Here is a 49,306-nt window from a genome sequence, read left to right as displayed (position 1 = left end):
CTGCGAGGAAAGCACCTCGGCCTCGCGCAGCTTGTGGATGATCTCTTCGGAACTAAAGCGTTTCTTGGGCATCGTCCAGTCTCCTCGTCATAAGTCTATGAACTTTGGATCTGGACCAGAAATTTCAGGTCAGCTCAGTGTACGACGACGCGTTTACCTTGATCCAGTCGTTGCAAGAGCGTTGGAAGCAGCGCTTTCCACGGAGCGAGAAATCGATTGTCAGGCGCGGCACCATCGGTAATCGGTAATCCATGCCACCGCAGTCCATGCAATACCGTGCGTTCCGGAAGATCTTCGATATGCAACTCTATGAACTCATGAGGCTCAATCAGTGTGATGAGGTCGGAGGCACCCCACCGACGAATGGCGTTCAGATCTTCATCGAGATCGCGTTCCCAAATACCGGTCATGGCGCTGGCCTGCCGTTTGCCGGGCGCGAATGTTACGCCGACGGCGCCCCCATTTTCACCAACAGGAAGCGTCGCTATGCGTAACGGGTGAGAGGCGCTTGTTCGCACATTTTTCGTGGTCAATCGATCATTCGTCATGGCATGTCTCCTTGAGCGAGCAAGCGTGGCCGTCTTATATCTCAAAAGCTAAGACCGAACGCTGATGTTTCGTCCATGCGACGCATAACAACGGCGCGTAATCGAAAATATATTGTGCATCGAAGCTTAGGGCTGTCGTCGTGCTAATCGGTAGTTTTCTACCGATTATGTCTCGCTCGACGAGCAGCCTACCGCGCGGTTTTTTTAGTGATAAATCTTAGTAGTAAGCGCAACTAAAAATCTTTATGAAACAAATAGTTGACCTAAAATCAAAAAAGCTTTAGCGTCGCCCCAATTTTGTGGGACGCATCCGGTCTAACCGTGATTGAGAAAACAAAACCGACCTCCACCGAGGAGTGGCTGCGCGACGAATATGGACCGATGCTCTCGGCAGGCACGACAGCTAAGCTCTTAGGTTTTCGTAGCGTGGACTCGCTGCGCCAGGCGCGCCGTGGTGCGCGTCTTCCCATACACATGTTTCAGCTGGACGGGCGCCGAGGCTGGTTTGCTTCAACCGCGGAAGTAGCAGCGTGGCTGGATAAGACGCTTGGAGCGCCCGCTACGGCGTCCGTGCAACTTGAGCAAAGGAGGTGATATCCATAGAGCGGATATCCCAACCAGATCGTAAATACTGAGCTCCAAAGCAATGTGGCCTACACGGATGGCAGTCCGTATAGGCCACAGGTGAAGCGTCGATTTGTTTGCGCCGACGCGCCATGCTAGCTCGATCTCTCCCGCGACTCAAGGGACGGGCGGCATTTGCCTGGAGCTCCATTCAGTAGTGGCACTCAACGTGCCCATTTACTCCGATGGAGCGAGAAACATGAATAAACCGGTTCCTTCCCTGCGCGTGGCTTGCCGTAGGCCATCCATGCGCGCCGAGCTCAACGATTTCATCCAGAAACTGCCCGGATCCGAGGGCATCGCTTTGCGCTGGGGTTTTCGGCGTATTCCGCTGTCGCGCGGCCGTCATCATGGGGGTTACGTCTGCGCATTTCGGGGCGAAAAGCTCGTGCGCGTAGAAAGTGCACTGGAACGCTCTGTCGTAAAGATGCTCGTGGCCGACCCTGCCTGTATGGCGATTGCTACTCAGCCGGTCACCATCAATTGGTCATGGAATGGAACAACGCGGCGCTACACCCCAGATATCTTGGTGATCTTCGAGGCGGTGCCGGAGAGATGGAGAAAGCTTGGGTTTGAGCGCCTATCGATCGTCGAAGTAAAACCCGAGTGCGCTTGGATCGAAGCTGATTTGCGCGACGAACATACGCGTGTCGCCCGCATCGCGTTGGGGATGCCGCTAATTCGGCTGCCTGTGTCTGGGGAGCTCTAAACATGACCACTTATGACGTGGGTAGTGAAGTGCTGTACCGTGGTCAACGCATGCGCGTCACGGATCCCGAATTCCAGGGAGTGATGATGCTGACCGCTTTGCATGACCCTGCGGTAGTGTGCCGGGCAAATGCCCAAGAAGTCTCCATTGCACCTGCACTAGCAGGGCGTGTGAACTCTATAGACATGCTGGAATGGAACGGCTTACAGCGACTTGCGAATGCCGCGCGAAACATTATGGTCGCCACCACAACTCAAGAGCGTAAGGCGCGCTACGAACTGCACGCGCTCGAATTAGGGGTTTCAAAAAGAACGCTAGAGCGTGCCATAAAGCGATTGAGGCAATTCAATGCCGTGTCGGCGCTGCAGCCTGGTAAGAGTGGTCGCCCTGCAGGCATCCGGTTGCTCGATCGAGCAGTGGAGGAAATCATTGCTCATCAACTCAATGAGTGTTGGCTCGTCAAAAACAAGCCTAACCTTTCGGATGTAATCGAGCAGATTCAATCTACTTGTCGTCAAAGAGGGCTAAGCGAGCCGTGCGCAAGTGCTATTCGCAAGCGGGTCGAAGCACTCGATACTCGTCGCGTGACAGTGTTGCGGGAAGGGAGCAAAAAAGCAAAATATAAACACGATGCCATGGTGGGTCATATCGATGCCTCCCGGGCTCTAGAAACAGTACAGATTGATCACACACTAGCTGACGCAATTCTGGTTTCGGAAGACGATAGGACTGTGGCCATCGGTCGACCATGGGTCACACTAGCGATCGATGTGGCTTCAAGGATGGTGGTCGGCGTATATGTAAGCTTCGAGGCGCCCAGTGCGATATCGGTGGCGATGTGTCTGGTGAATGCGTTGCTTCCCAAAGAGGCTTTCCTTGCGTCGTTGGGTCTTCAGGGGCAGTGGCCCGTTTTCGGCGTGATGGAAACGATCCATATGGACAATGGGCGAGATTTTCACAGTGAGGCCTTGCAGCGCGGCTGCAGCCAACTAGGTATCGACATTCAGTACCGTCCCGTCGGGTCCCCGCACTATGGTGGAATCATTGAGAGGCTGATAGGTACGTTCATGGGGAAGTGCCGGCTCCTCCCTGGCGCCACACAAAGCAACGTAGTTAAGCGTGCGGACTACGATTCAGAGAGCAATGCAGCGCTAACCCTTCGAGAATTCGTGACATTTTTGGTTAACGAAATCGTCAGCGTATATCACGCGAAGGTACACCGCACCTTGGAGATGGCTCCACTTCAGAAATGGAAAGCGCTAGAAAAAGAAGTTTCTGTCTCAGAGGCACTCCCGGCGGGATGGGAGCACTGGATGTTACCCACCACTTTCTACCCGTATGAGATGCGGCTCATTCGGCGCACTGGTATTCAGATGTTCCATCGCGAATTTTGGGCAGAAGGCTTGAACGAATGGGTTGGAGACAAGATTCCACGCGAGGTTTCTTACGACCCTAGTGATATCTCCAAGGTTTTTATCATCGGGCCGGCAGGTAACGTGCTTGTAGCGCACGACACATGCAAGGATGCGCGTCAGATATCTCTTGCCGAAATGCGCTGGCTCCGAAAATTGGGTCATGTCGAATACGAATCAAGTGGATTGCTGGAAGTGCTTGATGGTGGGTTGGAGACACGGCAACAACTGATCACGAACGCAATCCAGGCTACAAAAGGCGCCCGAAAACAGTCGGCCATCAAGAAACTTCATAAAGACCGCGGCATTAGCATCCCTCCCGCCATTGAATCATGCGAAGTCCCTGTCACCATCGAGGGCGAATTTATCGATTTCAGTTTGCCTGTCCCGACTTTTGGCGTGCATCGAGGGGACATGTAGCATGACTTGCGGGATGTCTATACAGACAGCGTCTAAAACCTTTATGAATGATTCAACCGCTACTTCAACGCTAGAACATCCCGTCACCATCTATGCGCATCTCGCTGAAGCCTATCAATCTGATGCCGGTGCGCCCGATGCTATGCGCATCGATTTGATCAAGAAAGGCGTCGTAATCGCGCATCCTTCGTACTCCAATGCAATGGCATACGCGCATTGGATTCTCACGTCGCCAAAGGTTACAACGAACGAGGGATGTTGCTGACCGGGAATCCGGGTTCTGGGAAGAGCACGTTCGGTGAAGAGCTCGCGCGCACGTATGAGGATAAGGTCGTCATAGTGTCGGCCGAAGGGTCGCGCACGATGCGGGAATTCTATGGGCGCGTGCTTGATTCGTTAGGCGGTCCTGCGGCACATCCATCGACCACGTCTGATCGCGAAATGGCCGTGCTTCGAGCAATTAAATCGCTTGGCATTAAGGCCTTGGTAGTCGATGAAATACAAGATTTGTCAAAAGGCACTGATCGAGAGCTAAACCGAGTATTGGCGGGAATTAAATTCCTGACAAATAGGGCGCGTCTTCCGCTAATTTGTTTGGGCGCGCTTGATTCGTCCAACGCATTTCGAACCGATAAGCACTTGGCACAACGCTTGCGGCCGTTCAAGTTGCCAGAGTGGAAAGTTGATCAGGCATTTGCGGATTTCGTCGGCAATATCGAGGCCATATTGCCGTTGCGCCGCCCATCGTCTTTACGAAACGCCGAGGCATTGACTTTTCTAATCAAGTGTTCAGGTGGTGGCCTTCGGGCCATTATGGAGCGCATTGCTTTGGCCGCCGCTCATGCCATCCTCAGTGGTGAAGAGAGCCTTACGCTGAAGACATTAGAAGAGGCGGAGTTTGCACCTTCGGTCGAGCTACAAAAGAAGTTGAAGTATGCGTGAGTTATACCTTCCCAAAGATATGCAATGGCCTAAGCTTGCCCCGCAAATTCTTATGCCGGGTGAATCAATTTCTTCCTTGGTTGATCGACAAGCGCTGTTGTGGGGAATAAATCGATCGCAACTGATTCGCGAAATCTCACCCGGTATTATTGGGCAGGTAGCCTTGGGCGATCTTGATGTGAGTGGTCGATGGATGTTTCTCGATATATATGCTGAGAAAACTGGTGTCAGTCGCGGAGCTCTAGAGATGCACTGCGGAGATCGCCGAGAAGCACTTCTTAAGCCAAAAGATCGCGACGCGTACTGCCCTATATGTTTCTTCGAGGACGCTACCAGCGCCCATACGCCCTACTTCCGATTGGATTGGGCTCGCATTTTTCTAACGTACTGTCAGGTGCATCAATGCCCGCTCTTCAAATGGTCGCACGTGCTGCCGGATGGTACGCGCAAGCTTCCACATGAGTGGTTGATGGGAGAAGGGATAAAAATTTCTGCGGTTGCACAATTTGCGCAGGATCTAAAGTTGGCACGCGCATACGCATATGATGTTCGGCCTAAACGTCCGATATCGCGAGAAGCATGGGCATGCGTTAAATACTTCGAATCATCTTTATTCAATGCAGGTGTGGGAGCAGCTAAATATAACGCGATGAATTGGCGTTCTTACAGCATTGAAGACGCAGTCATGAATCTGGCCGTTGAGCTAGCAAAAGACGCGACCAAAAATGGACGCTTAAGGGTGGATGAGTCAGATGCGATCACATTCGAGGATCAGCGGGTGATGTCCTTTACCTTCAAGAAAGGGCCTGTCAGACCCGCACGACCTACTTGGTTTAGTCTGACGGGAAAGGTTAGATCAATCGCGTGTCGCCGCGCATTGATGTACCGTCTTTCTCAGTCGAAAATTGAGTGGAGGGAATATGTCTATAAGCAAAGCAGTCTCGGCTCAGTCTGACAAAGAACGGGGTTCTGCAATCACGTCTGTTCTCGGCCACGGAGCGGACCTAACTAGTCAGAGGTAAAGTGAGTGACCGAGAGGCGTCGCTACATCGTCTTATTGGCCGTGGTTGCATCAACGGCAGTTGTTCTCTCGTTGATGTTTGCCGTTCCTTACATCTTTACGTTGACTGGCTTTGCTGGCTGGGCATTGTTGGGCCACGTTGTGACGGCTGATGACGATGCTGCCGGTGGTTGGAGCAACCCGGACGGCAAGCTCCCATTTCCGTGGGCCGAGCTTGCCACGAAGGCGGCTATCTTCCTTGGCCTTTGTTTGGCTATTGCGGCATTTCCTGGGCTAAGGGCTTTGGGTGGAGCGGGCTAAACTATCGGCTTCCGACCCGGAGAGGACGATGCCGGGGTTAACAGGGGGAGTGTTTTGACAAACTGGTCGGAACAAGGGTGTGAAGCCTGCAGAGAGGGCGTCCTATCTAGCGAATGGTCGCCCGAGACTGTGGCGCGGTCTGGTGGGATCAGCCTTCCTCCCAGGCTCGTTGCAAGTAACTTACAAGCACATGCTTACTTGCATCATTGCGGCCGTTGCGGGGCTTGGTGGGAGTTTGGTGAGCGTTCTGCCAAGGTAATCGACGAAGCCGAAGCACGGCTTACTTTTGAAGCCTACTTCGCGGAACACGGATGATCGCTTTCGACCCAGAGCAGACATATTTGAGGTAGTCACCGGTAGTAATGTTATCACTCGTTCTAAAATCCAATTGACAAGCGATGGACGTCCGGAATATGCAGCGCACTGTTATCGACTACCGCGAAAAGACTGGATTCAGGCCTGTCGACACATTCAGTCATCTTCGCTTGAAAGATCTTGAGTCGATGCAAGCGTTACTCGCTTTACTGGGTGAATTGAATGATGACCAACCAGAATATCGCTTTCTTTGTACGCTTGATGACTTGGGGCAATGTTGCTACACCAGTAATCACGCATTGGAGCAGACGGCCCTTTGCATAAGCGCCGATAAGACTGATTTCGATAATCCTAGCTCGGTCCGGGAATTCGAGCTCAGGCGCCTTTCTCATGTAATGAGCCAGCTGCAAAACCCAGATTTGGTTCTGACTTGGGAGGGCGTGGTTGGCGAACTGATCGCGACTGACGAAGATATTCAGACACTAATAGCAACTAATCGCCATCCGTCGAGCATGCTGGATCGCGTGGTATACGTTCAGCGACTCCCCGTGCCGCGTGACGATCTATTGATTGCCGGAATACCCAATGGCTATTTTAGTAGCGATTGGAATGTATTTCAGAATCATGTGGTAATCCAGCACATGCAAGAGCAATACGGCTATCGGTTCTTTGGAATTGGTGCATCGTGGCTCGGTTTCGTGCGCCCCAGCTCGTTGGAGATGGCCGAGGCGGAACATTTGATGGATGATCTGGCTGGACTTTACGGTTGCACTGACAACAAGTCACAAGGCCAATGGAAAGAGTTGGAAAAAGTATTGCTAGCTACCCGGACTTTGTTCCTTTGCTACACCGAAAATTTTGGTAGGTGATTGCTGTCGCTCAACGGTCTAAATTATTCAAGGAATTCTTAGATTTGGGATGTCGGCTTTTGACTCATTGCGGCCGACTCGGCGCACAATCAGTGCGTCCGTCACGATAGGTAATCAGATGTCAGGAAATCTTCATGTCCCACTCAAATGATCCACTTTTTGATGCCGGACGCCCTAATCCAGCTATGGCTGGAATCCCGCTTCGTTTTAATAGCTCCGGAGCGGAGCCTGACGAGTCCCGCATCGCAGAAGCCGCCAGAATTCTCGCAAGACCAGTCAAGTTCGTTGACGCTGATGGGTACGAACAGGAAATCATTGCTGCTTCCTTTGGTCCTGACGGCGCAATTGCCTACGTCGCATGCGCCGCCAAAGAACTGAGCGAGTATGTGGACGTCTCATTTGAATTTCGGTTGCGCGGAGATCCCGTAGGCGAAGTCGCCTCAGAGATCGTCAGCTACAACCCCTATTTCGGTTGCGACGTGCGGTTCTTAGACTGGTTTGGCTCCACGTCTGTGCTGATTTATCGAGAGAAGCACGACACCTATATAGCCGAGTGCACCATGGAAGGCGCAGCGCAATACAAGCCGATTTCCGACTACTGGATCACCAACGGTGATCGATTGGGCTTCTGGAAGTACAAGGGTACGGAAGTGAGGATTTTTGCGCTTCCAACGTTGGAAGAGCTTGCACCAATGTCAGAGGCTCAAGCCGTTGCGGCCGGTCTCTGTCCGACCAAGCATTGGTAGCAAGGGTCGACAGCGAAAACGTCCGCTTCCATCCATAGCAGACAGTTGGCGAGCAAGAAAACTGGCGTTTTAGGGAGAGTCGTGATGGATTTTCTAGTTCTACCGGAAAGTAGGCTCAACGAAGAGGCATTCGATCGCTTTCCGGTTTGGTCTGAGCACTATGACTGGGACGAGATTGAAGAGATCGAACGGTGGGGCCTAGATCGCGAACACGTGCTCGAACTTTTTTCACAAAATTCTCCCGGAAACGAGCATTGCGTTTACACGATGCTTGAATCGAACCCATTCCCGCCGCGCATGCGCATTTTTATCCGCGCCACGATTCGAACGTTGGACGGGCAGCAATTGAAAGGGTTTGTCATGAACGATGATGCATACGTTTTGACCGTATTCCACGGGGGCGAAACATTTTCCTTCAGTCGACACCCCGCACTGTGGAGTGATAACGAGAGTTATAGGCGTCAACTAATGGCTTCGCTCGGCACATCCAGCGACATCTTCCGGTTGAGCTACGAGACCGGGTTCAATGATATTAGTGGGCGCCCCATAGCGGGTACGTTTGCTTGTGGTGGTCCAGGCGCGTAGCGCGGCTTCAAAGCCAGCCAATTGAAATACCGCATGGAGCACGTACATGAGATTTGACGACATATTCCGTGCTGACGGCACCAATCGGGGTGGATTGCTATCCGTTCTGGATCAGTCGCTTTCGAGACAAGCTCTCAGTTCTTGGCGATGGCTCCTCGGTCAGGATGCTGTTGCTGTGGTTGCGAGCAGTCTGGGGACCTATTTTTCTGGTCTGAAACGCGCGGGGCAATCTATTTTTTGGATATTCAACGAAGCTCATCGACGTTTATCGACAAAAGTTTCGATTGGTTCTTCAATGACTTCCTTACCTCGGATGAAATGCTAGACCAAGTGCTTCATCGCACCTTGTTCCTTTCCCTCAGCGCGCGCCTGTCCCCCCTCATTTACGGTGAATGCTTTATAGCGCAGCCATGGCCGCGGTTGGGTGGAAGCGGGAGTGAAGATACTTATGTGAAGGGCTTGCTGAGTGTCTATACAAATCTTGTTGGGCAGTCGGTCGAACAAGCCATGAGCATCGAGCGTGCGCGGCGCTCCTAAAGACAGCTTATAGTGTCGCCAACCCGCGTCAGCTTTCGACCCGAAGCAGAACTTTGTTGACGGCAAGTATTCGCAATTTTGCTTGGAGAAACTGCGTGATGAACTTCTATGCCAGACTCCTTGTCGCGGAAAAGCCAGAGACATATTCACAGGCCGAAGTAAATGAACTCTGTTCTACTATCGCTTCTGCCCCCGGCGTCGAAGAAATAACCAGAGTAGCTAAACACTTCAAAGGTGGCTACGACGTCGCGGTCCAGTTGACTGATGGCTCAGAAGGGCCTTTCCTTGATTATCTTTGGAAGGCGGGTTATCGACCTTCGATCTAGCGTTCGTGGCAAATGTTCGCTTTCAACCCAATGCGGACACTTTATGGGTTAGGGTCTTGTCTGGAGTGAAGGAATGGCCATCGACTGGGACCGCTTGGCGGATCGCTATGCGCAGCTCATTCAGGCAGGCCCAAGAAGTCAGCCTGAGCTTTCGGCAATTGATGACTTACTCGGTGAGGCAGCGTCCGGCTTCCCTAAGAACAGAGTGCCTGATCTTGCTTGGTTCGTTGCTGCGCTCAATGAACCCAGGAAGAAATGGTTCGTCGCAAAGACGCTGGAGCGGGTGAATCCCGTCCCCAGCATCTTGCTTGACCCGCTCCTGGCAGCGGCGTTGGAAGAATCCAACCCAAGTGCCAATCGGGTCTTCATAGCCCCGTGCGTGCGGACGTTTGGCAAAGAGGCGGTCAAGGTGCGTCTCAATGAGCTTGCCGCCCAGTCAGAACGCTACGCTGATGAAAGCCTCGCCCAGGCCATGTACTGGGCGGAAGCAAAGAATTAACGTCAGCTTCCGACCCAGAGCGGATACCGCTAGCGACCGTGCCGTGATCGTTAGCCTAACAAGGAAGGACCTCCAAACATGCGATCGGCAAAACCGGAGTGCGCGTCTTGCGCCCGGGATGTGGCAACGTGCGCTCCGCGACAAGGTTAAGTCACTGCGACAGGGTTTAGTGCGACTGCGACAAGGTTAAGCATCGCCGACATCTGTCCAAGGTAGCGTTCCGACTGTCGCTTTGCACCGTTCCCCATTTGCACCAACCCGGCGCATTGCCCATGATGGTGCAATGAGCGAGAACGAACCCCTGGGCTGGGCGGAGCAGATGTCGACCGGATTGGCGGTGGTCGATGGTGCGCTGCGGGTGCAATGGATCAATCCGGCGCTGGTCGAGATGCTGGGGCTGGGCTTGCGGCATGCGCAGGGGCAGCCGCTGGCGGGCTTGTTGCAGGAGCCCGGGGTGGTGGAGCAGGCGGGGCGGAGTCTGGCGGAGCAGCGTTCCGTGCAGTGCCGGGGGGTGGTTTTGCCGGGGGCGCAGAACGGTGGCGGGCGGGTGGATGTGGCCTTGCAGCCGCTGGATGCCGGGCGGCTGTTGGTGGAGGTGCATGCGCTGGCGGATGCGGGTTCGGCGATATCGCCTTTGTCGGCCACGCTGCGCGGCTTTGCGCATGAGGTGAAGAATCCGCTCGCCGGCCTGCGCGGTGCGGCGCAGTTGCTGCAGCGGCGGCTGGACGATGCGGATATGCAGGCGCTGGCCGGGATGGTGATTGCGGAGGCGGATCGGCTGGCGGCGCTGGCCAATCGGCTGCTGCATCACGATGGCGCGCCGCAGTTGGGGCCGGTGAATCTGCATCAGTTGCTGGAGCGCCTGAGCGAGCTGATCCTGGCCGAACCGGCGGCGCCGCGTGTGCGCCACGACTACGATCCGAGCCTACCGGATGTGCACGGTGATGCGGATCGCCTGCAGCAGGTGATGTTGAACCTGGCACGCAATGCAATCGAAGCCGGTGCGCGCACGCTGACCTTGCGCAGCCGTGTCGAGCACGGTGTGCGCCTGGGCGAGCGCATGTTGCGCAGTGCGCTGCGCCTGGATGTGATCGATGACGGCCCTGGCGTGCCCGCGGCCTTGCGCGACACCTTGTTTGAGCCGCTGGTCTCCGGCCGCGCCGATGGCACTGGCCTGGGGCTGGCTTTGTCGCGCGAGATCGCGCACGAACACGGCGGCGAGCTGCGTTATGCCAGCCGCGCCGGCGGAACAGTGTTTTCGCTGTATCTCCCTTTGCCGCCACGCGTGGGCGCGGCGGCTTCTTCGGCGGGACGTTCCGATGGCTAAGCAGGTTGAAACTTCCGGGATCTGGATTGTCGACGACGATCGCGGTGTGCGCTTCGTGCTGGCGGAGGCCTTGCGCGATGCGGGTCTGGCGGTGCGCGAATTTGGCGATACCGCCAGTGTGCGCAGCGCCTTGCGCGATGCGACGCCGGCCTTGCTGATTACCGACGTGCGCATGCCTGGCGATGGCGGTCTCGCCTTGCTGGAGGAATTACGCGCGCGGCAGATCGGCCCGGTGATCGTGATGAGCGCCTACACCGATGTCGCCACCACGGCGGCGGCGTATCGGGCTGGCGCGGTGGATTACCTGGCCAAGCCGTTCGACCTGGATCAGGCACTGGCAGCGGTGCAGCGCGCGCTGGCCGATGTGCCGCATGCGCAGGCCACGATGGAAGCGCCCGCCGCACCGGCGCACGCCCTGCTGGGCGACAGCGCGCCGATGCGCGAAGTGTTCCGCCTGATCGGGCGCGTCGCCGCCAGCGATCTGAATGTGCTGGTCACCGGCGAAACCGGTACCGGCAAGGAACTGGTGGCGCGCGCGCTGCACGAGGAAAGCGCGCGGCGCGGCAAGCCCTTCGTCGCCTTGAACACGGCTGCGATTCCCAGCGAACTGCTGGAAAGCGAATTGTTCGGCCATGAAGCGGGCGCGTTTACCGGTGCGGCGCGGCGCGTGTCCGGGCGCTTCGAACAGGCCGAAGGCGGCACCTTGTTTCTGGATGAAATCGGCGACATGCCGCTGATCCTGCAAACGCGTCTGCTGCGCGTATTGGCCGGTGGCGAGTTTTATCGCGTCGGCGGCCGTGAATTGATTCGCTGCAATGTGCGCATCGTGGCGGCTACCCACCAGGACCTGGATGCGCGCGTCACGGCCGGGCAATTCCGCGCCGATCTCAAGCATCGCCTGGATGTGGTGCGGATCGAGCTGCCGCCGCTGCGCCAGCGCCGCGGCGATATTCCACTGCTGGCGCAGCATTTCCTGGCCAGTGCAGTGCAGGAGCTGAAGTTGCCGCCCAAGCGGTTTTCCAAAGCGGCGCTGAAGGCGATCGCGCAGCGCGATTTTCCCGGCAATGTGCGCGAGCTGGAAAACCTGTGCCGGCGCCTGGCGGTGATTGCGGCGGGTACGGAAATTCTGCCGGCGGACATGGGCAAATCCGGCGATGCGCCGCGCGGCGACTGGACCGATGCCTTGCGCGATTGGGCCGAACGCGCGCTGGAGCACGATGAAGCGGATATCCATGCGCGTGCGCGCGAAGCTTTGGATCGCGTGTTGCTGGAAGCGGCGCTGGCTGCCAACGAAGGCCATCGCCAGCATGCAGCGGCTGCGCTGGGCGTGGGCCGCAATACCTTGACGCGCAAGCTCGGCGCCTCGCGCGTCCGGCGCAAATAATTCAGTGGAGTATCAGCAGTGACGATAACGATACGTCTGGCCGAACGCAGCGACGCCGCTGCAGTGGCCGAATGGAATGCGGCGATGGCGTGGGAGACGGAGCACAAGCGTCTCGAGCATGAGGTGCTGGCGCGCGGTGTGGCGGCGGTATTCGATGAGCCAAGGCGTGGTTTCTACCTGGTGGCCGAGCGCGATGGCGAGCCGGTGGGTTGCCTGTTGGTGACGTATGAGTGGAGCGATTGGCGCAACGGCGATTTCTGGTGGATCCAGAGCGTGTATGTGGCACCGCAGGCGCGGCGAGGCGGCGTGTTTCGTGCGCTGTATGCCGATGTCGCACGGCGCGCTGGTGAAGCGGGTGCGGTGGGTTTGCGCTTGTATGTAGAGACAGAAAACCTGCGTGCGCAGAGCACGTATCGGGACCTTGGCATGGAGCAATGCCACTACCTGATGTACGAGCAGATGCTGAAGTGACGGTAGGTTGGGTTAGCGCAGCGTAACCCAACGATCCATCTTCGTAGCGACATCGTTGGGTTACCCCCGGATCAAGTCCGGAGCAACCCAACCTACGTACTCGCGGTAGCGGATGCCTGCAAGGTCAGCCGCTCTTCCAGCAAAGCCGCCGGCATCGGCGCACCGAACAGGAAGCCCTGCATCTGCGAGCAGCCGGCTTCGCGCAGAAACGCACTCTGCACTTCGGTCTCTACGCCCTCGGCGATCACGTCCTTGTTGAGGCTGCGCGCCATGGCGATGATCGCGCTGGTGATGGCGGCGGTTTCCGCATCCTGGGTGATGTCGCGCACGAAGGCGCGGTCGATCTTCAAGGCATCGACCGGGAAGTGCTTGAGATAGGAAAGGCTGCTGTAGCCGGTGCCGAAGTCGTCCAGCGACAGGCGCACGCCGCGTTGGCGGATGCGCCGCAATAGGCGGATGGTGCCGTCGCCGCCGCTCATCATGGTGCGTTCGGTGAGTTCCAGTTCGAGCAGGTTGGGATCGAGGCCGGTTTCGTTGATGATGCTGTCGAGCCGCTCATAAAACCCGGCGTACTGGAATTGCAGCGGCGAGACGTTGACGGAAACCGGAATCGGCCGCCCGTCGCGCTGCCAGCGACGCGCCTGCTGACAGGCTTCGCGCAGCACCCAGGTGCCGATCGATACGATCAAACCCGTATCCTCGGCCACCGGGATGAATTGATCGGGCACGAACAAATCCTTGCCGTCCACCTGCAGGCGCAGCAGCGCTTCCGCGCCCACGATGTGGCCAAGCCGAGCATCCACCTTGGGCTGGTATTGCAGCGACAGCTCGCCGTGCGCCAGCGCGTGGCGCAGCACGTTTTCGATACGCTGGCTGGCAACGGTGCGCTGGCTCATTTCCGGTGCGTAGAAGCAGTAGCCGTGGCGGCCCTGCGTCTTCACTTCGTACATGGCAGCGTCGGCGGTACGCACCAGCGCGTCCGGTTCGGTGGCGTCGCGCGGGAACAGGCTGATGCCGATGCTGGCACGGATATCCAGCGGCGGCAGATGCGCCACATGGGTCTGCGAGCAGGCATCCAGCAGGCGCTGGGCGTAGCCGGCGGCTTCGTCGGCATCGTCCACACGCGGCAACAACACTACGAATTCGTCGCCGCTGTAGCGGAAGGCCATGTCTTCGCTGTCGCGCAAGGTGGCGCGGATCTGCTGCGCCACCGCCTGCAGCACCTGATCGCCCACGCCGTGGCCGAGTGTGTCGTTGATGCGGCGGAAGTGATCCAGATCCAGATACAGCAGCGCACATTGGCGGTGCCGCTGGGTGGCCATCGCCGCGGCCTGTTCGATACGCGCGTACAGCAGGCTGCGGTTGGGCAGCCCGGTCAGCGTGTCGTGCTGCGCCAGCTGGATCATCTTCAGCGCCAGCGTGCGGTTCTCGCTGATATCGTGGCAGACCAGCACGCCGCCGGTGACATTGCCGGCGTGGTCGTGGATCAGCGCCGCGGAATTTTCGATCGGCGTTTCGAAGCCGTTGCGGTGAAGCAGGATCGCGCGGCCGCTGAAATCGACGATGGCGTTGCGGCGCATCGCCTGGCGCAGCGGGTTGTCCAGCGGCTGGCGATTGTTGATGTCGCGCAGGCGGAATACATCGTCGAGCGGGCTGCCCTTGGCATCGGCGTTGGACCAGCCGGTCATCGCCTCGGCGATGGGATTGAGCGAGGTGACATTGAGCGAGATGTCGGTGGTGATCACCGCATCGCCGATCGAATTGAGCGTGACTTCGGCCAGCTGGCGTTCGCGGAACAGCGCTTCTTCGTATTGCTTGCGCTTGGTGATGTCCTGCACCTGGCTGACGGCATAGTTGGTCTTGCCGGATTCGGAACGGATCTGCGCCACGCTGAGCAGCACGTGCACCACGTGCCCATCGCGGTGGATGTAGCGCTTCTCGGTCTGGAACGCGTCGCGTCGGCCGCTGGTGAGCTGGCCGGCCAAGGCTTCGCTGAGCGGCAGGTCGTCCGGATGGGTGAGATCGCGCCAGTTGAAGGCGCGCATTTCCGACTCGCTGTAGCCAAGCATGTCGCACAGCGCGGTGTTGACCTGCTGATAGCGGCCGTTGGGCAGGATCAGCGCCATGCCCACGGCAGCATGATGGAAGGCCTGCGAGAAGCGCTGCTCGCTCTCGCGCAGCTGTTCTTCCAGCGCGTGGCGTTCGGTGATGTCGGTGAACACGGTGAGTACGCCGCGCAGGCGGCCGAACTTGTCGAGGTCGGGCGTGAAGCTGCCATGCACATAACGGCGGCGCGGCGCGCTGAACATCTCGCCTTCGTAACTGGCATCCTGCCCGCTCAGAGATTGCAGCAAGGCGGCGCGTGCGCGCAGATAGCTTTCCGGATCCAGCACTGCGCTGACCAGCTTGCCCACCATCGTGCGCGGTTCGATGTCGAACCAGCGGCGGTGCGCTTCGTTGGCAAACACAAAGCGCTCGTCGCGATCGATATAGGAAATGAGTGCCGGGACGCTATGCACCACATGGGCAAGCAGATCCGCGGCCGCTTGCGGCAGCGGCAGTTCGCCTTCGATGGGGTGTGTTGCCTTCGGCATGCCGTTCCCGGATCAAGGCTGCTGGGCCTGCGTCCGCACATGATGCGCCGGAGCAGGTCGGATTTGCATCATGCCTGAAGCCTTGCCGGGACGGCGGACGTTCCTTAGTGCAAGGCAGCGGCCGGTGCGCCGAGCTGGCCGTCGTCGTCGAGCTGAATGCGGCCCAGTGCATGCAGGTCGCTGGGGGTGCCGAAGCGTTCTGCCAGCGTGGCGATCATCGGTCCCAGTGCTGCGGCATGCAGGGGATAGCCATGCGCCAGCACGCGTGCACGGCCGGCGGCGCCGCGCTGGGCGACCGTGATGGCGACCACGCCCAGGCCGGTGGCTTCGTGGGCGAACAAGTTGGGCGCATCGTAGGCTTCGTCGACCTCGCCGAAGGTTTCGGCCAGCCATCCGGGGCCTGCTTCGGCGTGGCCGCTGAAAGCTTTGTCAAGGAAAAGTGAAAGTCCGTGTGCCTGCAGCAGGGCCGCGTATTGGCGCAATTCGAATACCGCCCCGGCGAAGGCATGCGTGCGCTCGCCGATATCGCCGGTCTGCGCGGCCAGCCAGTGTGCCGGCGACTGCGCCCATACCTTGCCTTCCGCATAGCGCAGCGCCAGGCCGCGTGCGCTTAGCACCGCTTCTTCGCGATAAGGCGTGAGCATGGCCGCTTCCAGCACTTGCCATAGCGGCGCGAGGTTCACGTGTTCGTATTGCACACAGGTGAGCGCGAGCAGGTCGTTGCGGCTGAGAAAACGCGCATGCTCCAGCCGGATACCGAAACAGCGCATCAGCCAGTCTGCGGTGCGCGCACCGGTTTCGCCGCGCCCGACCAGTTCCACTTCCAGCTGTTCGGACAGTTCCTCGGCCAGCGTTTCGGGTACCAGCAGGCTGAGCGGGAGCAGGCGCATCGGGCCGTCGGCGTAGGCGGGATCGGGTTCCAGCGGCTGGGCCGGCATGTGGCCTTCGTGGCTGCCAAACGCCACCACGTTTTCCAGCTGCCCACGCGGTACGCGCCGAGCCAGTTCATCCAGCGTGGCCCACACCGGAAAGCCGGGGCGCAGCAGTTCGACTGCGTCGAACAGGGCGCCGGCCAGCGCCAGCCGGGCGTTCGCCACTGCGGGTACCAGCCGGTGCAGATCGTCGGCGATCAAGGCGGCCAATTCGGCTGCTTCGTCGCGACTGAGGATCAGGTGCTGCGGCTGTTCGCCCGCAGACAACTCCAGTGCCAGCACAATGGGCAGGGCTTGCAGCGGACCGGCTTCCACGCGGTAATTCCTGAAAAGGGGGCCGGCCAGTGTAACAGGCCGCTAAAAAGCGCCCGATTCGCGGGTTTTGGGCGGTAGCAGGGGCAGCATCGGATGGTGCCTGGCGGACGCCCCGGGCACCTGCACGCAAGCGGCACAAGCAGACATGTTCCCGACATTTCCCCAACGTTCGCTGATATTGCGACCGCCCGGGCTTTCACTGCGCCACGCAGCGGGTTAGCCTTGCCAGACTCAAGCTGTTTCTGGACTCCTCAGGCTATGGAAAACACGCTGCAGCGCGTCGGTGTCATCGGCGGTGTGCGCATCCCGTTCTGTCGCAACAATACGGCGTACGCGGATGTGGGCAATTTCGGCATGTCGGTGAAGGTGCTGGGTGCGCTGGTCGAGCGGTTCGGTTTACATGGCGTGGAGCTGGGCGAAGTGGCGATGGGGGCGGTGATCAAGCACTCCTCCGAATGGAACCTGGCGCGCGAGGCGCTGCTCAGTTCCGGCCTGGCGCCAACCACCCCGGGCATCACCACGGCGCGTGCCTGCGGCACTTCGCTGGATAACGCCATCATCATCGCCAACAAGATCGCCACCGGGCAGATCGAGGCGGGTATTGCCGGCGGCTCGGATACCACCAGTGACGTGCCGATCGTCTACAGCCAGCGCCTGCGCAAGCGTCTGCTGGCCGTGAATCGCGCCAAGACGCCGATGGAAAAGCTGAAAACCGCCGTGCGCGGTTTTTCCTTGAGCGAACTGAAGCCGTCTTTTCCGGGCGTGGCCGAGCCGCGTACGGGCATGTCGATGGGCGATCACTGCGAAAAGATGGCCAAGGAATGGCATATCGGCCGCCAGGAGCAGGACCGGCTGGCGCTGGAAAGCCACCACAAGCTGGGCACGGCGTATGAAACGGGTTTCTTCGAAGATCTGGTGGTGCCGTTCCGCGGTTTGAAGCGCGACGGCTTCCTGCGCCCCGACACCACCATGGAAAAACTGGCCGCGCTCAAGCCGGCCTTCGACAAGAGCTCGGGACTGGGCACGCTCACTGCGGGCAATTCCACCGGTCTTTCTGACGGTGCTGCCGCGGTGTTGCTGGCTAGCGAGGCCTGGGCCGCCAAGCGCGGCCTGAAAATCCAGGCCTGGCTGCGCGATGCGGAAGTGGCCGCGGTGGATTTCGTGCACGGCGAGGGGCTGCTGATGGCGCCCACCGTGGCGGTGCCGCGCATGCTCGCGCGGCATGGACTGACCCTGCAGGACTTCGACTTCTACGAAATCCACGAAGCCTTCGCCGCACAGGTGCTGTGCACGCTGCGTGCCTGGGAATCGGCCGACTACTGCAAGAACCGCCTGGGCCTGGATGCGCCGTTCGGCAGCATCGATCCGGCCAGGCTCAATGTGCACGGCTCCAGTCTGGCCGTGGGCCATCCGTTCGCCGCCACGGGCGCGCGCATCGTCGCCACCCTGGCCAAGCTGCTGGAGCAGAAGGGTTCGGGCCGCGGGCTGATCTCTATCTGTACCGCCGGCGGCATGGGCGTCACCGCGATTCTCGAGCGCAACTGAGTAGATCGTTCGCATGCTTCGCTTGCGCACTACCACGGGCTTGAGCGTGCTGGCGCTGGTGATCGGTGTGATAGCCACGCAGTGGCTAAGTGATTTGACCGGCAGCAGCGCCGAGCCGCGCGGTGTTCATCGTGCGGCGCTGCATCGAGCGGTTGCGCAGCATGTGGCGCATCGTGCGCATGCGATTGCGAAACCGATGCTGGCTGCCGTGCGAGTGCACTACGCGCCTGTCGCCGCGAACAGGGCGGTGCATCCTGCAGCTGTGGCCTGGGTACCTGTATCGATGCCGATGTCGTCGTTGCCGTTTGCGCAGATGCGCGATCACGATGCGGGCGATCTGGTTTTGCACTTGGTGGTGGATGCTGGAGGCCAGGTGACGCAGGCCACGCTGGCGCAATCCAGTGGCGACGCCGTGCTGGATGCGAATGCGGTGGCGATTGCGCACAACTGGCGCTTTGCGGTGCCGGCGGATCATCCGCTTGGCTTCAGTGGCGATTTGCCCTTGAGTTTCGGTACGACGTCGGCGCAATTGGCGCAGATGCGCTAATCGCTTGCGCCGGAATGACGTGCGGCTGTTGGCTGCGAACCAGCTTGGCCCGATGGGCCACGCAAGAGCGTTTAAAGAACGCCCGTGACTCCCGCCCCAAACGCCGTAATCAAGCGCGTATAGAGCAGCTTCGGCGAGATCGCCACATCCGGAAAATCGCCCACTGCCTCATAGCAGCGGCTGAAATCCGGATTGTCCGGTTGCATCGGCGGGCAATCGGCTTTCAGCTGATAGCTGGTCGCATAGCGAAACGGCCACAGATCGAAGAACGGCAACTTGGCCGAGATATCGCCGATCACCTGGCTGATCTGCCCCAGCACCGGAATGACCGGTTTGCGCGGCGCGATGATCCAGGCGTTCTGCGCCTCGGTGGCATGCAGGATGGAGCTGCGCAGTTCGTTGGCGAAGCGCTGGTCGTACACGATCACGCCAGCCTCGGTGTTGTAGTGGTCCGAGCGTGGATCGAAGTTGTGCGAGCCGACCATGGCGAAGCTGTCGTCCACCACCAGCGATTTCGCATGCAGGCCGAAGCGGCGTCCGGCGCTGAGCAGCGGTGCCGGTCGGTTGCGCCGGCCATTGCTGCCGAACAGGCCGGGGCGGCGTTCGGTGCCGGCGAAACGTTTGTGCTGGCCGCCGGAGGTGTCGGTACCCACGTCGGTTTCATCCTCGCTATCGTCATCCTGGTCGACGATATTGGCCTGCACATAGGCATCGGCGGCTACCGGCGCATGCGGCTTCAGTTCGTAGATATCGAAGCCGTATTCGGAGAGATAGCTTTTGCGGTGCTTGTAGGACACCGCATACACGGCAAATGCATCGGTGGATGCCAGCGAATTGGTGGACACCGTGATCTGCGGCGGCGACGGCTCTTTGTGCAGCTGCCGGAAGATTTTCTTGGCGTGCCGGCTCATCACCAGATACGGCGTCTGCAGCACCACCTCGTGCTGCGCCTGGCTGATCAGATGCATCAGGTGGTTGGTGAACTGCTGGGCTTCGCGCCGCTCGGGCCGTTCGGTCTTGGCCGGGCGGTCGCTGAAATATTCCACCTTGCCGGTGATCAGGCTAGGGTCGACCAGGTGCTGGGTCAGCCAGTCCGGGTCGTGCGCTTCGTCGATCGCATCGGTGACGCGCGCAGGGTTGAGGTATTGCGGTGCCGGCCACGGCGGCGGCGCGGGATCGCCGACGATCAGCCGGTTTACGTCGCGCAGATGAGTCAACGGCACCGAGCGCTTCAAGTTCCAGAACAGGTTGAAGCTGGCGGCCATTTCCTGCGCGGCGGGGCCGCCGACCATCACGTCGCGGTCGAGGTAATTGAAGTCGTTGTCCCAGTTGAAATAGCGATCCTGGTAATTGCGCCCGCCGGTAATGCCGATGCGGTCGTCGACCAGGATCAGCTTGTTGTGCATGCGCTGGTTGAACTTCATGAAGCAGCACAGGATGCCGGCGGCGAATTCCAGCGGCGGCGTGCGCGAATTGTGGAAGGTGGGGTTGTACAGCCGCACCTGCAGATTGGGGCTGACGCGCGTGAGGCGCTCGAGCAGGTTGGGGTCTTCGAACGAGAACAGCTGGTCGGCCAGAATGCGCACGTCCACGCCGCGCCGCGCGGCGGCGATCAGCTCGTTGAGGATCAGCTGGCCGGTGTCGTCTTCATCCCAGATGTAGCTCTGCACATCGATCGACTGACGCGCGGCGCGAATCAGGTTGATGCGCGCAACCATGGCCGCTTCGCTGTCGTCGAGCAGGGTCACCACATGCTCGGGCTGGCTGGGGGTGGAGCGGGCGATGGCCTGGTCGGCGGCGTCCAGCAGCGGCGAGGGTACGGCGCAGCGGTCGGGACGGTTGCAGCTGTTCTGGCGGTCGACGCTGGCGGCAACGATGGCGTCGGCGCGCTGGATCTGCGCACGCGTCAGCGTGCAGCCTTGCAACAAGGCGCCCAGCAAGACGATGACGACGAGACCGCGGTGCAGTTGCATCCGCGCATGATAGCGGCGGCCTAGCGGTTTTCGCGTTGCAGAGTGATGGAGAGATTCAGCTCCACGCTATCGGATAGCGGCAGGTGGTCGCCGGTCATGCCGAAGGTGCTGCGTTGCACGCGGCCGTGCAGGGTAAGGTGGCAGGGCGTGGATGACTGCTCCTCGCAATGCGCCGGCTGCACCGCGAAATGCACCGGTGCCGTGACGCCGCGCAGAGTGAGGTTGCCGGTAAGTATGCCGCCGCTGTCCAGCTCGGCCTGGGCCACCGGATCGGAAACGAAGTGAATGGTCGGATGGTGATCGGCGTCGAAGAAGGCCGGCGCCAGCAGCCATTGGCGCATGCGCTTGGAAGGCATGCTGACGCTTTGCACCGGAATCACCGCGTCCACCACCAGGCTGTCCGGCGACGGCCCGGGCGCAACCTCGCCAAGCACCTGGGTGAAGTTGCCGCCGATATGTTCCAGCCAGAGCAGGCGCACCTGGAAGCTGGCCTGCGAGGCGGCGGAGTCGATGTGATAGTCGGCTTGATGTCCGGCCGCCACGGCGGGCAGCCAGCACAGGGGTAACAGGATTTGTCGCAGCCTTGCGTAACGGATCGCCCTCACGGCGACCAGAACGCATCCAGTCGTGCGTTGCCCGGCTCCAGCGGGCCATCCAGGTGAAGCACAGCCAGGCCGGCCGGCGGCATGCCGCGAAATTCATCCGAGCGGCCTTCCACCAGCAAGGCAACCAGGCGTTCGATGCCGGGGTTGTGGCCGATCAGCATCACCGTGTTCGCATCCAGGTGCTGATCGAGCAGGGCCAGCAGTTCACCGGGCGTGGCGTTGTAGATTTCCGCCGCGGTTTCGATGACGGGGGCCTGGTCCAGCGCCGCGAGCGCCAGGCTGCCGGTGGCGCAGGTGCGCTCGGAAGGCGAGCACAGCACGCGGTCGAGGCGCACGCCGTGCGCCTTGAGCCAGTCGCCGGCGGCGCGTGCTTCCTGTTCGCCGCGGCCGCTCAGGCGGCGTACCGCGTCTTCACCACCCGGCGGGGCGGTCTGGGCTTCGGCGTGTCGTAGCAAGATCAGTTCGTGCATAGAGGCTCCGTATTAATGCTGGCGCTTGATCCAACGCAGCAGCGGCGTCCAGTCTTGTTGGTGTCCGCGCACTTGCTCGGAGCCGTAGTCGAAAATGCCCTTGCCCAGCGAGGTCAGCAACACGTAGGCCTGGGTGTCGCGCAATTGCGCCACCACCGGAAACGGTGCCTGTTCGGACAGTTGGGCAATCGCCTCCTGGCTGGCATGCGTCCACGGCTTGAGGCGGTTGCCGACCAGCGCCACCGGCAGTTTGCCGCGCTTGATCCGGCTGATGCCGCGCAGGTGTTGCAGGAAACCCAGGGTGGCGTGCAGATCGAATGAGGATGGCAATACCGGCACCACCACCATGTCGGCCTTTTCCAGGTAAGGCTCGAGCTCGCGCTCATGCGAACCGGCGGCGGTATCGATCAGTACGCGGTCGGTATCGTCGGGAAGCTTGTCCAGCGCCTTGCGGCCCCCTTCCAGGGCCAGTACGCCGGGAACATTGTCCGGACGCAGGGCGGCCCAGCGGAAGCTGGAGCCTTGCGGATCGCCATCGATGATGGCGGTGCGCTTGTTGTCCTGTGCCCAATGAGAAGCCAGCTGGGTGACCAGCGTGCTTTTACCGCAACCGCCCTTGCTGCTTGCTACCAGCACCGTAAGCATCGGTTACCCCTGATGGCGTGAGGTGGAGCCAAGGTTAGCAACAGGGCGCGAAACGGGGAACAGGTAGCGAGAAATGCGATGGTCTCCGGAGGTGCCGGTGTTTCGCCTGCCGCCGGTTCGCGCGGGCTGCTCAGCGGCGCGCGAACGTGCGGTTCCAGCAGTGGGTGCCGGTTTGCCTACGGTGCGTTGCCGGGTTTGCCCGGCTGCCAGTCGGTCGGCGCATCGGTAGGAATGCCATCGTCGTGCAGGGCCGCCAGCACCAGGCTCATCTGCGTGCCGCCGCTGCGCGCCAGCGCCAGCAGATGCTGCGATTGCGCCTTGTCGTTCTGCGCCCGCAGGGATAGCGCGGCGAAGTTCTGCACCTGCCAGATCAGGTTGCGGCGGGCGTTCTTGGCATCCTGCTGCTGGCCCGGATCGGCATTGAGCACCTCGCGCAGATGCAGGCCCAGCGAGCGGGCCAGCGGGCTGGAACCCCATTCCAGCAATTTGCCCAGCTTCAGGCAGTCGTCCTTGATCCCGTCGTCCTTGGGCGCGTTGGCCTCGCAATACTGTGCGGTGTCGCGCAGTGCCGGCTGCGGCATGCCGGCGGCGCTGCCGAAAACGATCAGGGTCTGCACGCCTTCGGCACCGGCGGCGGAGTTGGGATCGATGGTGGCGTTCGGCGGCGGCAAGGTGCTGACCGTGCCGGCCAGCGCCTGCAGGCCGATGCCGCTGTAGTCGTCATACAGCTTGGCGCCGGCGGCCTTGGCCAGATCCTGGCGGGCGTCGTCCTTCTTCGAGCCGTTGATGTCCTGACTGAGCTGCAGCAGCCATACGGCCGCATTGTCCGGGGCCTGCTGCACCAGCTGGGCCAGGGCATTGCGGTTGGGGCAGTCGCCCTGGGTGTTCGGGTCGCAGTCGGCCAGGCGCGCCCAGCTGACGGCCGGACCGGCGCCGTCGCCGTGCGAGGCGCGGTCGATCAAGGCATGGAAGGTCACGATCTTGGCCTGGCCGAGCAGCGGCCGCGCCAGCAGCGCGGCGGCGAGCAGGCGCTGCGGATCGGCGCTGGGGGCCAGCACGCTGACCAGATCGCCCTGGAACGAGGCCAGCGCCTTGTTGCGCGCTTGGGCCGCGCCGACGGCGCTGGCCGGAGCCTTGGCGGCTTGCGGGCGCGCCATCACGGTGGTGGATGCGCCGAGCAGGCAGGCAAGGGTCAGGGCGAGAGGGCGCCATCCGCGCATGGGCAGTGCTCCGTGGGTCATAAAAGCCGCCAGCATAGCCGGCACGGATTGAGGATGCTCTGAACGGTCAGCTCCGGCAGGCTCGCATAGGGACACTGGCACTCCCGCTCTTGTTAGGATGCCCGCTTGCCAACGCGGTACGCAGGAGAATGCTTGTGGAGTCGTTTTCGATGCTGGCCCAGGGGCATGCCCCATGGTTCGTCGGGTGGGGCACGCTGGCCTTGATCAATGCCGGCCTGGCCCAGGGCAAGAACCGCAGTGGCCTGGTCTGGTTCCTGCTGTCCGTGCTGTTCGGGCCGCTCGCCACCTTGGTACTGGTGCTGATGCCGAAAGTGCGGGGCCGGATATTTTGATGCCCGCCGGTTGGCGGGCATCGTGGCTGGGTCGATTCGTGCCGGGATAAGCGCCGGCCTTATTCGCCGAGCGCCTCGCGCATGAACTCGGGCATCGCCAGCGCGCCCTTGTGCACTTCGGCGTTGTAGTAGCGGGTGGCGAAGTTCTTGCTCAGCGCGCCGCGCTCGCGGAAGCCGGCCAGGTCGCCGCCCTTGCGCGCCATGGTGCAGCTCCACCAGCCGGTGGGGTAGCACGGCTGCGGGAAGGGCAGGGTTTTCACCGCGCTGAAGCCGGCGGTACGCATGGCCGAGCGCATCGACTTGATCAGCTCCAGATGGGCCAGCGGCGATTCGCTCTGCTGCACCAGGATGCCGCCATGGCGCAGCGCCTTATGGCAGCTGGCGTAGAAGGCGGCGTTGAACAGGCCTTCGGCCGGGCCGACCGGATCGGTCGAGTCGACGATGATCAGGTCCAGCGACTCGGGCTCGGCCTCGGCCATGTACTTGATGCCGTCGATAAACAGCAGCTCGGCGCGCGGATCGTTGTTCGACTCGCACAGCTCCGGGAAATACTGTTCGGCCAGGCGCGTGACGCGCTCGTCGATTTCCACCTGCGCCGCGTGCTCGACTTCCTCGTGCTTGAGCACTTCGCGCAAGGTGCCGCAGTCGCCGCCGCCGATGATCACCACGCGCTTGGCGCGCGCATGGGTGAACAGCGCCGGATGGGTCATCATCTCGTGATAGAGGAAGTTGTCGCGGCTGGTGAGCATCACGCAACCGTCGATCACCATCAGGTTGCCCCAGTCGGTGGTCTGGTAGATCTCGATGGTCTGGAACGGGGTTTTCTCCGCATGAAGCGGCTTCTCCAACCGATAACCGATGGAGGAACCGGAAGCCTGATGCGCTTCGGTGAACCAGCTGGGCTGCGACATGAGGGGAAAATCCTGCAGAACGTAGTTAAAGAGAAGTAATTGTAGCGGCAACGGCGGGCGGCGTCCCGGCGCGCCTGACCTCAAATTGTCGCGACGGCCTATTACAATAGGAATTCGGGCCATTGCTTGACGGCCCGCCTAGCCCTTCCGGCCCCGCGGCGTGCGAGGCTTCCGGCCGACGGGCTTCGGCTCCTATGAGCACGTTCGTCAAGGCTCGCCGCTGCGACGATGTCCCCCTGGGCCCCGCGGCCCACATAAGGAGATACCGTCCTATGGCGAATACCTGGAATACCGACACCGCCCGCCACACCTATGCCGTGCCCAATTGGAGCGACGGCTATGTCGACATCAACGACGGCGGCGATATCGTGATGCGTCCGCGCGGTGCGCGCGGCCCGGGTTTTTCCCTGCCCGAGATCGTCGAGCGCGCCCGCGCCGACGGCCTGCGCCTGCCCTTGCTGGTGCGCTTCCCCGACATCCTGGCCGACCGCCTCGCCCGCCTGCAGGGCGCCTTTGCCAAGGCGATCGGCGAATGGCATTACGCGGGCGGCTATACGGCCATCTATCCGATCAAGGTGAACCAGCAGCGCGGCGTGGTGGCCGAGTTGGTGGCGGCTGGCGAACATGGCTTCGGCCTGGAAGCCGGTTCCAAGCCGGAGCTGATGGCGGTGCTGGCGATGGCGCGGCCCGGTTCGATCGTGATCTGCAACGGCTACAAGGATCGCGAATACATCCGTCTGGCGCTGATCGGGCGCAAGCTGGGCCTGCGCATCCATATCGTGGTGGAGAAGCCTTCCGAGCTGGAGCTGGTGATCGCCGAAGCCAAGGCGCTGGAAGTGGAGCCGCTGCTCGGCGTGCGCGTGCGGCTGGCCTCGATCGGCGCCGGCAAGTGGCAGAACACCGGCGGCGACAAGGGCAAGTTCGGACTGTCGCCAACGCAGGTGCTGAGCCTGGTCGAACGCCTGGAACAGGCCGGCCTGAAGCACACCCTGAAGCTGCAGCATTTCCATATGGGCTCGCAGATTTCCAATGTGCGCGACATCGCCAACGGCATGCGCGAGGCCACCCGCTATTTCGTCGAGCTGACCCGCCTGGGCGTGCCGCTGGAGATCGTCGATGTAGGCGGCGGCCTGGGCGTGGATTACGAAGGCTCGCGTTCGCGCAGCCACAACTCGATCAACTATTCGATCGAGCAGTACGCCGCCACCATCGTGCAGTCGCTGGCCGAAGCGGTGGAAAGCGAAGGACTCAAGGCGCCGCACATTCTTACCGAGGCGGGGCGCGCCATGACCGCGCATCACGCGGTGATGGTGGTGAACGTCAGCGAAGTGGAAAGCGTGCCGGCCGGCAGCCTGCCGTCGGTGCAAGCCAACGAGCCGGCGGTGCTGCGCCATCTGCGCGAAGTGCACGAAGAACTGGATGTGCGGCCGCCGCTGGAACTGTTCCACGAAGCGCAGCATCACCTGCAGGAAGGCCAGACGCTGTACGCGCTGGGCCAGCTGTCGCTGGCCGACCGTGCGCATCTGGACGAGTTCTATTACGCCATCGTCAATGCCGTGCGTGCGCGCCTGCTGCCGGCCGAGCGCGCACATCGCCAGGCGCTGGACGACCTGGACGAAAAGCTGGTCGACAAATACTTCGTCAATTTCTCGGTGTTCGAATCGGTACCGGACGTGTGGGCGATCGACCAGATCTTCCCGATCGCACCGATCGCACGTTTGCACGAACAGCCCACCCGCCGCGGCGTGCTGGTCGACCTCACCTGCGATTCGGACGGCCGCATCGATCATTACGTCGATGCCGACGGCGTGGACGTCAGCCTGCCGCTGCATGCGCTGCAGGAAGGCGAAGCCTACCGGCTGGGCATCTTCATGGTCGGCGCATACCAGGAAACGCTGGGCGACATCCATAACCTGTTCGGCGACACCGACGCGGTGAACGTGCGCGTAGATGGCGACGGCTATGTATTCGCCCACCAGCGCCGCGGCGATACCACCGACCTGATGCTGGACTATGTCGGCTACGACCTCGAGGCGCTGCGCCGCAGTTATCGCGACCGTATCGCCGCGGCCGGCATTGCCGGCGAGCAGGCCGAGCGCCTGTTTGTAACATTGAATGAAGGTCTCACCGGCTATACCTACCTTTCCGAAAGCGTGCACGGATGACATAGCGGGGCGCTTCGAATGTCTTCGAAGCGCTCTCGTGTTGCACGGTGCCGCCCCTATATTCCCTTTCCCCCATCCGAAGGAGTGGCACATGGCAAGTCTCGACGGCAAGGTTGCATTGATCACGGGCGCGGCCAGCGGCCTGGGCAAGGCCATCGCGGAGCTGTACGCAAAGAACGGTGCGGCCGTGGCGATCGCCGATATCAACCAGCAGGCGGCCGATGCCGCGGCGGCGGAGATCAAGGCGGCCGGTGGCAAGGCCATCGGTGTGGAGATGGATGTCACCAATGAGGACGCGGTGAATGCAGGCACGGAAAAAACCGTGGCCGCCTTCGGCAGCCTGGATGTGCTGATTTCCAATGCGGGCGTGCAGATCATCAATCCGATCGACCAGTTCGCCTTCGCCGACTGGAAGAAAATGCTGGCGATCCATCTCGACGGCGGCTTCCTCACCACCAAGGCCGCGCTCAAGCACATGTACAAGGACAACCGCGGCGGCACCGTGATCTACATGGGCTCGGTGCATTCGCATGAAGCGTCGAAGCTGAAGTCGGCCTACGTCACCGCCAAGCACGGCCTGCTCGGCCTGGCCCGCACGCTGGCCAAAGAAGGTGCGGCGCATAACGTGCGCTCGCACGTGATCTGCCCGGGCTTCGTGCGCACCCCGCTGGTGGAAAAGCAGATTCCCGAACAGGCCAAGGAGCTGGGCATTTCGGAAGAGGAAGTGATCAAGAACGTGATGTTGAAGGACACCGTGGATGGCGTGTTCACCACCGTCGAGGATATCGCTCAGACGGCGCTGTTCCTGGCGGCGTTCCCGAGTGCGGCGCTGACCGGGCAGAGCGTGGTGGTCAGCCACGGCTGGTACATGCAGTAAGCCATCCTTGCCGAGCACCGTAGATCGTAGGTTGGGTTGGCGCCGCGTAACCCAACGATCTTTCTTCGTAGCGACATCGTTGGGTTACGCTGCGCTAACCCAACCTACGGTGCCCGGCGTCACGTCCTCACTTTAGGGAATCCCCATGAACATCGCCGACGTCAAGGCCAACGCCTTCGCCATGCCGCTGACCAGCCCTGCATTTCCGAAGGGCCCCTACCGCTTCGTCAACCGCGAATTCCTGGTCATCACCTATCGCACCGACATGGACGCCCTACGCGCCGTGGTGCCCGAGCCGCTCGAAGTCACCGAGCCGCTGGTGAAATACGAATTCATCCGCATGCCCGATTCCACCGGCTTCGGCGACTACACCGAATCGGGCCAGGTGATACCGGTGAGTTTCCGCGGCGAGAAAGGCGGCTACGTGCACGCCATGTATCTCAACGACCATCCGCCGATTGCTGGCGGCCGCGAACTGTGGGGCTTTCCGAAAAAGCTGGCCACGCCGGTGCTGGATACCGAAATCGACACCCTGGTCGGCACGCTCGACTACGGCAAGGTGCGCGTGGCCAAGGCCACCATGGGCTTCAAGCATCAAGAAGCCGATCGCAATGCGATCCTCGCCGGCCTCGCCGCGCCGAGCTTCCTGCTGAAGATCATTCCGCATGTGGATGGCACGCCGCGCATCTGCGAACTGGTGCGCTACTTCACCACCAACGTCACCCTGAAAGGCGCGTGGACCGGCCCGGCATCGCTGGAGCTGCATCCGCACGCGCTGGCGCCGGTGGCCGATCTGCCGGTGCTGAAGGTGGAATCGGCGCTGCACTACATCACCGATCTCACCCTGGACCTGGGCACGGTGGTCTACGATTACCTCGACGACAAGCAAGCGTAGGAGCGGCGGCATGACCGTGCACAAGACGCCTTCCGATCATCATCCTGCGCATCATCCCGCCCAGGCGGCCTACAAGATCACCGCTCTGGTATTGCAGGGCGGCGGCGCCCTGGGCGCCTACCAGGCGGGTGTATACCAGGCGCTAGATGAGGCCGGGCTGCATCCGAACTGGATTGCCGGCATTTCCATCGGCGCCCTGAACGCCGCGATCATCGCCGGCAATCCGCCCGAGCAGCGCGTCGCCAAGCTCACCGAATTCTGGGAAACCATCTGCAAGTCGGCGTTCTGGCCGAACCGGCCCGCGTTGCCGTGGCCGGAAAATTTCACCCTGCCGCAGATCTTTCGCGATGGCGTCAATGCCCTGGCCGCATGGCGCGCGCTGACCGAAGGCCAGTCGGGCTTCTTCCAGCCGCGCATGCCGCCACCGGTACTGCAGGGGCAGGGCACGCCGGCCACGGCGAGCTGGTACGACACCGCGCCGCTGCGCGAAACGCTGGAACGCCTGGCCGATTTCGATCGCATCAACGATGCGCGCACGCTGCGCGTATCGGTCGGTGCGGTAAACGTGCGCACCGGCAACTTCGCCTATTTCGACAATCGCCACGACACGCTGCGGCCGGAACATTTCATGGCCTCCGGCGCATTGCCGCCCGGCTTTCCCGCGGTGGAAATCGACGGCGAGTATTACTGGGACGGCGGCATGGTCTCCAACACGCCGCTGTACAAGGTGCTCACCGAGCGCCCGCACCACGATTCGCTGATCTTCCAGGTGGATCTGTGGAGCGCCACCGGTGCGTTGCCGCGCGACATGGGCATGGTGGCGGAGCGCTCCAAGGACATCCAGTTTTCCAGCCGCACGCGCCTGATCACCGAATACATGCACCAGAGCCGCGAACAGCAGCGCCTGTTGCATGAACTGATGGAACTGGTGCCCGAAGCCCAGCGCAACGATCCGGCGTATCGCAGGGCGGAACGCTACGCCAACGGCGCGCTGACCAACCTGATCCATCTGATCTATCGCGACAAGCCCTACGAGGGGCATTACAAGGACTACGAGTTCAGCGCCGCCACCATGCACGAACATTGGCAGAGCGGGCTGACCGACATGCGCCACACGCTGACGCGTCCGCACTGGCTGGATCCGCCCACGGCGGAGAATCCGTTCGTGACGCACGATGTGCACCGCAATTGAGCGGGGCGGCAGGGAAGCATCGCGGCATGGAGCCTAGTCACGCGCTGCCGGTTCCGGCTTTGGAGCGCTGGTTCGGCATTCGCGCGGCAGGCTCGGCCGTGCGGGTGGAAGTACTCGCCGGCATCACCACCTTTCTTACCGCGATGTACATCATCGTGGTCAATCCGGCGGTGCTGGCGCAGGGCGGCGTGCCGTTCACCGCGGCGCTCACCGCCACGGTGCTGGTGAGTTTCCTGGGCAGCTGCGCCATGGGGCTGTATGCGCGCAACCCGGTGCTGGTCGCGCCGGGCATGGGCATGAATGCGCTGTTCGCCTTCGTGATGGTGCACGGCGGCGGCATGCCCTGGCAGACGGCGCTGGGCTGCGTGTTCTGGTCCGGCGTGATCTTCGCGCTGCTGGCGCTGTTCAATGTGCGCAAGCTGGTGGTGGAGGCCATTCCGGAAAATCTGCGCCACGCGGTGTCGTGCGGCATCGGTTTGTTCATCACCTTGATCGGCCTGGTCAATGCCAAGTTCATCGTCGGCGATCCGGTGACTTTGGTGCATTCGGCGCGGCTCAATCCGGTGCTGCTGACCTTTCTCGCCGGACTGGCTTTGACCATCTGGCTGGTAGCACGGCGCGTCAAGGCGGCGCTGATGATCGGCATCGTGCTGACCACCGTGCTGGCGGTGCCGATTGGACGCTGGTGGGGCGACGGCAGCGCATACGGCGCGACTGCCACGCTGGTGAACTGGCATGGTCTGATCGCGGCGCCGGATTTTTCCGCGCTCGGTCAGCTCGATCTGCTGGGTTCGCTGAAGCTGGCGTACTGGCCGTTTATCTTCGTGATGTTGTTCACCTCGTTCTTCGATGCCTTGTCTACCTTCATGGCAGTGTCGGACGTAGGCAAGCTGGTGGATGAGCACGGCGCGCCGCGTCATATCCGGCAGTCGATGATGGTGGATGCGTTTTCGGCGCTGCTGTCGGCGCCGCTCGGCACCAGTCCGGCGAATGCGTTTATCGAATCGGCAGCGGGCATTTCGCAAGGCGGACGCACCGGCCTGGTCGCAGTAGTGGCGGGGCTGTGCTTTTTGCCGTTTCTGTTTTTATCGCCACTGCTGTCGCTGGTGCCTGCGATTGCCACGGCGCCGGCGCTGATCATGGTCGGCGTGTTCATGATCGAATCGATTACGCGCATCGACTGGCAGCGCTTCGACGAGGCCGCGCCGGCCTTCGTGGCGATGATTCTGATCCCGCTTACGTATTCGATTACCGACGGCGTGGCTTATGGCTTTATCGCCTATGTGCTGCTGAAGCTGGCGACCGGCCGTGTGCGCGAGGTGAAGCCGGCGATGTGGGTGATCGTGGCGCTGGCGCTGGTTTTGCTGGCGCATCTTTAGACGCGAAGGGATTCCTTCCAGGCATGGAGATGGCCTTCGCACATGCAGGGCATGCAAGTCATGCGCGATACTTGCCCGGCTCGCTACATCAAGGAATACGCATGAGCCTCAAGGCAGCATTTATCGGTCTGGGCGCGATGGGCGCTCCGATGGCAGGCCATCTCAAGCAGCATGGCCTGCTGCATGCGGTGGCCAACCGCACGCATGACAAAGCCGTGGCGCTGGCGCGCGAACTCGGCGTCGCCGCACCCGCCGGCCTGGCGGAGCTGGCAGCGCAGTGTGACGTGATCGCGCTGTGCGTCACCGCCGATGCCGACGTCATCAACACCGTCGAAGCGCTGGCGCCGCACGTCAGGCCCGGCACGATCGTGATCGATCATTCCACCGTGGCGCCGGATACGGCCAAGCAGGCGGCAGCACGCCTGCAGGCGGTGGGCGCGCATTTCCTCGATGCGCCGGTATCCGGCGGCGTGGAAGGTGCGAAGAACGGCAAGCTGTCGATCATGGTCGGCGGCGATGCGGCGGTGCTGGAACGCGCGCGCCCGGTGCTGGAAGCGTATGCGCTGCGCGTCACGCATCTGGGCGAGGTCGGTGCCGGGCAGGCGACCAAGGCGGTGAACCAAGTGCTGGTCGCCGGCATTGCGCAGGCCGTGTGCGAAGGCCTGGCGCTGGGCGAGGCATTGGGCCTGGATCCGGAACGGTTGATTCCCACGCTGGGTGCCGGTGCAGCCGGCAACTGGTTCCTGGAAAAGCGCGGCGCCACCATGTTGAAGAACGAATTCAACGTGGGCTTCAAGCTCGCCCTGCTGCACAAGGATCTGGGCATCGTGCGCGGCATCGCCGAGCAGGCGGGCACCTCGCGCACAGTGATCGACCGCTCCCTGGCCGACTACGCCCAGCTGATGCTGCAAGGCCATGGCGATGACGATATCTCGGGCCTGATCCGCCTCAAGCGCGCGCATTGACCAAAACCTCCGCCGCAGCGATGTGAATCTTCTGCTGACGCTAGCTGGGGTATAACCGCCGCAAGCACCACTCGTGTGGTGCGGCGGAGCGATGCATGAGCGTGGCCAGCTTGATCATCCAGCTGATTGCCGGCGCCATCGGCGGCAACGTCGCCGGTTGCGCCATCCGTGGCTGGAGCCTGGGTATGTGGGGTAACACCCTTGCCGGTGTAGCCGGTGGCGGCATCGTGGGGCAGTGCCTGCTTGCGCTGCTGCGCGCACGCGGAATTGCCGATCCGTCGGCGATCCTGGCCAATGTCGCCGGTGGTGGCGTTGGCGGTGTGATGCTGATGCTGCTGGCCGGTGCGATCCTGGCGCACCGTGGCAAATCCCGCCGCTGAGGCCAGAAACGACAAGGGCGCCGACGGCGCCCTTGGCTTATCTCTACCTCGCGCTTGGGCTTAGCTGCCCGCTTTCAGCGCGATCGCCGAAATGCCCGCCGCGGAAAGCCGCTGCTTGGCAGCTTCCAGATCCGTAGCCGAGTGGAACGGCCCCAGGCGCACGCGGTGATAGGTCTGACCGCTGACGTTCACCGATTGCACATTGGCGACGAAGCCCTGCAGCGCCAGCTTGGCCTTGAGCGTTTCCGCATCGGATGCGCTCGGGAATGCGCCGACCTGCAGCAGATAGCCGCTCGGCGCACCCTGCGTCGCAGGCGGCGCGGCCACCGCCGAGGGCGGTGCCGCGGTGATGTTCTGCGTAACGGCGGCCGGCGCATTCGGCGGCGGCGCCGGCGCGGCGGCTTGCGCCTGCTGTTTCTGCTGCGCGGCGAGCTGTTGCTGCTGTTGCTGTTCGGCCTTGGCCTGCGCGCTGATTTCCGAATCCGGAATGCGCACTTCTTTTTCCGACAGCACCGAATAGAAGTCGTACTGCGGCTTCTTCGGCGCGGTGGTGCCACCGGCCGGCGCCAGGCCTTCGTCGCTGCCTGGCTGTGCGGTGGCTTCGGGATTGGGCTGCGGGCCCTTCGGCGACATCGGCACCAGCGAGTGACGCAGCAATACCACCACGACCAGGGCGCCGATCAGAATACCCAGCAGAATCCCGGCCCAGGCCGGGAAACCACCGCTGTTGTTGCGCACGGCCTGACGGCCTTTGCCCTTGCGGGTTGCCATTTACATCTTCTCCGGGGCACTGAGTCCCAGCAAATCCAAACCGTTCCGAATAACCCCACGCGTGGCCAGCGCCAGCGTCACGCGCGCGTTGCGCAGCTCGGCGTCATCCACGATCCATTTGTGCTCGTGATAGTAGCTGTGTAGCGCCCCGGCGAGTTCGCGCAGATATTGCGCGATCAGGTGCGGTTCCAGATTGGCGGCGGCGGCCTCGACCACTTCCGGATAGCGCGACAGCTCGGTCAGCAGGATCTGCTCGTGATCGCTGTCCAGGCGCCCCAGCTGGGCAATGCCGGCCTGCCGATCGAGCGGCGGCAGGCCGCGCTCGGTCAGTTCTTCCAGCACGCGGCACACGCGCGCATGCGCGTACTGAATGTAATAGACCGGATTGTCGTTGCTCTGCGAGCGGGCCAGGTCGATGTCGAACACCAGCTGCGAATCGGAGCGGCGCGCGATCAGGAAGTAGCGCGTGGCATCGCGCCCGGCTTCGTCGATCAGGTCGCGCAGAGTGAGGTAGCTGCCGGCGCGCTTGGAGATCTTCACCTCTTCGCCGCCACGCATCACCGTGATCATCTGGTACAGCACGTAGTGTGGCCAGTCTTTCGGAATACCCAGATCCAGCGCCTGCAGGCCGGCCTTTACGCGGGCCAGGGTGCCGTGATGATCCGAGCCCAGCACGGTAACGGCATGCTCATAGCCGCGCTGCCATTTGCTCAGGTGATAGGCCACGTCCGGCACGAAATAGGTATAGGTGCCGTCGGACTTGCGCATCACGCGGTCCTTGTCGTCACCGAAATCGGTGCTGCGCAACCACAGCGCGCCGCCTTCTTCGTAGGTATGGCCGTGGGCGACGATCTCGCGCACGGCTTCTTCCACCTTGCCGTCGGTGTAGAGCGACGACTCCAGGAAATACACCTCGAAATCGATGCCGAAGGCTTTCAGGTCCAGATCCTGCTCGTGGCGCAAGGCGGCCACGGCAAAGCGGCGGATCGCTTCGAGGTCTTCCGGATCCTTCGCGCCGGTAACGGCATGGCCGTCGGCGCTGACCGACTCGCCGGCCAGGTAGGCCTTGGCAACGTCGGCAATGTAGTCGCCGCGGTAGCCGTCTTCCGGCCAGCCGGCCTCATCCGGCGAGAGGCCGCGTGCGCGCGCCTGCACCGAGATCGCCAGGTTGTGGATCTGCACGCCAGCGTCGTTGTAATAGAACTCGCGCTTGACGTTCCAGCCGGTGGCCTTGAACAGGCGGCTGAGGCAGTCGCCCAACACTGCATTGCGGCCGTGGCCCACATGCAGCGGGCCGGTCGGATTGGCCGAAACGAATTCCACCCCGACCGTGCGGCCGGCACCTTGCTGGCTGCGCCCGTAGGCCTCGCCCTGATCCAGGATCTGGCGCACTTCCGCGTGGTAGGCGGTGGCGGCCAGGAAGATATTGATAAAGCCCGGCCCGGCAATCTCCACCTTGCCCACCAGCTGGTTGGGCGGCAGCGCGGCGACCAGCTTTTCCGCCAGTTCGCGCGGCTTGGCGCGCGCCGGTTTGGCCAGCAGCATCGCCACGTTGGCGGCGAAATCGCCGTGCTCGCGGCTGCGCGTGCGCTCAATCACGAAATGCGGCAATTCGATATCGGCGGGCAGGGTGCCATCGCCCTGAAGGGTCCGGATGGCCTGAAGGACCAGTTCGCGCAGCGCTTCTTTCACGGGAAGGGTTTGGTTTTGATGGAACCGAGCATCCTAACAGACCCGTACCGCCGGCCGCTTTTCCGGCGCGCTGTTGCAGCGCGGGGTGCGGGGCTGTGGATAACTCTGTGGGGAAAGTGAAGCGCGCGTCGGCGTCCTTCGCGGGAAAACCTGCGGAAACCTCGCTGTCATGAAAATAATCTTTTAAAAACAAAAAGATAAATGATGAACTTGATGTGAAGTTCAGCAATATACGGTTAAGTGGTCTCCAGGCCGTTATGTGCATAAGTCTTGCCACGAGGGAAATAGAGGCATGCCCGTTGCATGTCATACCCCAGTCATGACGCATTGCGACAATAGCCGGGTATCACCGACGTCTCCCCCGTCGGAGCGATACGGGACCGCCGCATCCCTAATACCCTCCCCTCATGCGGCCCCCGGCGCGAACCACCCGTTCGCGCCGTTTTTTTGGGCGGCCCTCAGAGCAGGCCGCGCGCGGCCATGGAAACCGCGTCCGATTCGCCGATCACCAGGTGATCCAGCACCCGCACCCCGATCAGCCGCAGCGCCTGGCCCAGCTCGCGCGTGATGGCCTGGTCGGCGGCACTGGGTTCGGCCAGGCCGCTGGGATGGTTATGGGCAAAAATTACCGCCGCCGCGTTGTGGTGAAGGCAGGCGCGCACCACTTCGCGCGGATACACGCTGGCCCCGTCGAAGGTGCCGCGGAACAGCTCCTCGAAGGCCAGCACCCGATGGCGATTGTCCAGATAGAGACAGGCGAACACTTCGTGGGTGAGGTGGCGCAGGCGGGCGGTCAGGTAATCGCCGCTATCGCTGGGGTTGTGCAGCGAGGGACGTTCCAGCAGTTGCTCGGCCAGCCCGCGCCGAGCCAGTTCGAGCGCGGCGGCGATGCGGGCGCGCTTGGCCGGACCCAGGCCGCCTACGCGGATGTCGCGGTCCGGGCGGCCCAGCAAGGCAGCGAGGCTGCCAGCCTGCAGCAACAGTTCGCGTCCCAGCGCAATCGCGTCCTTGCCACGTGCGCCGCTGCCCAGCAGCACCGCCAGCAATTCGGCGTCCGATAACACGCTGCTGCCGCGCGCCAGCAACTTTTCACGAGGGCGTTCGCCTTCCGGCCAGTGTCGAATACTCATCCGTACAGGATGCTGTTGTGGATGCGATCAAGGCAGCAGTAGCCATACATGAATCCGGTAAGCTAGCCGTCTGTCCGTATGTCAGATCCTGCTTACACATGAGCCTTTCCCAACGCCGCATCTTGCTGGGAGTGTCGGGCGGCATTGCCGCTTACAAAGCCTGCGAGCTGGTTCGCCGCCTGCGCGACCTTGGCGCCATCGTGCGCGTGGTGATGACCGAAAACGCTACCCGCTTTGTCACGCCGACCGCTTTCCAGGCGCTGTCCGGCGAAGCGGTACGGGTCAGCCTGTGGGATGAATCGGCCGAAGCGGCAATGGGCCATATCGAACTGGCGCGCTGGGCCGAGCGCGTGCTGATCGCCCCTGCCAGCGCCGACCTGATGGCGCGCCTGGCCCATGGCCACGCTAACGACCTGCTGAGCACGCTATGCCTGGCCACGGCGGCGCCGGTCTATCTCGCGCCGGCCATGAACCAGCAGATGTGGGCGCACGCGGCGACCCAGGCCAACCTGGCCACCTTGCGGGCGCGCGGCGTGCAGATTCTCGGGCCGGCCGCGGGCGACCAGGCCTGTGGCGAAGTCGGCTCGGGCCGCATGCTGGAACCGCATCAATTGCGCGAGGCGATCGTGGCCTCCTTCGGCGAGCGCGTGCTGGCCGGCTTGAAGGTGGTGGTGAGCGCGGGCCCTACTTACGAGGACATCGATCCGGTGCGCTTCATCGGCAATCGCAGCTCCGGCAAGATGGGCTTTGCGGTGGCCGATGCGGCGGCGCAGGCCGGTGCCCAGGTCACCCTGGTTGCCGGGCCGGTGAGCCTGGCCACGCCGCAGGGTGTGAGCAAGCGTATCGACGTGCGTAGTGCCGCGCAGATGCATGCGGCCGTGACCGAAGCGGCTGCCGGCGCACATATTTATATCGGCGCGGCTGCGGTTGGTGATTACCGGCCCAATGAAGTGGCTCCGCACAAACTGAAAAAACAGAACGGCCAGGATCTGAGCCTGCAGCTGGCGCAGAACCCGGACATCCTCGCCAGCCTCGCCGCGCAGCAAGGGCATCCGTTCCTGGTCGGCTTTGCCGCTGAAACGCAGAACGTGGAGAGCTATGCGCGCGACAAACTGCAACGCAAGGGACTGGACATGATCGCGGCCAACCAGGTGGGCGACGGCCTCGGTTTTGAAACCGCCGACAACGCCATCACGCTGTACTGGGCCGACGGCTCGGCCCAGTTGCCGCGCGCTGATAAGGCGGTGCTTGCACGTCAGCTGGTCGATCATGTCGCCAGCCGCTACCGGGTGCAGCGCGGATGATCGATGTCGAACTGAAAATTCTCGATTCGCGCCTGGGCGACAGCATTCCGCTGCCGCAGGCGGCCACCGCGGGCAGCGCCGGCATGGATCTGCGCGCGGCCGTCGAGGCCCCGCTGACCCTCGCGCCCGGCGAGAGTGCGCTGGTGCCCAGCGGCATGGCTATCCATATCGGCGATCCGGGTTGGTGCGCGCTGATCGTGCCGCGCTCGGGCCTGGGGCATAAGCATGGGCTGGTGATGGGCAATCTGGTCGGGGTGATCGATGCCGACTACCAGGGACCGTTGATGATCTCCTGCTGGAATCGCGGCACCCAGCCGTACACCATCGCGGTGGGCGAGCGCATTGCGCAGCTGCTGCTGGTGCCGGTGGGGCAGGCACGCCTGCGGATCGTCGACGAATTCGTGCCATCGGAACGGGGCGAGGGCGGGTTCGGATCTACCGGAAAACATTGAGCCACTTTTGGGGATTGGGGCATGGCGATGAGCGGCGCGAGAATGCGTTTGCCTGGAGTGCACGTCGCATGGGGGCGATTGTTGTTGCTGGCCGGCAGCACCTTGCTGCTGGCCTTTGGTGGTTTCTGCGCATGGCAGACCTGGCTGATCGCCGAGCAGGGCGGTTCCGTGCAGCGCCTGCACGCAGCGCAGGATCAGGCCGTACAGGCGCTGGCGGCGAGCATCGCCCAGCAACGCGGTGAGGTGACCAAGGCGATCGCCGGGGTCGATACCAGCGGTCTTCCGGCGAATACGGCCGATGTGCTGACTGCGCTGAAACAACGCTTGCCGCAGGCGCAGAACGTGGAGCTATACAGCGCCGGCCTGGATGAAGTGCTGCACGCCAACTACCACAGCTTCGGCTACGCCAAGGCCGCCCAGTTGATGGCGGCGCCGGATGCCGGCGACGAACCGCCGGTGGAGTCGGTGGCCAAAGGCCCCGGCGATCGGCGCATGACCATGGTGGAAGCCCTCGGTCCGGCAGGAAAGCCGGCGGCGTGGGCCTGGATCGAATTGCCGTTCGCGCCGCTGGCCCAGCGCTTCAGCGATGTACCGGTCCATGACGGCAGGCTGCAGTTGAGCCAGAGCACCGATCACGGCGACAACATGCAGCTGATGACGCGCGGCAGCAGTTCGGCGGTGGATGCCGAACCGGCCGGCAAGCCGATTCCCGGCAGCAATTTCAACGTGGTGGCGGTGTTGCCCGGCGCCTATATCGTGCTGCCCCAATCGGCGGTACTGGCGGCCTTGCTCACCTTGCTGGGGCTGGGCGGCGGCATTGGCCTGCTCTCGCTGCACCGGCGTGCTTCCCGGTTGCCCGCCGTGGTGGTGGGCGAAGAAGAAAGCGTGCCCGAGGCGATGCCAGCGCCGGCGCCAGAACCGGTGCGTCCGGTGGTGCGTGCCGCGCCCAAGCCGGCACCTGCGGCGGTGGCGGTGGATCCGGCCATCTTCCGTGCCTACGACATCCGCGGCGTAGTGGGCAAAAGCCTCACCAACGAGGTCGCCAAATTGCTCGGCCAGGCGATCGGCATGCTGATGCGCGAGAAAGGCCTGCATGAAATGGTGGTGGGTCGCGATGGCCGCCTGTCCGGTCCGGAACTGGCCAGCGCCTTGTCCGATGGCCTGCGCGCCGCGGGCATCGACGTGATCGATATCGGCGCGGTGCCGACGCCGGTGGTGTATTACGCCGCCTATCGCTTCAATACCGGCTGCGGCGTCGCGGTAACGGGCAGCCACAATCCGCCCGACTATAACGGCTTCAAGATCGTGGTCGCCGGCGAGACGCTGTCGGAAGGCGCCATCCAGGATCTCTATCAGCGCATCACCACGCATGCACTCGACAGCGACGGCAAGGGCAGCCTGCGCCACGTCGACGTGGTGCCGGACTACATCGAGCGCATCACCTCGGACGTGCAGACCGAGCGCCGCCTCAAGCTGGTGGTCGACTGCGGCAACGGCATTCCCGGCGCAGTGGCGCCGCAGGTGCTGGAAGGCATCGGCTGCGATGTGATTCCGCTGTATTGCGAGGTGGACGGCAACTTCCCCAACCACCATCCCGATCCTTCCGATCCGCGCAACCTGGAAGACCTGGTGCTGTCGGTGAAGCAGACCGGCGCGGATCTTGGTCTGGCCTTCGATGGCGACGGTGACCGGCTGGGCGTGGTCACGCGCAACGGCGAAATCATCTATCCCGATCGCACCTTGATGCTGTTCGCGCGCGACGTGCTGTCGCGCCAGCCGGGCGCCACCATCATCTACGACGTTAAATGCACCGGGCACCTGAAGGGCCAGATTCTCGATGCCGGCGGCAGTCCCCTGATGTGGCGTACCGGGCACTCGCTGATCAAGGCCAAGATGCGCGAAACCGGCGCGGAACTGGCCGGCGAAATGAGCGGGCACTTCTTCTTCATGGAGCGCTGGTACGGCTTTGACGACGGCATTTATGCCGGCGCGCGCCTGCTGGAAATTCTGGCCGGTGACCTGGAAGGCCGCACGCCTGAGGAAATTTTCGCCACGTGTCCCAAGGGCGTTTCCACGCCCGAGCTCAAGGTCGAGATGGCCGAGGGCGAGCATTACCGCTTTATCGAAAAATTTCGCGAAAAGGCCAATTTCGGCGACGCGACCCTGGTCACCATTGATGGTCTGCGCGCGGACTGGCCGGACGGCTGGGGCCTGGTGCGGCCGTCGAATACCACGCCGGTGCTGGTGCTGCGCTTCGATGCGGATAACGATGCCGCGCTCCGGCGCATCAAGGAAACGTTCCGGGCGCAGTTGCTGGCGGTGGATCCGAGTTTGAAGCTGCCGTTCTAGCGTGGGGATCACGCTTCCAGGCATCGCGTAGCTTGGTTACTCCGGACTTGGTCCGGGGTAATCCAGTGATGTGGCTGCGATGAGGGATTGTTGGGTTACGCTGCGCTAACCCAGCCTACGCACTACTGCGGCGTTGTTCCGGCGAAGGCTGGAATAACGGTGCGGTGTTGCTGCATGCCTGGTTGGACCAGGCAGATGCATCAATAACCGCGATCAGCCTTCTGCGCTGCCTTCAGGTCCCGATAGTGCTGCAGCTCCAGCGCCTGCTGCTGTTCCATCGCGACACGATTGGCCTGCTGGTGTTGCAGCAGCGTGCGCTCGCCGGCTACGACGTTGCGCTGCGCGGCGATCTGGTCGGTGAGCGCCTTGGGCACCGGCTGCTTGGCGCGTTCGTTGTCGGCGGCGCGGTTGAGCAGGTCGGTGAGCGCGGCATCCTGGCTGTGCAGGTTGGCGCGCGTGGTGCTCATCTGTCCGTCGAGGCTCTCCAGCACTGCCTGCTGCTCGGACTTGAGCGCATCCTCATTGGGATAGGTGTTGAGGATTTGCAGGTCGTTGCGCTTCTGCGCTTCCGCCGCTTCATGCTGGGCGGCTTGTTCGGCGGCCTGCTTGTCGGCGGCGGCGCGTTCGTCGGGCGTCAGCTGGCGGCCCACGTGCTGCATCACCGAGCCGTTGTTGTTGATGACGTCGTAGCCGAACTTCACCGCATCGTTGGTGAGGCTGTCGCTGTAATGCGGCAGGCCGCTGCCATCGACCCAGCGATAGCGGATGCCGTTGGAGCTTTGGGCCTGGGCCGCCACGGCAACAACACCGAGCGACAAGGCAATGGATACGATGATGGCACGTCGAAGCATGATCCCCTCCTTGCCGCAGTATAGCCGGCGGCCTTGGCCGCAGAACCGCCGGCATGCGCCAGCGTGACCGATTTCACTACGCCGGCGCGGGCTCAGCCCTGCACGCCGTAGCGCTCGCGATAGGCGAGCATGCGCTGGTAGTCGGCCGCAAGATCCGGCCGCTCGCCGGCATAGGTCAGCACGTCGCTGAAACCGGTAATGGCCACCACCGGAATGCCGTAGTCGCGTTGCACTTCCTGTGCGGCGGAAAGGTCGCCCTGGCCGCGCTCCTGCCGGTCCAGCGCAATCAGCACACCGGCCGGGGTGGCGCCCTGGGCGCTGATCAGCGCCAGCGATTCGCGCACCGCGGTGCCCGCCGTCATCACGTCGTCGACGATCAGCACGCGGCCCTTGAGCGGGGCGCCGACCAACACGCCGCCTTCACCATGGTCCTTCGCTTCCTTGCGGTTGTAGGCCCAGGGCAGGTCGCGGCCATGCTGGTCGGCGAGCGCCATGGCGGTGGCCGCGGCGAGCGCGATGCCCTTGTAGGCGGGGCCGAACAACATGTCCACTTCCAGCCCGGAATTCATCACCGAGGCGGCATAGGCGCGGCCCAGGCGCGCCAGTGCGGCGCCGGAATCGATCCGTCCCATATTGAAGAAATAAGGGCTCAGGCGGCCGGATTTCAGCGTGAATTCGCCAAAACGCAGCACGTCGCGCTGCAGGGTCAGTTCAATGAAGTCGCGCTGGTAATCGTGCATGGCGAAGACGCAAGAGATGGAAACCGCCACATGTTACCGATTTTGGCCGGAAACAGGGGCCGGGCCGCTTGCGCCCTCGGTATCGGCGCATCTTCGTTATGATGCGCGCTTCCACCAAGGAGTCGCCATGCGCATCGTCAGCCTTAACGCCAACGGCATCCGTTCCGCCGCCAACAAAGGCGTGTTCGAGTGGCTGCGCAAGCACAAGGCAGACGTGGTCTGCCTGCAGGAAACCAAGGCGCAGGAAGATCAGCTCAGCGATCCGATGTTTCGCCCGGACGGCCATCATTGCTTTTACCGCGATGCGACCAGCAAGAAGGGCTACAGCGGCGTGGCGATCTATGCTAAGCGCGAGCCGGACAAAGTGCTCACGGAGCTGGGCTGGGACGCATTCGACAACGAAGGCCGCTATATCGAGGCGCGTTTCGGCAATCTGAGCGTGGTGTCGATGTATGTGCCGTCGGGTTCATCGGGCGACGAACGCCAGCAATTCAAATTCCAGGTGATGGACTGGCTTACGCCGATCTTCGACAAGTGGCTCAAGAGCAAGCGCGATTACGTTATCTGCGGCGACTGGAACATCGTGCACACCAAGGACGACATCAAGAACTGGAGCTCGAACCAGAAGAACTCCGGCTGCCTGCCCGAAGAGCGCGCGTGGCTGGATCTGCTGTTCCATAAGAAAGGCTGGGTTGACAGCTTCCGCGCGATCAAGCCCGAAGCGGTGGAATACACCTGGTGGTCCAACCGCGGCCGTGCGCGCGAGAACAATGTGGGATGGCGCATCGACTACCAGGTGGTAACGCCTTCGCTGCGCGATCGCCTCAAGCAGTGCTCGATCTATCGCGACGAGCGCTTCTCCGACCATGCGCCGTACACGGTTGACTATGCCGACTGATGCAGGCGGCGCCGCCGCGCGCAAGCCGTCGATCTGGCGCTCGTTCTCCGAACCGGCGGCATGGACGATGTGCCTGCTGGGCTTTTCCTCCGGGCTGCCGTTCTTGCTGGTGGCCGGCACCCTGGCGTTCTGGCTGAAAGAAAACGGCATCGTGCTGAAAGACATCACGATGATCGCCAGCGCCGGCATGACCTACGCCTTCAAATTCGTGTGGGCGCCGCTGCTGGATCATTGGCGCCTGCCCGGTTTCGGGCGCCTGGGCCAGCGCCGCGGCTGGCTGCTGCTGGCGCAGCTGGGTGTGATCGTGGGCCTGCTGGCGATGGCTGCACTTACGCCGCACCAGTTGATGCCCTTTGTGGCGGCAACCTTGCTGGTGGCATTCATGGGCGCCACGCAGGACATCGCGATCGATGCCTACCGCATCGAAATTGCACCGCCCTCGGCACAGGGCGCCCTGGTGGCGACCTATTCGCTGGGCTATCGCCTCGGTCTGCTGGTGGCCGGCGCGCTGGCGCTGATCCTGGCCGACCACATCCCGTGGACCACCATCTATACCTTGCTGTCCGCAGTGATGCTGCTGCCGGTGCTTACCACGCTGATGATCCGCGAGCCGGATATCCGCCGTCCGGCACCCGCGACATGGCGCCAGGCGATGCGCGAAAGCGTGCTCGATCCCTTTACCGATTTCTTCCGTCGCTACGGCTGGGCGGTGGCGGGACTCACGCTGTTGTTCATCCTGCTGTTCAAGGTGCCGGAGCAGGCGATCATTGGCGGCGTGATGAGTCCGTTCTACCGGGACATGGGTTTTTCGAAAACCGAAATCGGCGCAGTCACCAAGATCTACGGCATCTGGATCGGCATTGCCGGCGCGTTCGCAGGCGGTGCCGCGGTGGCGCGCTGGGGTGCATGGCGTACGCTCGGCGTATGCATCGTGCTGGAGAGCTGCAGCAATCTGTTGTACCTGATGCTGCTGGGGCACCACGGCAATCTGGCCGCGCTGACCATGGCGATCTCCGGCCAGAACTTTGCGGAAGGTTTGCTGGGGCCGCCGACGGTGGCGTTCCTCTCCTTGTTGGTGAACCGGCAACACACCGCCACTCAATACGCATTGCTGAGTTCGCTGGTGAATCTGCCTGGCAAGGCCTTGGGTTTTTTTGCCGGCGGCATCGTTACGGCAATGGGTTACGGCGGCTACTTCGTCATCACCGTGTTTTCGATGTTGCCTGCGATGCTGCTGTTTGCATGCTTGTGGCGGCGCTTCAGCAAGGACGAACCGGTGTCTTCCGGCTGAACGGAATCCGACGCGCAAACACGTTCACACGCCGAGTGCGAACTGGCCCACGGATCGCCGCGATGGGCATTGCAGGCATGCGCGTGGTTGGCGAGGATCGGCGCACAGGGGCTAGGTGGCACGGAGTGGAGCCATATGCCGGATATCATGATTCGTCACATTGATCGACTGATGGCTGAGCGCATCAAGCTGCTGGCCAAGGAACGCCAGTGGTCGATCAATGACGTGGTGCTGCAGGCCTTGCGGCATGGCCTGGGTGTTGCGGAGAACAACGGTCTCCTGGCCGAAAATCTGTTCGAATCGCGGGATCTTTCGAGCGCTGTCGGACACTGGGATGCCAGTGAGCGCGCGGTGTTCCAGGAAACCATGCAGGCGCTTGCAGTGGCGCGTTCGGAACAGCTTGCACCGGCCAACCGTGCCGTCGGCGAATTGCTCGACTGATCAGCCCGCGCGTGGTGCCGGATAGACGGCACCCAGCACGCGCAAGCCGCGTGCGCCGGTGACGGCCGGCAGATTGCCCGGCAGGCCCAGCAGACGCTGGCGCGCCAGCCAGGCGAACGCAGTCGCTTCCAGGTAATCCGGATCAACACCATAGGCGGCGGTGCTGTGCAGTGCGCGCGGCGCCAGTCGTTCGCGCAGTCGCTGCACCAGGGCGCCGTTGTGTACGCCGCCGCCGCACATCAGCACATCTTCTGCATCGGCGGCATGCCGATCGATGGCATCGCCAATGCTGCGTACCGTGAGTTGCAGCAGAATTGCCTGGATGTCCGCGGCCGCCAGCGAAACCTTGCCCCGCTGCGTATCCAGCCAGTTCGCCAGCTGCGTATCCAGCCAATGCAAATGAAAGTGCTCGCGGCCGGTGCTCTTGGGCGGAGACAGCGCGAAGTAGGGATCTTCCAGCAGATAAGCGAGCAGGCTGTCGTCGACGCGACCGCTGGCGGCCAATGCACCATCGCGATCGAAGGCCTCGCCCAGATGGCGCAGGCACCAGGCATCCATCAGCCCGTTGGCCGGCCCGGTGTCGAAGCCAAGCACCTGGCCATCGCTGCCGAGCACAGTGATATTGGCGATGCCGCCAAGATTGAGTACCACCCGCGTGCGGCCGGGACGGGCCAGCAGCATGGCATGCACCGCCGGCAGCAACGGTGCGCCCTGGCCGCCTGCCGCGACATCGGCGCGACGGAAGTCGGCCACCACGTCGATGCGGCAACGTTCGGCCATTACGCTGGGATCGCCGATCTGCAGAGTGAATGGATAGTCGCCGGCCGGCCGATGTCGGATGGTCTGGCCATGCGAGCCGATTGCGCGTACTTGCGCTGGATCGGTACCGCTTTGCTTGAGCAATTGATGCGTGGCGTGGGCAAACTGCTGGCCGATCGCGACATCGAGCCGCCCATAGGCATCCAGGTCGAGCCGCGTTTCATCTTGCGCCACGCGCAGGATCTGCGCGCGCAGGGCATCCGGCCAGGGATGGGTGAGGGCGTCTACCAGTTGTGGGCGATCCTGCTCAAAACGCACCAGCGCGGCATCGATGCCATCGGCGCTGGTGCCGGAGATCAGCCCGACATAGAGCCCGGACGCGTCATCCACGCGCCGGCTCAATCGTCGCTGCGCGTGGTCGATTCGGCCCGCGCAAGCTTGTAGTTGTTGTCGATTTCCGTCAGGCGTGCCAGCTGCGGTTTCACCACTGTGGCCTGGAACTGCGCCATCTGCGCGCCTGGCAGCGGCTCGGGCTTGGGCAGCGTCACCGTCTGCGGATTGCGCTGCACGTTGTCGACGCGGAATTCATAGTGCAGGTGCGGACCGGTGGCGAGGCCGGTCATGCCGACGTAGCCGATCACATCGCCCTGGCGCACGTGCTGGCCGACGCGCTCGGTAGCGAAGCGCGACATGTGCCCGTAGGCAGTGCTGATATGCGAATCGTGCTGGATGATTACGAAGTTGCCGTAGCCGTTCATCCAGCCGCGGAACTTGATCACGCCATCGCCGGCGGCATGGATCGGCGTGCCGGTCGGCGCGGCGTAGTCCACGCCCTTGTGCGCGCGCATCAGACCCAGGATCGGATGCATGCGTGCAGCGCTGAAAGGCGAGGAGATGCGGGTGAAATCCACCGGAATGCGCAGGAAGGATTTCTGCAGCGGGCGACCGTCTTCGCTGAACCAGCCGAAGCTGCCGTCGCCGCGCTTGAAGCGGTAGGCGGTATAGCGGTGACCCTGGTTGACGAATTCGGCGGCGACGATATCGCCTTCGCGCAGGTAGCCGCCGTCGCGGTACACCGTGTCGTAAATGACGGTGAAGCTGTCGCCTACGCGCAGGTCCTGCACGAAGTCGATGTCGTATTTGAAGAGATCGGCCAGCTTGATCACCATCGCGTTGCTCAGGCCGGCCTTGTTGGCGGCGGCAAACAGCGAATCGTCGATCACGCCGTGCGCCACTTGTTCGCGCGTATCCACCGCGCGGGCCACCGTAGTGACGCCGGGCGTGGCGCCGTCGAGACGGATGATGGCGCGGGTGGATTCATCCTTGTCGAACCGGATGCCTTCCAGGTTGCCGCTGCGGCCGATCAGGAAATCGAATTCCTGGCCCGGCTGGATGTGATGCAGCGCCGCCTTGGCGTCGCCGGCATTGTCGACCACGTGCTGCAGGTCGGTCAGGGTCAGGCCCTGGCTCTGGAAAATGTCGGACAGCGTCTGGCCCGGATGCACCTGCACCACGCGCCAGTCTTCCACCGTAGGCGACTTGAGCGTTGGGGCTTCGATCTTCGGCAGCGCCAGCGGCAGCAGGGTGTGTTGCTCCGGCGCGATGGCGACCGGCTTCATCGCCGTGGCCCAGGCCGGGATCAGGAAACCGGACAGCACGGTGATCAGCAGCGCCGTCGCTGCCAGCATCCAGCGTTCGCGATGCCAATGAATAGGCGGCTGCTCGCCACCGGTCTGTCGATTGAACGACCAGTGAGCGCAATGCTGATAAAAGTGAGAGTGGCGACGTTGAGCCTTGCGGCGGATGGCCAGTTTGCGTGCGGTGCGCGCGTCTTGCTTGCTCGCGGCCATCGCTAACGGCCCCTGTTCTTCTTATTCATTCCGACCACACCCCTGCGGTACAAAGTATCAATTGCCGCGTACCATAACGAGCTTGTGCAAATCGCGTCAATGCCTTTTCCATCAAGGGTTTGCGCGATCTTTCCGATTAACGCACAATTAACGCTATTGACGGCGGCCATCACCTTTTTGGCTGCCTAGACAACCACTCCATGAGGACGACATGAGCGAGCTTGAGCAGGCGCTGGCTACCATCGCGCGCGGCGCCGACGAGATCATCAAGCAGGAAGAGCTGGCCGCAAGGCTCAAGCTGGGCCGCCCCCTGCGCATCAAGGCGGGCTTCGACCCGACCGCGCCGGATCTGCACCTGGGCCATACCGTGTTGCTCAACAAGATGCGCCAGTTCCAGGACCTGGGGCATACGGTGATTTTCCTGATCGGCGATTTTACCGGCATGATCGGCGACCCTACCGGCAAGAACGTCACCCGCAAGCCGCTCACGCGGGAGGATGTGCTGGCCAACGCAGAAACTTACGCCGAGCAGGTCTATAAGGTGCTCGACCGCGACAAGACCGAACTGCGCTTCAATTCGGAATGGTTCGGCCAGATGAGCGCCGCCGACATGATCAAGCTCGCCGCCCAACACACCGTGGCGCGCATGCTCGAGCGCGACGATTTCGCCAAGCGCTACGCGGCACAGCAGCCCATCGCCATCCACGAGTTCCTCTATCCGCTGGTGCAGGGCTACGACTCGGTCGCGCTCAAGTGCGACGTGGAGCTCGGCGGCACCGACCAGAAATTCAACCTGCTGATGGGGCGCGCGCTGCAGGAGCACCACGGCCAGCCGCCGCAGATCGTGCTCACCATGCCGCTGCTCGAGGGGCTGGATGGCGTCAACAAGATGTCCAAGTCGCTGGGCAACTACATCGGCATCAACGAGCCGGCGATCGACATCGTCACCAAGACGCTGAAGATCGGCGACGAGCTGATGTGGCGCTGGTTCGAGCTGCTCAGCTTCGAGACCTCGCTAGACGATATCGCGCGCATGAAGCAAGAGGTGGCCAGCGGAGCGCTGAATCCGCGCGACGCCAAGCTCAAGCTGGCGCGCGAACTGGCTACGCGCTTCCACAATGCGGAGGAGGCGGAGAAAGCGATTGCCGGCTGGCACGCTGTCGTGCGCGGCGAGGGCGATACGAGCCTGCTGCCGCTCACCGAGATTGCCGTGCCGGCGGAAGGCCTGCGCTTGCCGGCGCTGTTGACCGCCGCGGGACTTACGCCCAGCAACGCGGAAGCGAATCGCAAACTCAAGGAGCGTGCGGTACGCATTGATGCCGAGGTGGTTGAGGATGCGCAGCGCGTCTTTGCGCCAGGTTTCGAAGGTGTGCTGCAGATCGGCAAGCGCAACTTCGCGCGCGTGTTGTTGACGCAAGCGTAAGTCGAGCGCGACGACGCAACGTCGTCGCGCTTCATGCAAGCAACAAGTTTCACGACGGAACAACGCGTTACGCGAAACTCGAAAAATATTTTCAAAAAACGCTTGCCAAAGGATGGGGTGCTCCCTAGTATTCGCCACCCCGCCGCTGGCAACGTCCTTCGACGGCAACACCGAAAGCAAAAATACTTCGCTGAAGGTGTTGACGGACTGAAGGGACGATGTAGAATGGGCGGCTCACCCGGGACGAAATGCTTCGGGGCGATCTTGAAGAAGAGGTCGCAAGTGATTGATCTTTGACAGTGTGCGCAGGTGACTTGTGTGGGCGTCTTGCGTTGGATGGACAATCTGTCCAAACAA

Annotated in this window: 46 protein-coding genes; 30 read left to right on the top strand and 16 right to left on the bottom strand. The window is 62.3% G+C overall.

The features are described from left to right. Positions 1 to 134: 134 nt before the first annotated feature. The gene (locus tag IGX34_RS21655; RefSeq protein WP_192557845.1) at positions 135 to 548 is read right to left on the bottom strand and encodes a protein-tyrosine phosphatase family protein; all 414 of its coding nucleotides are present in this window, start codon (positions 546 to 548) and stop codon (positions 135 to 137) included. A gap of 823 nt (positions 549 to 1,371) precedes the next feature. Here IGX34_RS21655 and IGX34_RS21650 point away from each other — a divergent pair. The 13 genes from IGX34_RS21650 to IGX34_RS21585 all read left to right on the top strand — a co-directional run bounded on the left by IGX34_RS21650 (position 1,372) and on the right by IGX34_RS21585 (position 13,035). Then, positions 1,372 to 1,881 (top strand): TnsA endonuclease N-terminal domain-containing protein, encoded by a 510-nt coding sequence (locus tag IGX34_RS21650; protein WP_192557844.1) that lies wholly within the window; start codon positions 1,372 to 1,374, stop codon positions 1,879 to 1,881. 2 nt (positions 1,882 to 1,883) lie between these two features. Then, positions 1,884 to 3,713 (top strand): Mu transposase C-terminal domain-containing protein, encoded by a 1,830-nt coding sequence (locus IGX34_RS21645; RefSeq protein ID WP_192557843.1) that lies wholly within the window; start codon positions 1,884 to 1,886, stop codon positions 3,711 to 3,713. 255 nt (positions 3,714 to 3,968) lie between these two features. Then, positions 3,969 to 4,655, top strand: a complete 687-nt coding sequence (locus IGX34_RS21640) for a TniB family NTP-binding protein (RefSeq protein ID WP_192557842.1) — start codon at positions 3,969 to 3,971, stop codon at positions 4,653 to 4,655. Then, a complete protein-coding gene (locus tag IGX34_RS21635; protein WP_192557841.1) occupies positions 4,648 to 5,610 on the top strand; it encodes a TniQ family protein in 963 nt (320 codons plus the stop codon). The genes IGX34_RS21640 and IGX34_RS21635 overlap by 8 nt, the downstream gene beginning before the upstream one ends. A 72-nt stretch (positions 5,611 to 5,682) precedes the next feature. Beyond that, complete coding sequence (locus tag IGX34_RS21630) at positions 5,683 to 5,976, top strand: hypothetical protein (protein WP_192557840.1); 294 nt, start codon at positions 5,683 to 5,685, stop codon at positions 5,974 to 5,976. A gap of 413 nt (positions 5,977 to 6,389) precedes the next feature. Then, positions 6,390 to 7,160, top strand: a complete 771-nt coding sequence (locus IGX34_RS21625) for a hypothetical protein (RefSeq protein WP_192557839.1) — start codon at positions 6,390 to 6,392, stop codon at positions 7,158 to 7,160. Between the two features lie 134 nt (positions 7,161 to 7,294). Beyond that, positions 7,295 to 7,906, top strand: a complete 612-nt coding sequence (locus tag IGX34_RS21620; protein WP_192557838.1) for a hypothetical protein — start codon at positions 7,295 to 7,297, stop codon at positions 7,904 to 7,906. 84 nt (positions 7,907 to 7,990) lie between these two features. Then, the gene (locus IGX34_RS21615) at positions 7,991 to 8,491 is read left to right on the top strand and encodes a hypothetical protein (RefSeq protein ID WP_192557837.1); all 501 of its coding nucleotides are present in this window, start codon (positions 7,991 to 7,993) and stop codon (positions 8,489 to 8,491) included. A 632-nt stretch (positions 8,492 to 9,123) separates the two neighbouring features. Beyond that, complete coding sequence (locus IGX34_RS21605; protein ID WP_192557835.1) at positions 9,124 to 9,354, top strand: hypothetical protein; 231 nt, start codon at positions 9,124 to 9,126, stop codon at positions 9,352 to 9,354. Between the two features lie 73 nt (positions 9,355 to 9,427). Further along, positions 9,428 to 9,853 carry a hypothetical protein gene (locus IGX34_RS21600; RefSeq protein ID WP_192557834.1) on the top strand — a complete coding sequence of 142 codons (426 nt, stop codon included), beginning with the start codon at positions 9,428 to 9,430 and terminating at the stop codon, positions 9,851 to 9,853. 283 nt (positions 9,854 to 10,136) lie between these two features. After that, complete coding sequence (locus IGX34_RS21595; RefSeq protein ID WP_192557833.1) at positions 10,137 to 11,180, top strand: two-component system sensor histidine kinase NtrB; 1,044 nt, start codon at positions 10,137 to 10,139, stop codon at positions 11,178 to 11,180. Next, positions 11,173 to 12,564: a nitrogen regulation protein NR(I) gene (ntrC, locus tag IGX34_RS21590; RefSeq protein WP_192557832.1), complete on the top strand. Its 1,392-nt coding sequence runs from the start codon at positions 11,173 to 11,175 to the stop codon at positions 12,562 to 12,564. Before IGX34_RS21595 ends, ntrC begins: the two co-directional genes overlap by 8 nt. Positions 12,565 to 12,582: 18 nt before the next feature. After that, on the top strand, positions 12,583 to 13,035 hold the full coding sequence (locus tag IGX34_RS21585) for a GNAT family N-acetyltransferase (RefSeq protein ID WP_192557831.1): 453 nt from the start codon (positions 12,583 to 12,585) through the stop codon (positions 13,033 to 13,035). A 92-nt stretch (positions 13,036 to 13,127) separates the two neighbouring features. Here IGX34_RS21585 and IGX34_RS21580 read toward each other — a convergent pair whose 3' ends face one another. Next, on the bottom strand, positions 13,128 to 15,629 hold the full coding sequence (locus IGX34_RS21580; RefSeq protein WP_192557830.1) for a sensor domain-containing protein: 2,502 nt from the start codon (positions 15,627 to 15,629) through the stop codon (positions 13,128 to 13,130). Between the two features lie 104 nt (positions 15,630 to 15,733). Continuing rightward, complete coding sequence (locus tag IGX34_RS21575; protein ID WP_192557829.1) at positions 15,734 to 16,876, bottom strand: hypothetical protein; 1,143 nt, start codon at positions 16,874 to 16,876, stop codon at positions 15,734 to 15,736. Between the two features lie 258 nt (positions 16,877 to 17,134). On the opposite strand from IGX34_RS21575, the gene IGX34_RS21570 reads away from it, so the two are divergent. Together IGX34_RS21570 and IGX34_RS21565 are read left to right on the top strand one after the other, a co-directional pair. Next, positions 17,135 to 18,421: an acetyl-CoA C-acetyltransferase gene (locus tag IGX34_RS21570; protein WP_192557828.1), complete on the top strand. Its 1,287-nt coding sequence runs from the start codon at positions 17,135 to 17,137 to the stop codon at positions 18,419 to 18,421. 13 nt (positions 18,422 to 18,434) lie between these two features. Further along, positions 18,435 to 18,968, top strand: a complete 534-nt coding sequence (locus IGX34_RS21565) for an energy transducer TonB family protein (protein WP_192557827.1) — start codon at positions 18,435 to 18,437, stop codon at positions 18,966 to 18,968. A gap of 71 nt (positions 18,969 to 19,039) precedes the next feature. On the opposite strand, the gene IGX34_RS21560 is transcribed toward IGX34_RS21565, so the two are convergent. From IGX34_RS21560 to IGX34_RS21540, 5 genes are all read right to left on the bottom strand, one after another. After that, a complete protein-coding gene (locus IGX34_RS21560) occupies positions 19,040 to 20,941 on the bottom strand; it encodes a phospholipase D-like domain-containing protein (protein ID WP_192557826.1) in 1,902 nt (633 codons plus the stop codon). Between the two features lie 20 nt (positions 20,942 to 20,961). Next, positions 20,962 to 21,483, bottom strand: coding sequence for a YceI family protein (locus tag IGX34_RS21555; protein WP_192557825.1), 522 nt, complete (start codon positions 21,481 to 21,483; stop codon positions 20,962 to 20,964). 59 nt (positions 21,484 to 21,542) lie between these two features. After that, positions 21,543 to 22,016, bottom strand: a complete 474-nt coding sequence (locus tag IGX34_RS21550) for a SixA phosphatase family protein (protein ID WP_192557824.1) — start codon at positions 22,014 to 22,016, stop codon at positions 21,543 to 21,545. A 12-nt stretch (positions 22,017 to 22,028) separates the two neighbouring features. Continuing rightward, positions 22,029 to 22,661: a nucleotide-binding protein gene (locus IGX34_RS21545; RefSeq protein WP_192557823.1), complete on the bottom strand. Its 633-nt coding sequence runs from the start codon at positions 22,659 to 22,661 to the stop codon at positions 22,029 to 22,031. Positions 22,662 to 22,837: 176 nt separating this feature from the next. Beyond that, on the bottom strand, positions 22,838 to 23,881 hold the full coding sequence (locus IGX34_RS21540) for a hypothetical protein (protein WP_192557822.1): 1,044 nt from the start codon (positions 23,879 to 23,881) through the stop codon (positions 22,838 to 22,840). A gap of 149 nt (positions 23,882 to 24,030) precedes the next feature. Here IGX34_RS21540 and IGX34_RS21535 point away from each other — a divergent pair, with 149 nt between their 5' ends. Beyond that, positions 24,031 to 24,234, top strand: a complete 204-nt coding sequence (locus IGX34_RS21535) for an antitermination protein NusB (protein WP_225737685.1) — start codon at positions 24,031 to 24,033, stop codon at positions 24,232 to 24,234. A 59-nt stretch (positions 24,235 to 24,293) separates the two neighbouring features. On the opposite strand, the gene speE is transcribed toward IGX34_RS21535, so the two are convergent. After that, positions 24,294 to 25,145 carry a polyamine aminopropyltransferase gene (gene speE, locus IGX34_RS21530; protein WP_192557821.1) on the bottom strand — a complete coding sequence of 284 codons (852 nt, stop codon included), beginning with the start codon at positions 25,143 to 25,145 and terminating at the stop codon, positions 24,294 to 24,296. A gap of 272 nt (positions 25,146 to 25,417) precedes the next feature. Between speE and speA the strand changes: the two genes are divergently transcribed. The 7 genes from speA (at position 25,418) to IGX34_RS21495 (ending at position 32,998) form a co-directional block, all read left to right on the top strand. Continuing rightward, positions 25,418 to 27,310 (top strand): arginine decarboxylase, encoded by a 1,893-nt coding sequence (gene speA, locus IGX34_RS21525; RefSeq protein ID WP_192557820.1) that lies wholly within the window; start codon positions 25,418 to 25,420, stop codon positions 27,308 to 27,310. Between the two features lie 91 nt (positions 27,311 to 27,401). Next, positions 27,402 to 28,187 (top strand): 3-hydroxybutyrate dehydrogenase, encoded by a 786-nt coding sequence (locus IGX34_RS21520; RefSeq protein ID WP_192557819.1) that lies wholly within the window; start codon positions 27,402 to 27,404, stop codon positions 28,185 to 28,187. Between the two features lie 145 nt (positions 28,188 to 28,332). Next, positions 28,333 to 29,082: an acetoacetate decarboxylase gene (locus tag IGX34_RS21515; RefSeq protein WP_192557818.1), complete on the top strand. Its 750-nt coding sequence runs from the start codon at positions 28,333 to 28,335 to the stop codon at positions 29,080 to 29,082. Positions 29,083 to 29,092: 10 nt separating this feature from the next. After that, a complete protein-coding gene (locus tag IGX34_RS21510; protein WP_192557817.1) occupies positions 29,093 to 30,274 on the top strand; it encodes a DUF3734 domain-containing protein in 1,182 nt (393 codons plus the stop codon). A gap of 26 nt (positions 30,275 to 30,300) precedes the next feature. Next, positions 30,301 to 31,653: an NCS2 family permease gene (locus tag IGX34_RS21505; protein ID WP_192557816.1), complete on the top strand. Its 1,353-nt coding sequence runs from the start codon at positions 30,301 to 30,303 to the stop codon at positions 31,651 to 31,653. A gap of 101 nt (positions 31,654 to 31,754) precedes the next feature. After that, on the top strand, positions 31,755 to 32,618 hold the full coding sequence (locus tag IGX34_RS21500) for an NAD(P)-dependent oxidoreductase (protein WP_192557815.1): 864 nt from the start codon (positions 31,755 to 31,757) through the stop codon (positions 32,616 to 32,618). A 95-nt stretch (positions 32,619 to 32,713) separates the two neighbouring features. Continuing rightward, entirely contained in the window at positions 32,714 to 32,998 is a 285-nt protein-coding gene (locus tag IGX34_RS21495; protein ID WP_192557814.1) for a hypothetical protein, read from the top strand. A 60-nt stretch (positions 32,999 to 33,058) separates the two neighbouring features. On the opposite strand, the gene IGX34_RS21490 is transcribed toward IGX34_RS21495, so the two are convergent. From IGX34_RS21490 to radC, 3 genes are all read right to left on the bottom strand, one after another. Beyond that, positions 33,059 to 33,769, bottom strand: coding sequence for an SPOR domain-containing protein (locus IGX34_RS21490; protein ID WP_192557813.1), 711 nt, complete (start codon positions 33,767 to 33,769; stop codon positions 33,059 to 33,061). Further along, positions 33,770 to 35,461 (bottom strand): arginine--tRNA ligase, encoded by a 1,692-nt coding sequence (gene argS / locus IGX34_RS21485; RefSeq protein ID WP_192557812.1) that lies wholly within the window; start codon positions 35,459 to 35,461, stop codon positions 33,770 to 33,772. A 458-nt stretch (positions 35,462 to 35,919) separates the two neighbouring features. Next, entirely contained in the window at positions 35,920 to 36,591 is a 672-nt protein-coding gene (gene radC, locus IGX34_RS21480; protein ID WP_192557811.1) for a RadC family protein, read from the bottom strand. A gap of 98 nt (positions 36,592 to 36,689) precedes the next feature. Here radC and coaBC point away from each other — a divergent pair, with 98 nt between their 5' ends. From coaBC to IGX34_RS21465, 3 genes are read left to right on the top strand one after another with little or no spacing between them, the layout of a single operon-like run. Next, positions 36,690 to 37,895, top strand: a complete 1,206-nt coding sequence (gene coaBC / locus IGX34_RS21475; protein WP_192557810.1) for a bifunctional phosphopantothenoylcysteine decarboxylase/phosphopantothenate--cysteine ligase CoaBC — start codon at positions 36,690 to 36,692, stop codon at positions 37,893 to 37,895. After that, complete coding sequence (gene dut, locus IGX34_RS21470) at positions 37,892 to 38,347, top strand: dUTP diphosphatase (RefSeq protein ID WP_192557809.1); 456 nt, start codon at positions 37,892 to 37,894, stop codon at positions 38,345 to 38,347. Before coaBC ends, dut begins: the two co-directional genes overlap by 4 nt. 21 nt (positions 38,348 to 38,368) lie before the next feature. After that, the gene (locus tag IGX34_RS21465) at positions 38,369 to 40,696 is read left to right on the top strand and encodes a phosphomannomutase/phosphoglucomutase (RefSeq protein WP_192557808.1); all 2,328 of its coding nucleotides are present in this window, start codon (positions 38,369 to 38,371) and stop codon (positions 40,694 to 40,696) included. Positions 40,697 to 40,896: 200 nt separating this feature from the next. Here IGX34_RS21465 and IGX34_RS21460 read toward each other — a convergent pair whose 3' ends face one another. Next, the gene (locus tag IGX34_RS21460; protein ID WP_225737684.1) at positions 40,897 to 41,547 is read right to left on the bottom strand and encodes a DUF4124 domain-containing protein; all 651 of its coding nucleotides are present in this window, start codon (positions 41,545 to 41,547) and stop codon (positions 40,897 to 40,899) included. 92 nt (positions 41,548 to 41,639) lie between these two features. Then, complete coding sequence (gene pyrE, locus IGX34_RS21455) at positions 41,640 to 42,287, bottom strand: orotate phosphoribosyltransferase (RefSeq protein ID WP_192557807.1); 648 nt, start codon at positions 42,285 to 42,287, stop codon at positions 41,640 to 41,642. A 127-nt stretch (positions 42,288 to 42,414) separates the two neighbouring features. Between pyrE and IGX34_RS21450 the strand changes: the two genes are divergently transcribed. From IGX34_RS21450 to IGX34_RS21440, 3 genes are all read left to right on the top strand, one after another. Then, positions 42,415 to 43,185, top strand: a complete 771-nt coding sequence (locus tag IGX34_RS21450) for an exodeoxyribonuclease III (RefSeq protein ID WP_192557806.1) — start codon at positions 42,415 to 42,417, stop codon at positions 43,183 to 43,185. Further along, the gene (locus IGX34_RS21445; RefSeq protein WP_225737683.1) at positions 43,175 to 44,476 is read left to right on the top strand and encodes an AmpG family muropeptide MFS transporter; all 1,302 of its coding nucleotides are present in this window, start codon (positions 43,175 to 43,177) and stop codon (positions 44,474 to 44,476) included. Before IGX34_RS21450 ends, IGX34_RS21445 begins: the two co-directional genes overlap by 11 nt. Before the next feature lie 147 nt (positions 44,477 to 44,623). Beyond that, positions 44,624 to 44,917 (top strand): hypothetical protein, encoded by a 294-nt coding sequence (locus tag IGX34_RS21440; RefSeq protein ID WP_225737682.1) that lies wholly within the window; start codon positions 44,624 to 44,626, stop codon positions 44,915 to 44,917. On the opposite strand, the gene IGX34_RS21435 is transcribed toward IGX34_RS21440, so the two are convergent. Together IGX34_RS21435 and IGX34_RS21430 are read right to left on the bottom strand one after the other, a co-directional pair. Continuing rightward, entirely contained in the window at positions 44,918 to 46,066 is a 1,149-nt protein-coding gene (locus tag IGX34_RS21435) for an anhydro-N-acetylmuramic acid kinase (protein WP_192557804.1), read from the bottom strand. It lies immediately after the preceding gene. Between the two features lie 8 nt (positions 46,067 to 46,074). Next, positions 46,075 to 47,526: an OapA family protein gene (locus tag IGX34_RS21430; protein ID WP_192557803.1), complete on the bottom strand. Its 1,452-nt coding sequence runs from the start codon at positions 47,524 to 47,526 to the stop codon at positions 46,075 to 46,077. A 211-nt stretch (positions 47,527 to 47,737) separates the two neighbouring features. Here IGX34_RS21430 and tyrS point away from each other — a divergent pair, with 211 nt between their 5' ends. Further along, positions 47,738 to 48,949, top strand: coding sequence for a tyrosine--tRNA ligase (tyrS, locus tag IGX34_RS21425; protein WP_192557802.1), 1,212 nt, complete (start codon positions 47,738 to 47,740; stop codon positions 48,947 to 48,949). The last annotated feature ends 357 nt before the right edge of the window (positions 48,950 to 49,306 follow it).

Origin of the sequence: Dyella acidiphila (assembly GCF_014863405.1) — a bacterium.
In the GTDB taxonomy this organism is placed as follows: domain Bacteria; phylum Pseudomonadota; class Gammaproteobacteria; order Xanthomonadales; family Rhodanobacteraceae; genus Dyella_B; species Dyella_B acidiphila.
This window is presented reverse-complemented; position numbering and strand designations above follow the sequence as displayed.

What these genes read in the sequence shown, in the direction of transcription:
- IGX34_RS21655 (WP_192557845.1), bottom strand. Translation starts at nt 548, where the DNA reads ATGACGAATGATCGATTGACCACGAAAAATGTGCGAACAAGCGCCTCT.
- IGX34_RS21650 (WP_192557844.1), top strand. Translation starts at nt 1,372, where the DNA reads ATGAATAAACCGGTTCCTTCCCTGCGCGTGGCTTGCCGTAGGCCATCC.
- IGX34_RS21645 (WP_192557843.1), top strand. Translation starts at nt 1,884, where the DNA reads ATGACCACTTATGACGTGGGTAGTGAAGTGCTGTACCGTGGTCAACGC.
- IGX34_RS21640 (WP_192557842.1), top strand. Translation starts at nt 3,969, where the DNA reads ATGTTGCTGACCGGGAATCCGGGTTCTGGGAAGAGCACGTTCGGTGAA.
- IGX34_RS21635 (WP_192557841.1), top strand. Translation starts at nt 4,648, where the DNA reads ATGCGTGAGTTATACCTTCCCAAAGATATGCAATGGCCTAAGCTTGCC.
- IGX34_RS21625 (WP_192557839.1), top strand. Translation starts at nt 6,390, where the DNA reads ATGCAGCGCACTGTTATCGACTACCGCGAAAAGACTGGATTCAGGCCT.
- IGX34_RS21620 (WP_192557838.1), top strand. Translation starts at nt 7,295, where the DNA reads ATGTCCCACTCAAATGATCCACTTTTTGATGCCGGACGCCCTAATCCA.
- IGX34_RS21615 (WP_192557837.1), top strand. Translation starts at nt 7,991, where the DNA reads ATGGATTTTCTAGTTCTACCGGAAAGTAGGCTCAACGAAGAGGCATTC.
- IGX34_RS21600 (WP_192557834.1), top strand. Translation starts at nt 9,428, where the DNA reads ATGGCCATCGACTGGGACCGCTTGGCGGATCGCTATGCGCAGCTCATT.
- IGX34_RS21595 (WP_192557833.1), top strand. Translation starts at nt 10,137, where the DNA reads ATGAGCGAGAACGAACCCCTGGGCTGGGCGGAGCAGATGTCGACCGGA.
- ntrC (WP_192557832.1), top strand. Translation starts at nt 11,173, where the DNA reads ATGGCTAAGCAGGTTGAAACTTCCGGGATCTGGATTGTCGACGACGAT.
- IGX34_RS21580 (WP_192557830.1), bottom strand. Translation starts at nt 15,629, where the DNA reads ATGCCGAAGGCAACACACCCCATCGAAGGCGAACTGCCGCTGCCGCAA.
- IGX34_RS21570 (WP_192557828.1), top strand. Translation starts at nt 17,135, where the DNA reads ATGGAAAACACGCTGCAGCGCGTCGGTGTCATCGGCGGTGTGCGCATC.
- IGX34_RS21565 (WP_192557827.1), top strand. Translation starts at nt 18,435, where the DNA reads ATGCTTCGCTTGCGCACTACCACGGGCTTGAGCGTGCTGGCGCTGGTG.
- IGX34_RS21560 (WP_192557826.1), bottom strand. Translation starts at nt 20,941, where the DNA reads ATGCAACTGCACCGCGGTCTCGTCGTCATCGTCTTGCTGGGCGCCTTG.
- IGX34_RS21550 (WP_192557824.1), bottom strand. Translation starts at nt 22,016, where the DNA reads ATGCACGAACTGATCTTGCTACGACACGCCGAAGCCCAGACCGCCCCG.
- IGX34_RS21545 (WP_192557823.1), bottom strand. Translation starts at nt 22,661, where the DNA reads ATGCTTACGGTGCTGGTAGCAAGCAGCAAGGGCGGTTGCGGTAAAAGC.
- IGX34_RS21540 (WP_192557822.1), bottom strand. Translation starts at nt 23,881, where the DNA reads ATGCGCGGATGGCGCCCTCTCGCCCTGACCCTTGCCTGCCTGCTCGGC.
- IGX34_RS21535 (WP_225737685.1), top strand. Translation starts at nt 24,031, where the DNA reads ATGCTTGTGGAGTCGTTTTCGATGCTGGCCCAGGGGCATGCCCCATGG.
- speE (WP_192557821.1), bottom strand. Translation starts at nt 25,145, where the DNA reads ATGTCGCAGCCCAGCTGGTTCACCGAAGCGCATCAGGCTTCCGGTTCC.
- speA (WP_192557820.1), top strand. Translation starts at nt 25,418, where the DNA reads ATGGCGAATACCTGGAATACCGACACCGCCCGCCACACCTATGCCGTG.
- IGX34_RS21520 (WP_192557819.1), top strand. Translation starts at nt 27,402, where the DNA reads ATGGCAAGTCTCGACGGCAAGGTTGCATTGATCACGGGCGCGGCCAGC.
- IGX34_RS21515 (WP_192557818.1), top strand. Translation starts at nt 28,333, where the DNA reads ATGAACATCGCCGACGTCAAGGCCAACGCCTTCGCCATGCCGCTGACC.
- IGX34_RS21510 (WP_192557817.1), top strand. Translation starts at nt 29,093, where the DNA reads ATGACCGTGCACAAGACGCCTTCCGATCATCATCCTGCGCATCATCCC.
- IGX34_RS21505 (WP_192557816.1), top strand. Translation starts at nt 30,301, where the DNA reads ATGGAGCCTAGTCACGCGCTGCCGGTTCCGGCTTTGGAGCGCTGGTTC.
- IGX34_RS21500 (WP_192557815.1), top strand. Translation starts at nt 31,755, where the DNA reads ATGAGCCTCAAGGCAGCATTTATCGGTCTGGGCGCGATGGGCGCTCCG.
- IGX34_RS21495 (WP_192557814.1), top strand. Translation starts at nt 32,714, where the DNA reads ATGAGCGTGGCCAGCTTGATCATCCAGCTGATTGCCGGCGCCATCGGC.
- IGX34_RS21490 (WP_192557813.1), bottom strand. Translation starts at nt 33,769, where the DNA reads ATGGCAACCCGCAAGGGCAAAGGCCGTCAGGCCGTGCGCAACAACAGC.
- radC (WP_192557811.1), bottom strand. Translation starts at nt 36,591, where the DNA reads ATGAGTATTCGACACTGGCCGGAAGGCGAACGCCCTCGTGAAAAGTTG.
- coaBC (WP_192557810.1), top strand. Translation starts at nt 36,690, where the DNA reads ATGAGCCTTTCCCAACGCCGCATCTTGCTGGGAGTGTCGGGCGGCATT.
- dut (WP_192557809.1), top strand. Translation starts at nt 37,892, where the DNA reads ATGATCGATGTCGAACTGAAAATTCTCGATTCGCGCCTGGGCGACAGC.
- IGX34_RS21465 (WP_192557808.1), top strand. Translation starts at nt 38,369, where the DNA reads ATGGCGATGAGCGGCGCGAGAATGCGTTTGCCTGGAGTGCACGTCGCA.
- IGX34_RS21460 (WP_225737684.1), bottom strand. Translation starts at nt 41,547, where the DNA reads ATGCTTCGACGTGCCATCATCGTATCCATTGCCTTGTCGCTCGGTGTT.
- pyrE (WP_192557807.1), bottom strand. Translation starts at nt 42,287, where the DNA reads ATGCACGATTACCAGCGCGACTTCATTGAACTGACCCTGCAGCGCGAC.
- IGX34_RS21450 (WP_192557806.1), top strand. Translation starts at nt 42,415, where the DNA reads ATGCGCATCGTCAGCCTTAACGCCAACGGCATCCGTTCCGCCGCCAAC.
- IGX34_RS21445 (WP_225737683.1), top strand. Translation starts at nt 43,175, where the DNA reads ATGCCGACTGATGCAGGCGGCGCCGCCGCGCGCAAGCCGTCGATCTGG.
- IGX34_RS21440 (WP_225737682.1), top strand. Translation starts at nt 44,624, where the DNA reads ATGATTCGTCACATTGATCGACTGATGGCTGAGCGCATCAAGCTGCTG.
- IGX34_RS21430 (WP_192557803.1), bottom strand. Translation starts at nt 47,526, where the DNA reads ATGGCCGCGAGCAAGCAAGACGCGCGCACCGCACGCAAACTGGCCATC.
- tyrS (WP_192557802.1), top strand. Translation starts at nt 47,738, where the DNA reads ATGAGCGAGCTTGAGCAGGCGCTGGCTACCATCGCGCGCGGCGCCGAC.